This window comes from Nocardia sp. NPDC005978 (genome assembly GCF_040614455.1).
Lineage (GTDB): Bacteria > Actinomycetota > Actinomycetes > Mycobacteriales > Mycobacteriaceae > Nocardia.
This window is the reverse complement of the sequence record NZ_JBEXUS010000051.1, coordinates 1-54,955: the sequence shown is the minus strand read 5'-3', so window position 1 is coordinate 54,955 and position 54,955 is coordinate 1. Positions and strand designations below refer to the sequence as shown.

Annotated in this window: 49 protein-coding genes; 25 read left to right on the top strand and 24 right to left on the bottom strand. The window is 69.0% G+C overall.

The genetic code is table 11. The annotated features are described in order from the left end of the window. Positions 1–117 precede the first annotated feature (117 nt). The 7 genes from ABZ319_RS22945 to ABZ319_RS22915 all read right to left on the bottom strand — a co-directional run bounded on the left by ABZ319_RS22945 (position 118) and on the right by ABZ319_RS22915 (position 10,252). The gene (locus ABZ319_RS22945; protein ID WP_354988504.1) at positions 118–747 is read right to left on the bottom strand and encodes a hypothetical protein; all 630 of its coding nucleotides are present in this window, start codon (positions 745–747) and stop codon (positions 118–120) included. A gap of 214 nt (positions 748–961) precedes the next feature. After that, a complete protein-coding gene (locus ABZ319_RS22940; RefSeq protein ID WP_354988503.1) occupies positions 962–4,750 on the bottom strand; it encodes an ABC transporter ATP-binding protein in 3,789 nt (1,262 codons plus the stop codon). A 244-nt stretch (positions 4,751–4,994) separates the two neighbouring features. After that, entirely contained in the window at positions 4,995–6,350 is a 1,356-nt protein-coding gene (locus ABZ319_RS22935) for an LLM class flavin-dependent oxidoreductase (RefSeq protein ID WP_354988502.1), read from the bottom strand. Positions 6,351–6,360: 10 nt separating this feature from the next. Next, positions 6,361–7,083 carry an ABC transporter ATP-binding protein gene (locus ABZ319_RS22930; protein ID WP_354988501.1) on the bottom strand — a complete coding sequence of 241 codons (723 nt, stop codon included), beginning with the start codon at positions 7,081–7,083 and terminating at the stop codon, positions 6,361–6,363. Then, complete coding sequence (locus ABZ319_RS22925; RefSeq protein WP_354988500.1) at positions 7,059–7,907, bottom strand: ABC transporter permease; 849 nt, start codon at positions 7,905–7,907, stop codon at positions 7,059–7,061. Before ABZ319_RS22925 ends, ABZ319_RS22930 begins: the two co-directional genes overlap by 25 nt. After that, positions 7,904–8,947 carry an ABC transporter substrate-binding protein gene (locus ABZ319_RS22920; protein ID WP_354988499.1) on the bottom strand — a complete coding sequence of 348 codons (1,044 nt, stop codon included), beginning with the start codon at positions 8,945–8,947 and terminating at the stop codon, positions 7,904–7,906. Before ABZ319_RS22920 ends, ABZ319_RS22925 begins: the two co-directional genes overlap by 4 nt. A gap of 165 nt (positions 8,948–9,112) precedes the next feature. Further along, positions 9,113–10,252, bottom strand: a complete 1,140-nt coding sequence (locus tag ABZ319_RS22915; RefSeq protein WP_354988498.1) for an ROK family transcriptional regulator — start codon at positions 10,250–10,252, stop codon at positions 9,113–9,115. 413 nt (positions 10,253–10,665) lie between these two features. Between ABZ319_RS22915 and ABZ319_RS22910 the strand changes: the two genes are divergently transcribed. The 3 genes from ABZ319_RS22910 (at position 10,666) to ABZ319_RS22900 (ending at position 12,405) form a co-directional block, all read left to right on the top strand. After that, positions 10,666–11,427 carry an SGNH/GDSL hydrolase family protein gene (locus ABZ319_RS22910; RefSeq protein ID WP_354988497.1) on the top strand — a complete coding sequence of 254 codons (762 nt, stop codon included), beginning with the start codon at positions 10,666–10,668 and terminating at the stop codon, positions 11,425–11,427. A 59-nt stretch (positions 11,428–11,486) separates the two neighbouring features. Then, a complete protein-coding gene (locus ABZ319_RS22905; protein WP_354988496.1) occupies positions 11,487–11,921 on the top strand; it encodes a T6SS immunity protein Tdi1 domain-containing protein in 435 nt (144 codons plus the stop codon). A 70-nt stretch (positions 11,922–11,991) separates the two neighbouring features. After that, positions 11,992–12,405, top strand: coding sequence for a nitroreductase family deazaflavin-dependent oxidoreductase (locus tag ABZ319_RS22900; RefSeq protein ID WP_354988495.1), 414 nt, complete (start codon positions 11,992–11,994; stop codon positions 12,403–12,405). Positions 12,406–12,501: 96 nt separating this feature from the next. Here ABZ319_RS22900 and ABZ319_RS22895 read toward each other — a convergent pair whose 3' ends face one another. Genes ABZ319_RS22895 through ABZ319_RS22885 form a run of 3 tightly spaced genes read right to left on the bottom strand, consistent with a single transcriptional unit; the run spans position 12,502 to position 15,176 of the window. Continuing rightward, the gene (locus ABZ319_RS22895; RefSeq protein WP_354988494.1) at positions 12,502–12,933 is read right to left on the bottom strand and encodes a Rieske (2Fe-2S) protein; all 432 of its coding nucleotides are present in this window, start codon (positions 12,931–12,933) and stop codon (positions 12,502–12,504) included. Further along, positions 12,930–14,117, bottom strand: coding sequence for a ZIP family metal transporter (locus ABZ319_RS22890; RefSeq protein WP_354988493.1), 1,188 nt, complete (start codon positions 14,115–14,117; stop codon positions 12,930–12,932). Before ABZ319_RS22890 ends, ABZ319_RS22895 begins: the two co-directional genes overlap by 4 nt. A 3-nt stretch (positions 14,118–14,120) precedes the next feature. Further along, entirely contained in the window at positions 14,121–15,176 is a 1,056-nt protein-coding gene (locus tag ABZ319_RS22885; protein ID WP_354988492.1) for a multicopper oxidase domain-containing protein, read from the bottom strand. Between the two features lie 424 nt (positions 15,177–15,600). Between ABZ319_RS22885 and ABZ319_RS22880 the strand changes: the two genes are divergently transcribed. From ABZ319_RS22880 to ABZ319_RS22870, 3 genes are all read left to right on the top strand, one after another. Continuing rightward, positions 15,601–17,121 carry a PucR family transcriptional regulator ligand-binding domain-containing protein gene (locus ABZ319_RS22880; RefSeq protein WP_354988491.1) on the top strand — a complete coding sequence of 507 codons (1,521 nt, stop codon included), beginning with the start codon at positions 15,601–15,603 and terminating at the stop codon, positions 17,119–17,121. A gap of 110 nt (positions 17,122–17,231) precedes the next feature. Beyond that, entirely contained in the window at positions 17,232–18,860 is a 1,629-nt protein-coding gene (locus ABZ319_RS22875) for an amidohydrolase (RefSeq protein ID WP_354988490.1), read from the top strand. Between the two features lie 103 nt (positions 18,861–18,963). Then, positions 18,964–20,466: a DUF222 domain-containing protein gene (locus ABZ319_RS22870; protein WP_354988489.1), complete on the top strand. Its 1,503-nt coding sequence runs from the start codon at positions 18,964–18,966 to the stop codon at positions 20,464–20,466. 639 nt (positions 20,467–21,105) lie between these two features. Here the strand turns inward: ABZ319_RS22870 and ABZ319_RS22865 are convergent. Next, positions 21,106–22,179, bottom strand: a complete 1,074-nt coding sequence (locus ABZ319_RS22865; protein ID WP_354988488.1) for a polyprenyl synthetase family protein — start codon at positions 22,177–22,179, stop codon at positions 21,106–21,108. 420 nt (positions 22,180–22,599) lie between these two features. Between ABZ319_RS22865 and ABZ319_RS22860 the strand changes: the two genes are divergently transcribed. After that, the gene (locus ABZ319_RS22860) at positions 22,600–23,052 is read left to right on the top strand and encodes a nuclear transport factor 2 family protein (protein ID WP_354988487.1); all 453 of its coding nucleotides are present in this window, start codon (positions 22,600–22,602) and stop codon (positions 23,050–23,052) included. Here ABZ319_RS22860 and ABZ319_RS22855 read toward each other — a convergent pair. From ABZ319_RS22855 to ABZ319_RS22835, 5 genes are all read right to left on the bottom strand, one after another. Beyond that, positions 23,007–23,774 carry a hypothetical protein gene (locus tag ABZ319_RS22855; RefSeq protein WP_354988486.1) on the bottom strand — a complete coding sequence of 256 codons (768 nt, stop codon included), beginning with the start codon at positions 23,772–23,774 and terminating at the stop codon, positions 23,007–23,009. The two genes, ABZ319_RS22860 and ABZ319_RS22855, sit on opposite strands and share 46 nt — an antisense overlap. 10 nt (positions 23,775–23,784) lie before the next feature. Beyond that, entirely contained in the window at positions 23,785–24,348 is a 564-nt protein-coding gene (locus tag ABZ319_RS22850) for a hypothetical protein (RefSeq protein ID WP_354988485.1), read from the bottom strand. A 77-nt stretch (positions 24,349–24,425) separates the two neighbouring features. After that, positions 24,426–26,165 carry a cholesterol oxidase substrate-binding domain-containing protein gene (locus ABZ319_RS22845; protein WP_354988484.1) on the bottom strand — a complete coding sequence of 580 codons (1,740 nt, stop codon included), beginning with the start codon at positions 26,163–26,165 and terminating at the stop codon, positions 24,426–24,428. Positions 26,166–26,379: 214 nt separating this feature from the next. Beyond that, on the bottom strand, positions 26,380–27,933 hold the full coding sequence (locus tag ABZ319_RS22840) for a succinic semialdehyde dehydrogenase (RefSeq protein WP_354988483.1): 1,554 nt from the start codon (positions 27,931–27,933) through the stop codon (positions 26,380–26,382). Positions 27,934–28,157: 224 nt separating this feature from the next. Next, a complete protein-coding gene (locus ABZ319_RS22835; protein WP_354988482.1) occupies positions 28,158–28,580 on the bottom strand; it encodes a hypothetical protein in 423 nt (140 codons plus the stop codon). A gap of 170 nt (positions 28,581–28,750) precedes the next feature. On the opposite strand from ABZ319_RS22835, the gene ABZ319_RS22830 reads away from it, so the two are divergent. The 12 genes from ABZ319_RS22830 to ABZ319_RS22775 all read left to right on the top strand — a co-directional run bounded on the left by ABZ319_RS22830 (position 28,751) and on the right by ABZ319_RS22775 (position 41,641). Beyond that, the gene (locus tag ABZ319_RS22830; RefSeq protein ID WP_354988481.1) at positions 28,751–29,335 is read left to right on the top strand and encodes a TetR/AcrR family transcriptional regulator; all 585 of its coding nucleotides are present in this window, start codon (positions 28,751–28,753) and stop codon (positions 29,333–29,335) included. Next, positions 29,332–30,162, top strand: coding sequence for an alpha/beta hydrolase (locus ABZ319_RS22825; protein ID WP_354988480.1), 831 nt, complete (start codon positions 29,332–29,334; stop codon positions 30,160–30,162). Before ABZ319_RS22830 ends, ABZ319_RS22825 begins: the two co-directional genes overlap by 4 nt. Before the next feature lie 214 nt (positions 30,163–30,376). Beyond that, positions 30,377–31,180 (top strand): LLM class flavin-dependent oxidoreductase, encoded by an 804-nt coding sequence (locus ABZ319_RS22820; RefSeq protein ID WP_354988479.1) that lies wholly within the window; start codon positions 30,377–30,379, stop codon positions 31,178–31,180. Between the two features lie 184 nt (positions 31,181–31,364). Further along, complete coding sequence (locus ABZ319_RS22815; protein ID WP_354988478.1) at positions 31,365–32,603, top strand: Rieske 2Fe-2S domain-containing protein; 1,239 nt, start codon at positions 31,365–31,367, stop codon at positions 32,601–32,603. Positions 32,604–33,248: 645 nt separating this feature from the next. After that, positions 33,249–34,148, top strand: coding sequence for an alpha/beta hydrolase (locus tag ABZ319_RS22810; RefSeq protein ID WP_354988477.1), 900 nt, complete (start codon positions 33,249–33,251; stop codon positions 34,146–34,148). Between the two features lie 252 nt (positions 34,149–34,400). Then, the gene (locus tag ABZ319_RS22805) at positions 34,401–36,725 is read left to right on the top strand and encodes a nitrate- and nitrite sensing domain-containing protein (RefSeq protein ID WP_354988476.1); all 2,325 of its coding nucleotides are present in this window, start codon (positions 34,401–34,403) and stop codon (positions 36,723–36,725) included. Then, the gene (locus tag ABZ319_RS22800; protein ID WP_354988475.1) at positions 36,703–37,107 is read left to right on the top strand and encodes a roadblock/LC7 domain-containing protein; all 405 of its coding nucleotides are present in this window, start codon (positions 36,703–36,705) and stop codon (positions 37,105–37,107) included. Before ABZ319_RS22805 ends, ABZ319_RS22800 begins: the two co-directional genes overlap by 23 nt. A gap of 5 nt (positions 37,108–37,112) precedes the next feature. Continuing rightward, a complete protein-coding gene (locus ABZ319_RS22795) occupies positions 37,113–37,706 on the top strand; it encodes an ATP/GTP-binding protein (RefSeq protein ID WP_354988474.1) in 594 nt (197 codons plus the stop codon). 100 nt (positions 37,707–37,806) lie between these two features. Further along, positions 37,807–40,278: a nitrate- and nitrite sensing domain-containing protein gene (locus tag ABZ319_RS22790; RefSeq protein ID WP_354988473.1), complete on the top strand. Its 2,472-nt coding sequence runs from the start codon at positions 37,807–37,809 to the stop codon at positions 40,276–40,278. Next, positions 40,256–40,681 carry a roadblock/LC7 domain-containing protein gene (locus tag ABZ319_RS22785; RefSeq protein WP_354988472.1) on the top strand — a complete coding sequence of 142 codons (426 nt, stop codon included), beginning with the start codon at positions 40,256–40,258 and terminating at the stop codon, positions 40,679–40,681. The genes ABZ319_RS22790 and ABZ319_RS22785 overlap by 23 nt, the downstream gene beginning before the upstream one ends. Beyond that, positions 40,681–41,055, top strand: coding sequence for a DUF742 domain-containing protein (locus ABZ319_RS22780; protein WP_354988505.1), 375 nt, complete (start codon positions 40,681–40,683; stop codon positions 41,053–41,055). The genes ABZ319_RS22785 and ABZ319_RS22780 overlap by 1 nt, the downstream gene beginning before the upstream one ends. Then, on the top strand, positions 41,036–41,641 hold the full coding sequence (locus tag ABZ319_RS22775; protein ID WP_354988471.1) for an ATP/GTP-binding protein: 606 nt from the start codon (positions 41,036–41,038) through the stop codon (positions 41,639–41,641). Before ABZ319_RS22780 ends, ABZ319_RS22775 begins: the two co-directional genes overlap by 20 nt. A gap of 109 nt (positions 41,642–41,750) precedes the next feature. On the opposite strand, the gene mtnC is transcribed toward ABZ319_RS22775, so the two are convergent. Genes mtnC through mtnA form a run of 3 tightly spaced genes read right to left on the bottom strand, consistent with a single transcriptional unit; the run spans position 41,751 to position 44,848 of the window. Continuing rightward, on the bottom strand, positions 41,751–42,449 hold the full coding sequence (gene mtnC / locus ABZ319_RS22770; RefSeq protein WP_354988470.1) for an acireductone synthase: 699 nt from the start codon (positions 42,447–42,449) through the stop codon (positions 41,751–41,753). Further along, entirely contained in the window at positions 42,446–43,018 is a 573-nt protein-coding gene (locus ABZ319_RS22765; protein WP_354988469.1) for a cupin, read from the bottom strand. Before ABZ319_RS22765 ends, mtnC begins: the two co-directional genes overlap by 4 nt. Positions 43,019–43,036: 18 nt before the next feature. After that, positions 43,037–44,848 carry an S-methyl-5-thioribose-1-phosphate isomerase gene (gene mtnA, locus ABZ319_RS22760; protein WP_354988468.1) on the bottom strand — a complete coding sequence of 604 codons (1,812 nt, stop codon included), beginning with the start codon at positions 44,846–44,848 and terminating at the stop codon, positions 43,037–43,039. 213 nt (positions 44,849–45,061) lie between these two features. Here mtnA and ABZ319_RS22755 point away from each other — a divergent pair, with 213 nt between their 5' ends. Beyond that, the gene (locus tag ABZ319_RS22755) at positions 45,062–45,343 is read left to right on the top strand and encodes a hypothetical protein (protein ID WP_354988467.1); all 282 of its coding nucleotides are present in this window, start codon (positions 45,062–45,064) and stop codon (positions 45,341–45,343) included. Further along, on the top strand, positions 45,340–45,753 hold the full coding sequence (locus tag ABZ319_RS22750; RefSeq protein WP_354988466.1) for a hypothetical protein: 414 nt from the start codon (positions 45,340–45,342) through the stop codon (positions 45,751–45,753). Before ABZ319_RS22755 ends, ABZ319_RS22750 begins: the two co-directional genes overlap by 4 nt. Positions 45,754–45,808: 55 nt before the next feature. Here the strand turns inward: ABZ319_RS22750 and ABZ319_RS22745 are convergent, their stop codons facing one another. After that, on the bottom strand, positions 45,809–47,485 hold the full coding sequence (locus tag ABZ319_RS22745) for a cation:proton antiporter (protein ID WP_354988465.1): 1,677 nt from the start codon (positions 47,483–47,485) through the stop codon (positions 45,809–45,811). Between the two features lie 45 nt (positions 47,486–47,530). Next, a complete protein-coding gene (locus tag ABZ319_RS22740) occupies positions 47,531–48,151 on the bottom strand; it encodes a DedA family protein (protein WP_354988464.1) in 621 nt (206 codons plus the stop codon). A gap of 510 nt (positions 48,152–48,661) precedes the next feature. Between ABZ319_RS22740 and ABZ319_RS22735 the strand changes: the two genes are divergently transcribed. Further along, the gene (locus ABZ319_RS22735) at positions 48,662–50,173 is read left to right on the top strand and encodes an MFS transporter (RefSeq protein ID WP_354988463.1); all 1,512 of its coding nucleotides are present in this window, start codon (positions 48,662–48,664) and stop codon (positions 50,171–50,173) included. 76 nt (positions 50,174–50,249) lie between these two features. On the opposite strand, the gene ABZ319_RS22730 is transcribed toward ABZ319_RS22735, so the two are convergent. Beyond that, positions 50,250–50,837, bottom strand: a complete 588-nt coding sequence (locus tag ABZ319_RS22730; protein ID WP_354988462.1) for an XRE family transcriptional regulator — start codon at positions 50,835–50,837, stop codon at positions 50,250–50,252. A gap of 78 nt (positions 50,838–50,915) precedes the next feature. Here ABZ319_RS22730 and ABZ319_RS22725 point away from each other — a divergent pair, with 78 nt between their 5' ends. Continuing rightward, positions 50,916–51,896 carry an NAD(P)/FAD-dependent oxidoreductase gene (locus tag ABZ319_RS22725; RefSeq protein ID WP_354988461.1) on the top strand — a complete coding sequence of 327 codons (981 nt, stop codon included), beginning with the start codon at positions 50,916–50,918 and terminating at the stop codon, positions 51,894–51,896. 48 nt (positions 51,897–51,944) lie between these two features. Here ABZ319_RS22725 and ABZ319_RS22720 read toward each other — a convergent pair whose 3' ends face one another. After that, entirely contained in the window at positions 51,945–53,186 is a 1,242-nt protein-coding gene (locus tag ABZ319_RS22720) for a KasA/KasB family beta-ketoacyl-ACP synthase (protein WP_354988460.1), read from the bottom strand. A gap of 39 nt (positions 53,187–53,225) precedes the next feature. On the opposite strand from ABZ319_RS22720, the gene ABZ319_RS22715 reads away from it, so the two are divergent. Beyond that, on the top strand, positions 53,226–53,792 hold the full coding sequence (locus tag ABZ319_RS22715) for a TetR/AcrR family transcriptional regulator (RefSeq protein ID WP_354988459.1): 567 nt from the start codon (positions 53,226–53,228) through the stop codon (positions 53,790–53,792). A gap of 9 nt (positions 53,793–53,801) precedes the next feature. Here the strand turns inward: ABZ319_RS22715 and ABZ319_RS22710 are convergent, their stop codons facing one another. After that, on the bottom strand, positions 53,802–54,338 hold the full coding sequence (locus ABZ319_RS22710; RefSeq protein ID WP_354988458.1) for an NUDIX domain-containing protein: 537 nt from the start codon (positions 54,336–54,338) through the stop codon (positions 53,802–53,804). Positions 54,339–54,413: 75 nt separating this feature from the next. On the opposite strand from ABZ319_RS22710, the gene ABZ319_RS22705 reads away from it, so the two are divergent. Next, a complete protein-coding gene (locus tag ABZ319_RS22705) occupies positions 54,414–54,866 on the top strand; it encodes an SRPBCC domain-containing protein (RefSeq protein WP_354988457.1) in 453 nt (150 codons plus the stop codon). Positions 54,867–54,955: the final 89 nt, after the last annotated feature.

The following is a 54,955-nucleotide window of genomic DNA, read 5'->3' as shown; positions in this document are numbered from 1 at the left end:
CTGTTCCGACAGGTCGGGACGGCTGCGCGCGGCATCGATCCGAGATCCAGGCACCGGGCGGCAAGGCCCACGCCGATGGCGTGGCAACATCGAAGGCACGGCGATCGTGCCGACCCGTCAGGTTTTCGACGCGCACAGGCGCAGACAGAGCGTTACCGCTATCGGGGCCAGCAGGTAGCCGGTGACGAACAGGGCGGCGGAGGGGGTCGTCCAGGCGGGGGCGGGGGTGGTGCGGTGGGTCAGGGTCAGGACCGCGGCGGGGAGGGCGGGCCAGGCGCCGAGGAAGGCCGCGGTGGACAGGGCCTCGGATTTCGCGGCCGAGAGGAACGCCGCGGTGGTCAGGGCGCAGACCAGGACCGCGTAGCCGGCGCTGACGGCCGAACCGGGGGTCAGGGACAGCCAGGACGGCGGCTTCGCGGGGGTGTCCACGAAATAGTGGGTGGCGACGTACATCAGGTAGTTGCCCCAGATCACCGTCGTGACGAGCCAGGCGGCGGGCAGGCACAGCAGGAGGGCGGCGGACAGCAGGCGCAGGGCCGCGCGCAGGCGGCGGGGGCCGGTTCGCAGGGCGGTGACCGTGCTCGTACCCTGCGTGGCGGCGCGGTGCGTGGCGACGATCAGGATCGTCCAGCTCAGGAGGCCGGCCAGCAGGATCACCCAGGGGTTGTCGCCGAACAGGTCCCGGATCAGACCCCACAGGCCGGGCGAGTTCTCGAAAGTGGGAGGTTGGTCGGTGGCTGCGTTCATGGGTGCTCCCCCGGATGCCACGCGTGCGGACCGGCGGACGCCGTCCCGCCCGTTCAGGATGACAGCTCCCGGGACCGGATCATGGGCGTTCGGTCCCGATCGCGCACACCGATACCCCGAGCATGATCACCGGATATGCCGCGAGCCGGCCGCCCCCCGAACGGGACGCCCGACTCGCGCGAAAACCGTTACCGCAGCGCAGGAATCGATCCGCCTACCGGGCGGGAGCATTGACCTCCTCACCCACATACGCGGCCCAGAGCCGTTGGTACGGACCGTCTTCGGCGAGCAACTCCGCATGCCGCCCGGTCTGCAACAACCGCCCCTCGCCCACGACCACGATCAGGTCGGCGTCGGCCGCGGTGGCCAGCCGATGCGCCACCACCACCGTGGTACGCCCGGTGGTCAGCACATCCACCGCCGCCCGCACCCGCGCGTCGGTCGCCAGATCCAGTGACGCCGTGGCCTCGTCGAGAATGAGAATGTCCGGCTCGACCAGCTGGGCCCGGGCCAGTGCCAGGAGCTGACGCTGCCCGGCCGACAGGCTCGCCCCGTGCGCGCCGATGGGCTGGCGGTACCCGTGCTCGAGCGCCGCGATCATCTCGTGCGCGCCGACCGCCCGTGCCGCCCATTCGATGTCGGCGGGCGCGGCATCGGTCTTGCCGTACGCGATCGCCTCGTGCACCGTGTCGCCGAACAGGAACGGTTCCTGCGGAACGACACCGAGCCGCTTGCGATAGTCGCGTAGCCCGTACCGCCGGATGTCGACGCCGTCGACGAGCACCGCCCCTTCGCTGGTGTCGTACAGGCGCGCAAGCAGTTTCACCAGCGTCGACTTGCCCGCACCGGTCTCACCCACCACCGCCACCTTCTGCCCGGGCTCGATCCGCAGGTCGATCCCGGACAGCACCCGCTTGCCCGCGGGGTCGTAAGCGAAACCCACGGAACGGAATTCGATTGCACCGGCCAGCCGCTCCACCGCGACCGGCTCGTCCGCGTCCGGCGTCGCGACCGGCTCCCGCATCAGCACCGCCAGCCGCTCGACCCCCACCACCGCCTGCTGATAGCTGTCGAACACCTGCGACAGCTGCTGAATCGGCGCGAACAGCAGATCGATGTACAGCAGGAACGCGATGAGCGTCCCCGCGGTGAGCGCGTCGTCCCGCACCTGGTGCACCCCGACCGCCAGCACCGCGACGGTCGCGATCACCGACATGATCTCCACGAACGGGAAGAAGATCGCCATCAGCGTCTGGCTGTGCAGCCGCGCCTGCCGGTACCCCCAGGAGCGCCGCTCGAACTCGCGCTGATTCACCGCCTCCCGGCGATAGGCCTGGGTGACCGCGATGGTGTCGACGTTCTCCTGCAGATACGCGTTCGCCGCGCTGACCTGCTCGCGCGCCAGGTTGTACGCGGGCACCGAGGCCCGCCGGAACCACACGGTCGCCACCACCAGCACCGGCAGCAGCGGCACGACCACCAGCGCCAGCCCGGCATCGATGACCACCAGCGCCACCAGCACCCCGGCGATGGTGAGCGAGCTGGTCAGCGCGACCGCCAGCCCGGTCTGCAGGAACGTGGACAACCCGTCCACGTCGGTGATCATGCGGGTCATGATGCGCCCGGACAGTTCCCGCTCGTAGAACTGCAATCCCAGCCGCTGCAACTGTGCGAACACCTTGACCCGCAGCCCGTACAGCAGCCGCTCCCCGGCCCGCCCGGTCACCCGCACCTGCGCGACCGTGATCGCCCAATCCACCGCCACCACGACCAGCGCCAGCGCCGCCGTGATCAGCAGCACGTCCCGCGCCCCCGCGAGCACCCCGTGGTCGATGCCGTAGCGCACCAGGAACGGAATCAGAATCTGCGCGAGTGCGTCGAGCGCGACCAGCCCCAGCCCCGCCAGCAGCGGCAGCGCGAACGGCCGCAGCAGACCACGCAGATCGAACCGCGTATCCGGCGTATGCGAAAAATGCTCGGGCACTTCGGGTTCCCCGGACACCGGCGGCAGCCCGTCGATGAGCGCCCGCACGTCCCCGCTCGGCGGCGCGCTCGACATCATCCCACCGCCGACCTGCCCGCCCATCGGCCCCGGCGCACCGGCGGCCCGCTGGGAGAACGCCTTCGCCATCTGCTCCAGGGTCCGCGATTCGTCACCGTCGGCCTCGGTGTGCGCCCACAGCCCGGCGGTCGGCACACCCGCCCGTCCGGTGTCGAGCTCCTCGGCGATGCCGACCGGATCCGGCGGGGTGAACAGCGTGCGGAACAACTCGCCCGAGCGCTGCAGATCGTGCAGCGTGCCGAGTTCGGCGATCCGCCCGCCGTCGAGCACCGCGACGCGATCGGCCAGCGCGAGCGTCGAAATACGATGCGCCACCACGATCGTGGTGCGCCGCCGCACCTCGGCCGCGATCCGCGCGAAGATCTGCTCCTCGACCTGCGCGTCGATGGCGGAGGTGGCGTCGTCCAGCACCAGGATCGGCGCGTCGGTGATCAGGGCGCGCGCCAGCGCCAGTCGCTGGCGCTGACCGCCGGAAAGCCGTTGCCCGCGTTCGCCGATCATGGTCTCGAGCCCCTCGGGCAGCGCCGCCACGAACTCGTCGGCCGCCGCGAGGCGCAGAGCATGCCAGACCTGCTCCTCGGTCGCGTCCGGTACGCCGTAGGCCACGTTGGCCCGCACGGTGTCCGCCATGAGCGCGGGATCCTCGAACACCATGGCGACCTGCGCCCGCAGCTCGGGAATCGCACGAATATCGGTGCCGTCCAGCAGAATCCGCCCCGCGTCCGGATCGAACAGGCGCGGCAGCAATTGCACGAGCACCGACTTCCCGGACCCGGCGGTGCCCGCGATGGCCATGGTCTCCCCGGGTTCCACCGTCAGATCCAGCCCGTCCAGCACCGGCGGCTGATCCTCGAATCCGAAACGCACACCGTGGAATTCGATGCGTGGCGCGCCTTCGGCCGCCGTGTTCGCTCTCGGCTCCCCCGCCGGCCGCGATTCCGCCGCGATCGGCGTCTCGATCACCTCACGCACCCGATCCAGCGACGCCTTCCCCTGCTGACTCACCGTCAGCAGCATGGAGAACATGCGAATCGGATGCACGAACGACCCCAGATAGGTCATGAACGCCAGGAACGTGCCCAGCGTGATCGACTGCTGCAACGCCAGCAGCCCGCCGACGATCAGCACCAGCGCCTGCCCGACCGCCGGAATCGTCTGCAGCGCCGGGATGTACCGGCTGGTGATCCGCGTGATCCGCAGCCGCGACCGGTAGAGATCGCGCGCCGAGGCGGCCAGCCCGTCCAGCTCGTGCGATTCCTGCCCGAACCCCTTGACCACCCGTACCCCGGTCACCGCGGCCTCGACCCGCATGGCGACCTCGGCGGCCCGCGCCTGCGCGTCCCAGTTGGCGGGGAACAGTTCGCGCTGGCTGCGCTGGGTGATGAACCACAGCGCCGGTATCACCAGCAGCGCGATGGCGGTCAGCGCCGGGGACATGGTCGCCATCAGGATCAGCGAGGCCGCCAGCAGCACCGCGTTCCCGCCGACCATCGGAACCAGTTGCAGGAACATCTGAATCAGCGTCACGTCGGTGATCGCCCGGCTCACCACCTGCCCGGTGTACAGCCCCGATCGCTGCCGCCCGTTCAACCGCAGCAGCGCCGCGAACAGATCCCGCCGCAGATCGTGCTGCACATCCAGCGACAGCCGCGACGACCCGGTGCGGCGCGCGTAACTGGCCGCGAACCGTCCGGCTCCGACCCCGAGCAACAGCAGTGCCCACGGCAGCACCGACGCCGCACCCACCGTGAGCGTGTCGACCACGTGCCGCACGATCAACGGCAATCCCGCCGTCGCGATCGCGGCCAGCACCGCACCGACGATGGTCGTGACCACGGTCCGCCGATGTTCGGCACACCGCCGCAACAAATACCGAATCCAGCCCGGCCCCTGCGCATTCGCGCCGTCCACTCCGGGCACGCTCAACTCACCGTTCTTCACACCAACCCGCTAACTTCCGCACCCGACCCGGCGCTGCTATCCGATACCGCGCCACCCGGCCCGGCGTTCCTGCTCTCTGACATCGGTGTGCGGCCGGGCGCGTCGCGGGCGCGCGCCGCCGGGAACTGCGCGTGCAGTGCAACCGGACATCGTTCCGGCGCAGCCGAACTCACCGGCCCCGCGAACGCCGAAGCCGCGGCCTCCAGGAGGGAGGCCGCGGTATCGAGACAGTCGGAGTCCGGACTCATCCGGCGACCGCGAGCGGTTCGGCGACCGGCGGCACGACGTCGTACTGGTTCTCCGGCCGTTCCAGCCCGTAGTGCCCGCGCAGCGTCGACGCGCTGTACTCGGTGCGGAACAGCCCCCGCTGCTGCAGGATCGGCACGACCTCGTCCACGAAACGATCCAGTCCCGAGGGCAGCACGGCGGGCATGATGTTGAACCCGTCGGCGGCCCCGCGCGTGAACCACTCCTCGATGATGTCCGCGACCTGCACCGCGGTTCCGGCGAAGGTCTTGTGCCCGCGCCCGCCGCCGAGCCGCCCGATCAGCTGGCGCAGCGTGAGGTTCTCGCGCCGAGCGAGATTCACGATCAGCGTGAACCGGCTCTTGGCGCCCTGGATCTCGTCCTCGGACGGCAGATCGTCCGGCAGTTGACTGTCCAGGTCCAGGTTCTCCACCGGAATCCCCCACACCTTGGCCAGCTGCCGCTTGGCGTACTCGGGCGAGATGAGTCGCTCGAGTTCGGCGTCCAGCTCCCGGGCGTGCTCCTCGGTGTCCCCGATGACCGGCACGATTCCGGGCAGGATCTTGATCGACTCGGGATCGCGCCCGAACGCCGCGGCCCGGCGCTTGACGTCGGCGTAGAACTCCAGCCCGTCCTCGAGGGTCTGCTGCGCGGTGAACACCGCCTCGGCGTAGCGGGCGGCGAACTCCTTGCCGTTCTCCGACGAACCCGCCTGCACCAGCACCGGATACCCCTGCGGCGAGCGCGGCAGGTTCAGCGGCCCGGCGACCTTGAAGAACCGGCCCTCGTGCTCGATGGCCCGCACCTTGGCCGAATCGGTGTGGATGCCGGATTCCTTGTCGGCCAGCACCGCGTCGTCGGCCCAGCTGTCCCACAGTTTGGTCGCGACGTCCACGAACTCCGCGGCCTTCTCATAGCGCAGCTTGTGGTCCGGCACGTCGTCGAGCCCGAAATTACGGGCGGCGTCCGCTCCGGCGGTGGTGACGATGTTCCAGCCGACCCGGCCATTGGACACCCAGTCGACCGAGGCGAAGCGGCGCGCCAGATTGAACGGGTCGTTGTAGCTGGTGGAGGCGGTGGCGATGAGCCCGATACGCGAGGTCTGCACCGCGATGGCGGTCAGCAGCACCGTGGGCTCGAGCTTGCCGCTGGGCCGGCGGCCGGTGTCGCCGAACAGCACCGGGCTGTCGGCGAAGAAGATCGAATCGAGCTTGCCGCGCTCGGCGATCCGGGCCAGATGCACGTAGTGCTCGATCTTGGTGTTCGAGTAGGGGTCCGATTCCGGGAGCCGCCACGAGGCCTCGTGATGCCCGGTCGACATCAGGAAGGCGTTGAGGTGCAACTGTTTCGACATGTAGGTCCTTTCACACACCGGCCGGGACGACGCCCAGCGCGGTCAGCAGGGTGCGGCGGATGCGCTGGAATTCCGGGTCACCGGGATCGCGGTCGCCGCGCAGTTCGATGGGCAGATCCACGGTGAGCCGGCCCGCGTCCAGCACCAGCACGCGTTCGGCGAGCGTGATCGCCTCGTCCACGTCGTGGGTGACCAGCAGGACCGCCGGGGTGTGCCGGCGCACCAGATCACGCAGCAGCTCGTGCATGCGGATGCGGGTCAGGGCGTCCAGCGCGCCGAAGGGCTCGTCGGCCAGCAGCAGATCGGGTTCGCCGACCAGGGCGCGGGCCAGTGCGACCCGCTGCTGCTCGCCACCGGAGAGCTCGTTCGGCCACGCCCGTTCCCGGCCCGCCAGCCCGACCTCGCCCAGCAGCGCGGTGGCCGCGGCGCGCCGCGATCGCGGCTGCCCGAACAGCACGTTCGCCAGCACCCGCTGCCAGGGCAGCAGCCGCGAATCCTGGAACACCACGGAGGTTTTCGACGGCACCCGCAGCGACCCCGAGCCGTTCACGTCGTGATCGAGCCCGGCCAGCGCGCGCAGCAGCGTGCTCTTGCCCGACCCGCTGCGCCCCAGCAGGGCCACGAACTGTCCCGGCGGGATGGTCAGCGTGATGTCGTCCAGAATGGTCCGCTCTCCGAAGGATCTGGTGAGATCCCGGGTCTGGACGCCTAGTTCGCGATCGTTTGACGCCATGACAGCACCTTGCGCTCGAGCAGCCGGATGGCGGCGTCGGAAACGAGTCCTAAGACGCCGTAGATGACCAGGCCGACCAGGATGACATCGGCCTGACCGTAGTTCTGCGCGCTGTACATCATTTTGCCCAATCCGTCTGTGGCATTCACGGATTCGACGACGATGAGCGAGAGCCAGGCCCCGGTGACCGAGAGCCGCAGCCCCAGGAAGAAGCCCGGCAGCGAGCCCGGTATCACCACGCGGGCGATGAACTCCGCACGCGAAACACCCTGCACCTCGGACAGTTCCACGAACCGCTTGTCGATGGTGGTGAGCGAGGCGTGCGTCTGGATGTACATGGCCACGATCACCCCGAAGGTGATCAGCACGATCTTGAACGACTCACCGATGCCCAGCCACAGGATCATCAGCGGGATCAGGCCCAGCGTCGGCACCGCGCGCTTGAGCTGCAGCGGCCCGTCGACCAGGGATTCGCCGAACCGGGACAGCCCGGCGATCAGTGCCAGCACCGTGCCCACGACCACGCCGATGCCCAGCCCGATCAGCGCCCGGCTCAGCGAGGCGGACACGTTCTCGGCCAGGCTGCCGTCGCGGAACAGTTCCCAGCCGGTGGTGAGCACGGTCCACGGCGCGGACAGTTTGCGCTCGTCCAGCAGTTCGAAGTGGGATCCGGCCGCCCACGCGCCGACCAGCACCGCGACCCCGAGCAACCGGGCGAAGGGAACGGCCTTGCGCAGCCCGAGCCGGCGCAGGCGGCGCCGATCGACGAAGCCGTCACTCGCGGGGGCGGAGGCGATCGAAATCCGGGGAATCGCGAGCGTCATGACCGCACCTTCTCTCGGTAGGTGGCCGGAACGGCGTCGGTGGCGAGACCCTCGAAGCGCCGGTCGAACAGCGTCGCGGCGTCGAAACTCTTACCGAAATAGCCGGAGCCCGTGACGAGGTCGACCGTTTCCTGCTCCCACTTGATGGCGTCATCCCATTTGGCGGGGTAATACGGGCGTTCGATGTTGCCGATGATGCGCTTGGCTTCTTCGGGCGAAACCTTCTGGTCCTTCACGTAATACGCGTCGGCCCATTCTTCGGGATGTTCCCAGGTCCAGATATCCGCGCGTGCCCAGATCTTCACGAATTCGGTGACGGCGGCGAGTTTCGAGGAATCCTGCAGAACCGCGGTCGGGGCCCACAGCACGGTCAGCGCGTCCACGGCGGGAGTGACGACCGCCTTCGCGCCCTGATCACCGTACTGGTTGATGTATTTGGTGAGCTGCGGCTCGAACAGCGGGGCGACATCGATCTGATCGCCCTGCAGCGCGGTGAGGAACTGGGGGCTGTTCAGTTCCACCAGCTGGACGTCCTTGGGGGTGAGCCCGGCGGCCTGCAGGGTGCGCAGTACGACCACGCCCTGGGCCTGGCCGGGCGAGAACCCGATCTTCTTGCCGCGCAGGTCCTGAATCGTGTTGATGCCCGCCTTCGGCGCGGTGGCCAGCTTGTATGCCGGTGTGGTGCGCACCTTGACGCCGACGATCTTGGCATCGACGCCGGTGGCCCGGGCGTGGATCGGCGGGATGCCCGCGTTGCTCGCGACATCCACCGAGCCGCCCCGGAAGGCCTGGATCACATCGGGTCCGGCCGAGAGCGCGGGCCAGTCCGACACCGTGAAGGGCAGCGAGCCGAGCTGCCCGGAGGCCTGCAGGGCGATGCGGGTGGTGTTTATCGAGATCGAGAGTTCGGTGTTCGGCGGCACCTGGGTCGGCAGGGCGGCGGTCAGCGCGGTGTCGCCGGTCTCATCGGTGGCGCAACCACTGGCGAGCAGGACCGCGACGGTCGCCGCCAAACCTATTCTGCGAAAGGTGGTTCGCAATGTTGTCTCCCTGATTGAAATCGCCGGAAAGTTTCGCGGAAATTCGGGCGGCATCGACAATCGAGGAATTCGTATCGACCGGCGGGTGCGTGCATTTCCATGGTGAGACTGTCCTGGAAGACGCTGCGATCGAGCAACATTCGTTCGACTTAAAATTACTCGGAATCAAAGGACGGCCACCTCGGGTGCGGCGACGACGGCCAGCGGATCGCTGTACAACTGCTGCAGAACCACTGCTCCGGCCGCCACTTCCAATACCTTGCCCAGGAACGAGGATTCGGTGACGATCTCCTCGGGCCGCTCGCACGAGGAGTACCGCCGCACGGTGTCCAGATAGGCCGCGCGCACCCCCGGCACCCGCACCAGCGCCGGATCGACGATCACCACCGCGTCCGGATCCAGCAGATCGACCAGCACGGCCACCGCCCGCCCGAGCACCCGCGCCCGCCCCGCGAACAGCTCGCGCGCCACCTCGTGCCGCCCGGCCGCGACGATGAGATCGGGAATGGTCTTGACCGCCAGGCCCTCCCGCTGCGCTCGCGCCACCAGCGCGCGATCGGTGCACTCGGTCAGCGCCTCGGCCACCTCGCCGCCGGCCAGCCGGGTGATCGCGCCCGCCGCCGAACGCGGCCCGTAATGCACGCGGCCGTGGACGGCGAACGCCACGTCGATGACATTGCCCGCGAACAGCGCCACGGTCGCCGAGGCATGGCGCACCTTGCCGAACAGTTGCTCGGCGTGCAGCAGGGACCGGGTGTGGCTGTCCAGGCTCACCGGCAGGCCGGTGTGGTCGGAGAAGTACTGCCGCACCGCCACATTGCGCCAGCGCAGGAAGCCGTGATCGATCACTGAGCCGGCCGAGCTGTCCACCCACCCGCCGATCGCGACCCCGAGCCCGATCACCCGCTCGCTGAGCTCGCTCAGCAGCCGCCGCACCTCGGCCGCGGCCCCGGCGAGGATCTCCCCGGGATCGAGCCCCGGGTGCGGGATGCGATGCGAAAGCCGTACCGCCCCCGCGATATCGAGCACCGTGACCGTCGCCTGCTCGGCGGCGATGTGCACCCCGATCACCACGTTGCCCGCGGTGTGCAGGGCCAGTGGCGAATGCGGCCGCCCCATGCCCGCGGGACTGGCGGTCTCGGCCTGCTCCACCAGCAGCCCCGCCTCCACCAGCGCCCGAACCTGCATGGTCACCGTCGCCGGTGACAGCCCCGCCACCTTCGCGACGGCGCTGCGCGGTACCACGCCGCCCTCCAGCACCGCCCGCAGTACCGCCCCCGCACTGGTTCCCCCTGTCGCAACCATCCGAACGCACCTCCGGTCGACCGAAGTTCCCATGGTCTGCCCGGTTCGCTCCCGGCGGAACCGTTGCGCTCGACTTGATTCCTGGACGTGCCGGGGAATCGCGGCGTGTCGGCCGGTGCGCGCCGACGGCAATTTCGATGCGATCTCGCGCGGTGCGAATATCGCGGGGTTCGACGCCGAAAGAGTTATCCGAGCGCGGCCGGTTCGACATCGTGTACCGGCGCTCGGGCAAGAGATTCTTCGGAACAGTCACGGATCCATCGAATGTATCTGCATGCAGATGGCCTGCATGACAATAGAATTCCGTCGGTCGCGAGAAGGCTGAGATCGAGATGCGTAAGCTTTCCTTGGTTCTGGCTGTGGTTGCTGGTGCGGCGCTGTGCGCCATTGCGCCCGCGCAAGGCGCTCCGGCGGTGAGAAAGTATGTGGCGCTGGGGGATTCGTACGCGGCCACCGCTGATATCACCGACGTGTACGGGCCGGTGCTGTGCCTGCGCTCGCGCGGGAGCTATCCCAACCGGCTGGTGGCGGCGCTCGCCCCGCAGACGTTCGTGGACAACACCTGCAGCGGCGCGGTCGCGCGGGAGTTGGCGGCCAAGCAGTTCGACGGCCTGGACGCGCAGACCGATCTGGTGACCGTGACCATGGGCTGGAACGACCTGGACCTGCTCGGCACCCTCGGCCCCTGCCTGGCGGTATCGCTGCTGGAGACCCCGTTCACGCCGGTCGGAAACCCGTGCGAGCGCCAGTTCACCGGAACCGGTGCCGACACCCTCGCGGCCCGGGTGGAGAACGAGGCCCGCCCCGCCGTGGCGGGCGCGCTGCGCGCGATTCGCGACCGCGCCCCGAACGCGGTCATCGTCGCGGTGAACTACCCCTCGGTGCTGCCGGCGACCACCGCCGACTGCGGTTACGCGACCGGCGTGGCCCGCGCCGACGTCCCTTACGTCTACCGGATCCTGCGCCACATCTCGGTCATGCTCCTGGAAGAGGCCGCGAAATTGGGCGCGACGACCGTCGATGCCAACGCGGTGACCGGCCACGACGGCTGCCAACCCGCCGCGCGCCGGTGGGTGGAGCCCCTGATCAGCGCCACGACCACGATCCCCCTGCACCCGAACCCGCGCGGCGCGCAGGCGGTCGCGGATCTGGTTCGTGCGGCCCTGGACGAGTGAACTGCCTCGCCGCGATGCTGCCGATGAGTCTCCGTCCGGGCTCTGGTTGGATGGGGCCAGTGACTAGCGTGCCCTTCAAATTGGTCGGCCCCTTCCCGTTCGAGCAGGTCATGCCGGGCTGGGCCGAACTCTTCCCGCGGTACGACCGCGTCGTCGGATACTCCGATCTCGGGCACGCGTTTCTCATGAGCACCCGGACCGGGGAGTACGGGGTGCTCGACCCCTACAGCGCGGGCACCAAGGCGCTCGGAACCTATTCCGACATCGGGGGTTTCGTCGACCGCGTGCTCTTCGAGCCGGACTTCATCACCTACGTCCTGCAACCGGACCATGTCGCCGCCATTCGCAAGCGGCTCGGCCCGCTCGCCGAGAACGAGGTCTACATCGCGACGCCCTATCCGTTCCTGGGTGGTTCGGAAGCGCCCGAATCGTACGACCGCGGCGGGGTCTGGGTCTTCTTCGACCTGGTCGCGCAGGCCCACGGATTCGAGTAGCGCCGCCCCGGAATTTTCGCCGCGCCGCCCCGGTTGCCGACCGCGAGACACCGCGACAGGACGGGCCGAGATGAGCAGCTTCAACGAGAACGTGATCGAGGAATTCCGCGCCAACGGCGGAAAGGTGGGCGGTCCCTTCGAAGGCCGCACCAACATGGTCCTGATCACCACCACCGGCGCGAAGTCCGGACGGGCCGTCACCAACCCCCTGGTCTACGTCCCCGACGGCGATCGGATCATCCTGATCGCCTCCAACGGCGGCGCCGACAAGAATCCCGCCTGGTTCTACAACCTGCGTGCCGACCAGCGCCTCACGGTGGAGGTCGGGACCGAAACCTACGCGGCGAAGGCGGAGTTCGTCACCGCCCCCGAAAGCGACGAGCTCTACGCCCGCATGGTCGAGCTCATGCCCCAGTTCGCCGACTACAGGGTCAAGACCACCCGGGACATCCCCGTCGTGGCGGTGTACCGCCACACCGCCTGACCGGAACCGCGAGTCCGGCGCGCGAACTAGAGCGTGGTTCGCGCGCTGATGGCCGGGTCGCCCACCGAAGGTCGCAACACGTCCGATCCGAGCCGGCTAGTCGATGACGAGTTGACCGTCGGCGAGCGTTGTCGTTCGCCTGGACAGCGGTTCCCGCGCAGGCCCGTGGAGCGGCGCGCCATCATCGATGCCGAAACGGCTGCCGTGGCAGACGCACTGGATCAGACCGTCGCTGATCTCGCTCACCGAGCAGCCCTGGTGCGGGCAGACCGCGGAGAACGCGTGGAAGGTCCCGGCGACCGGCTGGGTGACGACCAGGCGATGCGCGGCCAGGATCAGCCCGCCGCCGACCGGGATGTCGGTGACGGGGACTCGGACCGGGCCCTGCTGGGCTCGGCCGGATCCGCAGCCGGTGGCCAGGGCCACCGCGGCGAGGCCCGCGCCGGCCAGGACCGTGCGCCGGGTGCACGCGGTGCAGCCCGGGGAATCCGTGTCCGGCGCGCCGCCGGGTACCACCGGCCCGCTCACGCGGTCACCAGCAGCCCGGTGGCGTACATGACCAGCACCCCGGCCCCGATGCCCGTCAGGGTCGCGGTATCCATTCGCCCGGTGGTCTTTTCGCGCAGGCCGGGCGCGATCTGCACGATGACCTGCAGGATCGCGCCGACGCCGACACCGAGCAGGAACGCGGACAACTCCGCATTGCGTACCGTCGCGCCGATGACCGCGCCCGCGATCGCCGGTACCCCGGCGATCAGGCCCAGGCCCAGCAGGGTCGGGATCGGCGGGCGCTTGTCGGTGAGCGGGGAGACCACGGCCAGGCCCTCGGTGGTGTTCTGGATCGTGAAGCCGATGACCAGGAACGCGCCTAGCGCCAATTCGCCTATGGCGTAAGCGGATCCGATCGCCAGGCCCTCACCCAGATTGTGCAGCCCGATGCCGATGGCGATCATGAGCGCCAACCGCAACCCGCTGTCGGCCGGCGCGCCGGAGGTCATCGTGGCGCGTTTCGCGCGCAGCCACTGATCCACGGCGGTGAGCGCCAGAAACGCCAGTCCCGCGCCCAGCACCACCAGCGCCGCGCCCCCGAACGCACCGCCGGACTCCCCCGCCAGGTCGAACCCCTCCGCGGTGCCCTCCCAGGCCAGGAAGGCGAGCAGGCCCACCGTCACCGCCAGCAGCACGCGCACGACCCGCCCGCCCGCGGCGCGCATGAACGGCAAGAACAGCATGCCCAGCACCACGGGAATGATCCCGACGTAGGTGCCCAGCAGCGCCATGAGCCCGTAGAACGACGCGGTCGCCCGCGGTGTCGTCACCGCCGCGTCGATGGTGTGCTCGATGACCAGGCCGGTCGAGGTGAGCATCGAGACGGTGTACGGCTGGCCGTCCTGCCAGGGGTAGGTGAGTCGCATTGTCTCCGAACCCAATCGGGCGATCGGTTCGCGCGCGCCGGTGAAATCCACGTACCCGTCGTTGACGAAGATCTGGCCGATCGAGACCGGATCCGCGCCGGTGTTGCGCACCCGCAGTTCGATCACCCCGGGCTCGAGCACGGCGCGCTCCACGGCGAGTTGTTCGACCGGCGGACCGGTGCGCTCGGGCAGCGAACGCCCGCCCAGCAGCGCGAGCGCTGTCAGCGCCGCGCCCACCACGATGACGGCGAACACCGCGAGCGCCCAGGGCTTTCCGGTGGGAACGAGATTGCTCATGACCTACTCCGAGACCTCGAACAGACCCATCCACCCCAGATCGGCGAACTCGGTCTTGTGGGCGTGGAACATGTACTGCCCGTTGTGCGGGAAGCGCAGCTCGCAGATCCCGCGCTGACCCTGCCCCTGCACGATGGTGTCGGTGAATTCCGTTGGCTGCAGCCGGGTTCCGGTCGGGAAGTACTCGAAGAAGTTGCCGTGCACGTGGAAACTGTTGATCGGGTCGTACTCGAGCACGTTGACCAGGTAGATGCGCACCAGTTGATTCCGCCGCACCCGGACCGGTTCGACCATGTAGTGGAACGGAATCCCGTTGACCGCGTACAGCTGATTGCCCTCGCCGTCGAAGGTCGTGTTGTACCCGTGCATGACCATCACCAGTTCGTCCGCGGGCGGCCGCGGTTGCGGCGGATCGACGATGAAGGTCCCGTACATGCCGCGCGCGATGTGCTCGGCGAGCGGTCCGACGTGGCAGTGGAACAGGTGCAGCCCGAACGGGGTGGCGTCGAACTCGTAGGTGAATCGCTCCCCCGGTTCGATGATCCCGCGCCCGATCCCGGGCACCCCGTCCATCTCCGCGGGGTGGATGCCGTGAAAGTGCAGGGTGTGCGGATGCGCGGAACCGTTGGTGAAATGCACCCGCAGCAATTCGCCTTCCCGGCAGCGCAGGGTGGGGCCCGGAATCCGCGAGTTCAGCGTCCAGGCCGGAAAGCGAACGCCCGGAGCGACTTCGATCTCCTCGTCGGCGGCGTACACGTCCCATTCGCGCAGGGTCCGCCCGCCGGGCAGCGCGGAGGTCCGCCCGTAATCGAAGTCGCGCAGAGTCTCGGTGGGGTTGAACCCGTTCCGCTCGTGGTCGACCACCGCGTCCTTGCGGAAGGTGGCCCCGCTCGCTCCGCCGCCGTGGTGCCCGCCGTCGTGCCGCTGCGCCGGACCCGTGCCGGGAACTCCGGCGTGACCGGGTGGCGATTCGCGCAGCGCCCAGGATCCGAGGGCGAGACCGGTGGATCCGGCGGCGGCGCCGCCGATCAGGAAGCTGCGACGTGAAGGTGATGTCATCTCTGGCCTGCCGAACTCGAACCGAACGGACCCTAAGTTTGGCAGGCCGAAAATTTCTATTCAAGCTCCCTAAGAAACCGACCAGGTATCTACGAAAACCCCCGGTTTCCCGAATTGAGGGGTGGGTTGTCGGCGTCAGGGCGCACGGGGGTATGCTGAAACTCGATTCGCCCCTCGTCCGGGCACACCCCCGCAGTATTTCCAGAGATTCGAAGTATGTGTAACCGACGGTTACATGTAAATCGTGGACGACTCGCCGCCCCCGCCACGGCCGCCGGCGAACCGTCCGGGAACACCCCGCCGCCGCTCCGCAACGCTTTCTCCCGCCCTGGTCAGCCCCTCGAACGCGGGTGACACACCGGCCCGACTGCGCCTGATTGTCGATCTAGTCGGCGCGCCATCACCGTTTTGTACACTCGAAAACGTGTCGGTTCCGGTCAGTTGGATCCTCGCGCAACCCGATCTGTCGATACCGCTTCGCGGCGGTGCGGCGGGCGTCGCACGCACGATCGACCTGGTCATCACCACCGAACTCGAAGACCCCTTCCGCTGGCTCTCCGGCGGTGAACTGGTCCTCACCACCGGTACGAGACTGCCGCACGCACCCGCCGCCCGCGCGGACTATCTCCGCGGCCTGCACCGAAGAGGCGTCGCCGCAGTCGGTTTCGGCATCGGCGTCTCGCATCCGGAGGTACCGGTCGATCTGGTGGCCGCCGCCGACGAGCTCGGCTTGCCGCTGTTCGAGGTACCCCTGCCGACCCCGTTCGCCGTCATCGTCAAACGCGTCGCCGATCGCGCCGCGCAAATCCAGGCCGACGCCGTCCAGCGTGCAGCCCGCGCCCAGCCCCGCATGACCCGGGCCCTGGTGCGCTCGGGCGCGCGGGCCATCGTGCGCGAACTCGCCACCTCCCTGCGCGCGACCGTGCTGGTGCTGGACTCGGCCGGTCGCGTGACCGCCGCACACCCCGACGCACCCGATGAGGCACTGCTCGAAACCGTGCGCGAGGCCCTGGCCACGGAGTCGGCCGCCACGGCGGACAGTCGCGCCGACAGGCCCGGCAATGGCGTCACCCATCAGCGCATCGGCGTCGGCGGTCGCGCGCACGGCGACCTGGTGGTGGTCGGCTCCGGCCCGCTCGGCCCCGCCGAACAGATCCTGCTCGGTCACGCTAATTCGTTGCTGTCCTTGGCATTCGAGAAGCCGGCCCGGCTGTGGGAGGCGCAGCACCGCCTCAACAGCACCGTGCTGGGCCTGCTGCTCAGCACCGAAACCGATCTCGCGCCGGCCTGGACACAACTCGCCCAGGCCGCCGACGCTGCCGGGCGAATCCGTGTGCTCGCCGCCGACTGCGAGTCCGCGGAGGCGGTCGAAGACGTGCGCGCCACCGCCGAAACCATGGCCGTGCGCGGCGGGCACCCCCTGTTCTTGCACGTGCGCGATCGCCGGGTGCTGCTCGCCCTGCCCGGGGTGGCCGCGGTGGCCTTCGCCCGGGAACTCGCCGCCGACCTGGCCCCCGGCAGCACCGTGCGCTACGGCCTGAGCGGTGAACACCCCCTCGACGAACTCGTGGCCGCCGCCGAGGCCGCCGAACTGGCCGCCTCCGCCGCTGAACGCGGTGGCGCACCCGCCGAGTTCGGCGCCCTGACCGGCCGCTCCCTGCTGTCCTTCGACGCCACCCGCCGCGTCCTGGACACGATGGCCCGCACGGTCCTGGCCCCGCTCGCCGACCACGACGCCAGCCACGGCACCGACCTGGTCGAGTCCCTGCGCGCCTACCTCGAGGCCAACGGGCATTGGGAATCGGCCGCAGCCGACCTCGGCGTGCACCGCCACACCCTGCGCAAACGCGTCGCCACCGCCGCCGACGTCCTGGGCTGCAACCTGGACAGCGCCCGCGTCCGCGCCGAGCTGCTGCTCGCCCTGCTCGCCCGCGGAAAGTCCTGACCGCGCACGGCCCCGAACGGCCGTGCCGGCCCGGCCCCTGGATCATGGATCGGTACGAGGAGCGCCCCCGTGCGCCCGAAGCAACCGGCAACGCAGTCAGGAGTCGAGGTATGAGCCATGCCGATCTGGTGTTCCTCGGCGGCACCGTGCTCACCATGGACGCCGCCCGCGCGACCGCGACGGCGCTGGCCGTCACCGGCACGCGGATCAGCGCGGTCGGTAATCACGAGGTGCGCGAATTCATCGGCCCGGCAACCGAAGTCGTCGATCTGAACGGCGGAGCGCTGCTCCCCGGATTCCACGACGCGCACATCCACGCGGCGGCGGCCGGCCTGGAGTTGGGCGCCTGCGATCTGACCGGCACCGTCGAGGTCGGCGAATACTTGCGCCGGGTCGCGGCCTACGCCGAGGCGAATCCGCGCCGGGAGTGGATCACCGGCAGCGGCTGGTCCCTGGAAAGTTTCCCCGGCGGCCTGCCGACCCGGGATCTGCTCGACGCGGTAGTCCCCGACCGCCCGGTGTACCTGGTCAATCGCGACCACCATGGCGCGTGGGCGAACACCAGGGCACTCGAGCGTGCGGGCATCACCGCCGACACCCCCGACCCCGCCGACGGCCGGATCGAGCGCGAATCCGGCGGCGCGCCTTCGGGAATGCTCCAGGAGGGTGCGATGACCCTGCTGGAGAAAGTGCTCCCGCCCATCACCCACGCCGAACGGATCGACGGAATCCTGCGCGCCCAGCGGGTGCTGCACGCCCTCGGGATCACGGCGTGGCAGGAAGCCATAGTCAGTGTGGACGGCACGTCCTTCGATTGCGCACCCGCCTACCTCGACGCCGCCGAGCGCGGCCTGCTCACCGCCCGCGTGAGCGGGGCGCAATGGTGGGACCGCGAACGCGGCACCGACCAGATTCCCGATATGCTGCTGCGCCGCAAGCGATTCGCCGCCGACCGCTTCCGGCTCGACACCGTCAAGATCATGCAGGATGGCATCGCGGAGAACTACACCGCCGCCATGACCGAGCCGTACAAGGACCACAGGGGCTGCTGCACCGGCAATGCCGGCATCAGCTTCGTCGATCCGATCGCACTGCGCGAGTACGTGACCGAGCTGGACGCACTCGACTTCCAGGTCCACTTCCACGCACTGGGCGACCGCGCGGTACGCGAGGTGCTCGACGCGCTCGAGGCCGCGCGCGCCGCCAACGGACCACGCGGCAACCGGCACCACCTGGCTCACCTGCAAGCGCTGCACGCCGCCGACATCGCGCGCTTCCAGCCCCTGGGCGCGGTCGCGAACCTGCAACCGCAGTGGGCCGCACACGAACCCCAGCTGGACGAGCTGACGCTGCCGTTCTTCGGCGGCGACGCCGCCCAACGGCAGTATCTGTTCGGTGACCTCGCTCGCGCGGGAGCCACGCTGGCGTGTGGCAGCGACTGGCCGGTGAGTTCGCCGGACCCGATCGAGGGCATTCACGTGGCCGTGAATCGGGTGACGCCGGGTTCGAGTCTGCCGCCGCTGCTGCCGGATCAGCGTCTGGATCTCATGACCGCGCTCGCGGCGTACACGGCTGGCTCGGCGTACGTGCTGCGCAGCCCGGATACCGGGGTACTGCGTGCGGGCGCGCTCGCGGACGTGGTGGTGCTGGATCGGAATCCGTTCCAAGGTGGGGCCGAGGAAATCGCGAGTACCAATGTCACGCAGACCTTCGTGGGTGGGGTGCGTGTGCACGGATAGAGACAATTCGATGTGCGGTTTGAATCGCCCGTGGGTCTGAATATTGTTGTATCACAATGGAATTGGGCTATTGCTGCCTGCTATTGAGGAGTAGAATAGGGGTATGAATTCGGGAGGGATGACCGCTATCGCGCAGGGTGCACACGCACTCGATGCCGCAGTGGAATCCTTGCTCGAATCGCCCTTGTTTTCGGTGGTCGATGATGAGCTCATCGAGGTTATGCAGGACATCGAAGCCATCACGCGCAAACTCGATGCGATGAAGCAGCATCTCGTGCTCGAAGCGGTGACGCGGGGGTTGCCTGTTCGGGCGGGGGTGAAGAGCCCGGTCCGGTTTCTGCAAGAGACACTGCGGCTTTCACCCGGTGAAGCCGCCGCGCGGGTGCGGAATACCGAATTGTTGTCGGCGGTGTCCGAGGGCACGTTCACGCGCCCGCCGGTGTTGGCGTTGGTGGCGCGGGCGCAGCGGGCGGGTGAGATTTCCACCGACCACATTCGGGCGATTCACGAGGTGATCAAGCAGATCCCCGCCGCGGCGGGTGCCAAGGCGGTGGATTTCGCCGAGGAACAGCTGACGGCGTTCGCGCGTGAAGGTGATCCGAAGGGCATCACCACGCTCGGGGTGCGGATCTTGCAGTACACCGATCCTGATGGGTCCTTGACCCGGGATCGTGATCAGCAGGCGCGGCGGGGGTTCACGATCGGGCATGCGCGTGCTGATGGGATGGCTCCGGTGTCGGGGTGGGTGACCCCGCAATTCCAAGCCGTGTTCACGCCGGTGCTCGAGAAGCTCGCCCGGCCCGGCATGTGTAACCCCGATGACCCCGAGAGCCCGCACACCACCGCCGAACTCGGAATCGACACCGCAACCGACACCGGCGACCAGGACAGTGACGTTTCCGATGAGAGCCCGGTGGCTGCTGCGCGGGCGGTGCTCGAAGCTGCTGCCAAGCGGGATCATCGCACTGCTGCTCAACGTAACCATGACGCGGTGATCGCGTTCCTGCGCCCGGACATGGGGCCGACCCGGCTCGGGAACCATCGTGGTCTGCCGGTTTCCACGGTGATCACGATGAGTATCACCGATCTCGAGCAGCGCACCGGTATGGCGACCACCGCCACCGGCGGCACCCTCTCGATCGCCCAGGCGGTTGAGCTGGCGGCCAACGCGACCCCGTATCTGGTCATCATCGACGCGAACGGTCGACCGCTGCACTTCGCCCGCGGGGAACGCCTCGCCACCCCCGAACAGCGGCTCGCGCTCACCGCTGTCGAAAGAGGCTGCACGCGCCCTGGGTGTGACGCCCCAGCGACCCGCTCGGCGGTCCATCACATCAAGGAATGGGCTGATGGCGGCGTAACGGACATCGAGAATCTGACGTTCGCGTGCGATGCTTGCCACGCACAGATCAACTCTGGCCCGAACGGCTGGAAAACGATCGTCATGCCTGATGATTCGGAGCATCCGGGCAAGACCGGGTGGATACCCCCACCGCATATCGACCCCGCTCGCAGACCGCGCGTGAACTTCCGTCATCACCCGCAAGTGCGCGGTCCCTCGGGGATCCCGGGGATCCCGGGTATCCCGGCGCGGCGACTCTGCTAGAGCGCTGCCCTACAGCCGAAACCCGAACCCCAAAGCCACACCCCAAGAGCGGCAGCGGTGTTCACTCCAGTGGCCGACGTAGCCGAGACCCGCACGCGCGTGCGCCTTCCGGCGGGGTCCGGGAGAACAAGCAAGAACAACGCGGCAGTGCTGGTTACCTCGCCTGCCGTACCCGACTTCGGCTCCCCAGTGGGGAGCCCGTTCGCCGTTCCAGCCTGGCTGGATGGCCGTGGGAACCCTCTCGAGACTGACAGACAAAGACTCGTCATCGTTGAATGCTGGTACTGCCTTAGAGGGTGATTGTGGTGAGCGGTAATCCATTCGTCGGTTGCTCGTACCCCCGCCGGTGGTGGATCCCGTTTTTCGGCCCGGTAGGGCTGGTACCGCCGTCGAGGCTCCCAACCCGGCCGCGCTGGTATTCCGTTATCCAGGCTGCTTTGCTGCGGGAGGGCTGGAACCGCAGCCCGACTGTCCCAACCGCACCCCGCTGGTATCTCGTTATCCAGTCGTCCGTCAACGCAACCAGCCACCCAACGCGCCGCTACCCCGCTACCCCGCCACGCATACGCCACCCCCGCCTAGATCCCCCCGAAACCGGCCGGCGCCATCCAATCCAGGGACGGCGCTGACCCGTCCACTTCACCGATCCCGATGCGCCACAAGATGCGCCAGGGCCGTGAGATCCCCCGTGGCGAGATCGGTAGGCAAAACATCCAGCGCGGCCCCGAGCGCTCCCGAGATGCGCTCCAGAGTCTCGCGCCGCCCACCAGCTTCCTCGACAAGCACGGCGGCCCGAGCCGCTCGAGCCGCTGTAATAGGCTGGCGCGCTTGATAGATCCGAGCAAGCTCACGCCCGGCCGATGTATCCGAGGCCAAGGCACTGACCACCGGGAACGATTGCTTACGACTGATGAGATCGCTGTGCGCGGGTTTCCCCGTCACCGCGGGATCCCCCCAGATGTCGATCACATCGTCGACCAGCTGGAATACCAGCCCGATTTCACACCCGAACGTATGCATGGCCGATACGACGCGATGATCCGCTCCGGCACACAGTGCTCCGAGCGCACAAGCGCACCCCAGTAGCGCACCGGTTTTCCCCGATGCCATCTGCAGATACTCGGCCACACTGATACTGGTCCGCTCAGCGAATGCGCAATCCTCGTACTGCCCCCGGCACAGTGTCATCGTGGCTCGCGCCAATCGAATGACCGCTTCCGCTGTCACCGGCTCGGGCACGCCATCCGACAGCACACCGAGAGCCAATGCTTGCATGGCATCGCCGAGCAGCGTGGCGTTGGTTTCGCCCCACAGTCGCCAAATCGTCTGGCGCCCATGCCGGAATGGATCTCCGTCCATCACGTCATCGTGCACGAGCGAGAAGTTGTGCAGTAGTTCCACTGCCGCTGCGGCATGCACCGAATCGTCGACCGATCCGCCGCACGCTGCTGCCGCTGCGAAGGTCAGCGCGGGCCGCAGTGCTTTGCCCTGCACTCCGTCGGTGATCTCGATGCCCTCGGGATCGCACCAGCCGAAGTGATAGCCCGCCATCTGATCCAGCGGTTCGGCAAGTCCGCCCACCGCGGCTCGCAGGACCGGGTCGATGGCCCGGCGGGCGTCGGCGAGTTGTCTCCGGGCTATTCGCTCGACAGCGGATTGCGCGGAATCCGTTGTGCGCGGCCGCACGTCGGTGTGGCCGGTCAGGGTGGCCACCGCGGGACGGGAAAGTCCCCAGCGGCGTTTGGTCTCGCGGCGTTGTCCCACGGTGGAACTGTTCGGTTTCGACGCTCGCATGTTCGGCCCCGCTCACTCGGACACGGCCCCCGCAGCCACCCTTCGGTGAACGGGGCGGCCATGCATGGAAGAAGCCCCATACTCTCACCACCTGCGGAAAATGCGGGGCCGCCTGCAGGTTTCAGTTCGGCAACGACCCTCGCGCGCGGGTATCGACTCGGCTGCAATCCGCAGTCGAATCGTCTCGGGCGGCGCGTCGGCGGGGTGTGCCGCCCTCGCAAAGCGGCGAAGTTCGCCGATCCCTGCGGCTATATCTTTCGCAAAGCACAAGATCGATGGGCTGCCTCGTCGTACGCTGCCCACCGATCGGAAGAGTTACGGCACGATTCGGAGGCCCCCATGCTGTCCCTGCAGGAGATATCGGACCGACTGGAAATAGCGGATGTCATGGTGCGCTACTCCCACGCGGTGGACACCCACCAGTGGGATCTGCTGGACGAGCTCTTCACCGCTGATGCTCATATCGACTACACCGCGATGGGCGGTCCCGCCGGTGATCTGGCTTCCACCAAGCAATTTCTGGCCTCCGTCATGCCGAATTTCACCGCGTTCCAGCATCTGGTGAGCAATTCCTCGATTCGAGTCGATGGAGACAGTGCGACCGCCCGCACCATGTGCCACAACCCGATGGTGGTGGATGGTGCGGACGGTCATCAGCGGCTCATGCTGTGCGGGCTCTGGTATCTGGATTCCTTCACCCGCGTCGCCGGTGTCTGGCGGATCAGCCGGCGGGTCGAGGAGAAGTCCTATATGTTCGTCGCTCCGCCCGCGGATGCGGTCGTCAGCAGCTGATCGAACAGGTCGCGATAGCCGCGCAGGGCCTGCCGCAGTTCTTCGGTGTCGACCTCTCCCCCGCTGGACCAGCGGGTTTCGAGCTGCTGCAGGCGCTGGGCGTAGCCGTCGGTGAGGCGCTGCAGGGCGCCGGAGACGAGGTCGTCGGCGCGGGTCACCGCGTCGCGCGGGTCGTCCACGAACATGGTCTGAACTTCACGCCACTGCTCGCGCAGCTTGCCCGCGTCCGGGCTGCCGGGGATCGCGTTGCCGCCGTTGCCGGGACGATGGGCGTCGCCCGCGCCGGGCTTGCGGTCCGAGCCCGGGTGTTGCGCGGCGGGCTGATGCGCGAGTGCGTCAGCTTCCTTGTTCGCGCCGGGAGCGTGGGCGCTGGGACCCGACGGCTGGACGTCGCCGGTCGGCTGCGCGTGCACGCCGCTCGCGGTGGGCTGGTGCGCGCTGCCGGGCTGTGCGGCCGCGTCCGAACCCGGCTGGTGCGCGCTCGGCCCCGCGTCGCGAAGTTCGTTGCCGGTCACGGTGTTCGCGGGCTCGGCGTCGGGGAACGGCCGATCGCCGCCGGGCTGCGCGTGACTCGCGTCCTCGCGCAGGCGTTCCTGGGCGGGATCGTGCTGTTCGGCGGTGGCGCGTTCGGCCTCCTGGCGCTTGGCCTCGCGCGGGGCCTGTTCGGTGTCGATGCCCGCGGCCTTGGCCTTCTTCGCGCGGTCGGATTCGAAAATGCTCATGGTTCTCGCCTTACTTGTTGGGTGCGGTCTGACCGGCGCGATTGCCGTCCAGCACATCGACGAAAAGTTCGCGGTAGTGCACGATCGCGGCGCGCATGTCCTCGGTCGAGGCCTGCCCGCTGGCGGCTCGTCCCGCGATTTCGTGCGCGGTGCGGAATTGCTCGAGCGGCGCGGCGTGCCGGACGGAGAGATCGGCCAGCTGCTGCTGGAAGTCCTCGGTCGGGTAGCCGCGGTCGGACATGACCGATACGAGCAGTCGATCGGCGTTGTCGAGTGAGCGCACCGGATCATCGATGAACTGTTCCTGCACGTGCGCCCACTGCTGGCCGTAGCGCGCCTTCTCGTCCTCGCTCAGTTCGCGCAATTGCAGTTGGCTGTGCCGCTTCTCGCGTTCGGTGAGCTCCTGTTCGGCAGCTCGGCGGCTCTCCGATTCCTGTACGGCCCGGTCGTATTCCGGACCGAATCGATCCTGTAATCGCCTGCGCCGCAACCACGGTCGTACGGCCAACCCGATGGCGACCAGTACCGCGAGCACCACCAGCACGATGAGCACCGTCATTCCTGCACCCGACATCTGATCCTCCTCGTCGAGTTCGTCTCTGTGACGACGTAATGCCTCGGCGAGGAGGTCTCAAACGTGCGGCGTTCGGGTCAGTCGTGCAACAGGCCGGCGAGGAACCCGTTGGCGAACACCCGATGGGGGTCGTGCTGATCCAGGGTGGAAACAGCGGTGTCCCAGGTGTTTCCGGCTGTCAAACCGGCGCGATAGGCGTCGGGCACGATCGTGTCGAGCACGTCGCGATCGGCCCAGGCGCCGGTGTCGCTGTAACCCCAGCCCTTGGACCATTCCGGGCGGACCTGGGCGTAGTCGCCCGAATAGTTGGCCAGGACCCACCGTTCGGTTTCGCGGTAGAAGCGGATGCTGCCGGGGGTACCGGGGATGGTGAGGATGTCGAGCCAGATGGCCACTTCCCACTCCGGGTGATCGGGGCGGGGCCGAATGGCCGACAGTGCCGGGGTGAGTGCGCCGGGCACTCCTGCGTCGCCGGGGTCGTCGAGTCCGGTCACCCGAATCTCCAACGGCCCGTTCATCGGATAGCTGCCCTCGGCCGCGTATCGGTTCAGTCCGTCGCGGAAGTACGCGTAGAACTCGCTGACGACTCGCTGCACATCCGCACGCCGCGTGAGGATGGCGTAGCCGTTGGCGGTCACCTTCAGCGTCGTGGGCCGCACGTACAACAGGGTGTTCTTGGACCAGCCCCACAGGTCGCGCGACGCGGTGGCGGTCAGGCCCATCTCGACCATGTCCATGTGCATCCGGCACATGGCCGGGGTGAGTCCGTACGCACCGGCTTCGATGCGGCACATGAGGTCGGTGATGGGATCGGGGATGGTGTCGCAGAACGGATAGTTGAACGGCCCGTTGACCATTCGCGCGCCGGCGGGCTGTTCGGGGCACACTTCCCACACCTTGAGCCACGGCGTGCTCGTGTACGGGAACCAGATGGCCTCCGCTCGCCCGGTGCGTTCGACCCACGCTCCGAACGACTGCTCGCCCGCTGCGGCCGGCGGTGCGAACAGCGTGTCGACGTCGATGTCGGTCAGGCTCCGGCACCGCAGGCGCGTGTTCTCGCCGGTGCGCAGTGTCGCCTCGATCAGGAACGTGCGACCCAGATTGACCAGTAGCGGGGCGATCGCCGGATCGTCGCGCTCGAAGGTGCGCAGGGTGTAACTGTCCGCGGATTCGTCCCAGACGACGGCTGTGAGCGCCACGACGAGATTGCTGATCGACCCGAAAGTGTGCCCCGCGGCCCGGGTTTCACCGGCTGCCGGGATGCCGGTGCCGTGCCCGCCGATGGCCAGCACGCCACCCAGGGTGATGTCGCCCGGCGCGGGTGTGGCGGTGAAGCCGAGTCCCGCGGATTCCAGTGCGGTCATGAGTACTTCCATGTGCACGCCGGTCTGCGCGGTGACGCTCGCCGGCGTGCCCGGCGTGATGGTGACGCGCGTGAAATGCCGCGTGGTGTCCACCAGCAGTACGCGCTCGGCTTCGTGCGCCAGCACGGTCAGCGGCGACCAGTTATGCCGCTGACCACTGGCGCGCACGGTCCAGCCGTGCGCGCGGGCCCAGTTCGCCAGTGCCACCACCTGATCCGCGTGCGTGGGCGCGCAGGTCCACATCCGGTCGATGAAAACCTCACCCGACCAGTTCTCGTACGCCTGCCGATACACCTCGACGCCGCCCGGCAATGCCGGTGGGGTCACACCCTCCGCTCGCGCGGCCGGTACCCGGAATGCCGGGGTCCAGCCGAACGCCGCACAGGCCGCTGCCCCGGCCAGACCCCCGAGTACGCCACGGCGACTCGGCAGGACGCGGTTTCCCTCGATCACTTGCCCACCACTCCTCTAATTAGGGGAGCCTTACCTTAGGCAAGAATGGAGTGCTGTGGGGTAGCCAGCTCGCGCTGTGCGGTACATGCCACACCGTCCGGTGCGAGCGCATGGGTATGACGTGGACGACCGCGCGGGCGAGTTGTCACACATGGAGAAGCCGGTTCCTTTCGACCGCCCCGGCCTACGCACGGGCGGGGCGGTCGCGGAACCGTCAGCGGCCGGGCAGGAACCGGATCGCGCGGGCGATACCCATCAGCAGCGGCTGCCACTTCTCCTGCGAAACCAGCGGCGGCGCATCGAGATTCAGGAAGCGCGTCACCACCACGGTCTGGGACTCGGTGAACTTCAGGAGGCCGTCGGGACCGTGGCGGCGGCCGACGCCGGAGATGCCCATGCCGCCCATGGGCGCGCCGGTGCTGCCCCACGCCGGGGCGTACCCCTCGTCCACGTTGACCGTGCCCGCGTGGATGCGGGCCGCGATCTGCTCGCCCTCGGACTTGCTGCCCGCCCAGACGCTGGCGTTGAGGCCGTATTCGGTGTCGTTGGCGCGCGCGATGGCCTCTTCCACGTTCTCGACCGGGTAGATCGAGACCAGCGGGCCGAAGGTTTCGTTGCGGCCGCACTCCATGGCGTCGGTGACCTCGGTCAGCACGGTCGGCTCGTAGAACAGCGGGCCGAGGTCGGGGCGGGCGTTGCCGCCCACGAGCACCTTCGCGCCCTTGGAGACCGCGTCGGCCACATGCTTGGACACCGTCTCGAGCTGCGCTTCGGAGATGAGGCTGCCGACCGAGTTGGAGAAGTCGTACGAGGCGCCGATGGTGGTGTTCTTGACCGCGGCCACGAACTTCTCGGTGAATTCCGCCGCGACCGAGCGGTCCACGTACAGGCGCTCGATCGAGATGCACAGCTGGCCCGCGTTGGAGAAGCACGCGCGCACGGCGGCTTTGGCGGCCCTGTCGATGTTCGCCCCGCCGGTCACGATCATGGGGTTCTTGCCGCCCAGCTCGGCGGAGAAGCCGATGAGGCGACGTCCGCACTGTTCGGCCAGGGTGCGTCCGGTCGCGGAGGAACCGGTGAACATGAGGTAGTCGCACTGGTCGACGATGGCCGTGCCGACCACCGTGCCCGGCCCGGTCACCACGGCGAACAGATCGCGCGGCAGTCCGGCGCGGGCCAGCAGTTCGGCATTGGCGAGCGAGGAGTACGGGGTCTGGCTGTCCGGCTTGACCACGACGCCGTTGCCGGCCAGCAGCGCCGGAATCGAATCGCCGATCGAGAGCAGCATCGGGTAGTTCCAGGGTGCGATCACCCCGACCACGCCCTTGGGCACCGCGCGCACCGACGCCCGGTTCAGCAGCGGGAACGCGCCCGCGACCTTGTGCGCGTCCAGCAGTCCCGGCGCGACGCGGGCGAAGTACCGGGCCGCGAAGATCAAGCCCATGATCTCTTCCTGAGCGGCCCATCGCGCCTTGCCGGTCTCGGCCTGCACGACGTCCATCAGGTACTCGCGGTTCTCCACCACCAGCGCCCGGTACCGCTCGAAGACGGCGGCCCGTTCCTTGGCCGGCCGTGCCGCCCATTCCGCCTGCGCGGCACGGGCTTTGCCCACCGCGGCCGTCACGTCATCGGCGTTGCCGACCGGCACGCTGCCGAGGGTGTTCCCGGTGAACACCTCGGTGATCGCACGGGTGTCGCGGTCCTCGGTGGTGTCCACCGCCGCGAACGTCCGCAAACGCTCGAAGACTGCGGGTGACGGCACGGGCATCGTCGCCTCCTACTTACGGGTAACCAACAGATACACGCAATCTACCCGTATGTGATTCACCCGACTCCCGAGTCCGTGATCCGCCCCGCTCGCAGCGGCTTTCCGTCCGGAAATGTCGATGCCGGAGCGTGTGGCCGGGCGAATCGAGGCGCCAGGGCGACAATGGCGCCCCGGTCCGCGCTCGCCGCGTGGACCGGGCGCCGAACATGTACGGCGCAGAGGGGTTACCCGCGCGGCAGCAAGCCCGACGAGCCCGCGCCCTGCAGCCAGCCCCTGCCGGACCCCGAATTGCCGACCAGCATCCAGAAATTCGACCAGGCGCTGTTCGGGCCCAGGAGCGCCTGGGCCGAGCCGGAGGTCAGCACGTCGTTGCCGATTCCGGAGCCGGTGGAGGCCAGGTCGGCCGAGCCCGATCCGGCGATCTCGGCGGTGGTCGCCGCGCGGCCCGAGCCGGCGTCGGAGAGCGCGCGGGCCAGTCGGCCCGAGCCGGTGCCGAGCTCGGCCGCCAGGTCGGTGTTCAGCAGCGCGGAGCCCGAGTCGGCGATCGCGTCCGCCGGAACCGCCGGTGCGGCTTGAGCATTGGCGGCCGCGCCGAGGAAGAGCGGGACTGCGAGTGCGGTGGACGCGAATGCGATCCGGTGTTTCATCGAAAGGTTGCCTTCCTGTGGAAAGGGCTAACGGTAGGCAACTCGCGCGGGGTGCAAACGCCCATACTTTCCACGGCAGCGGACGCGGAATGGAACCGGGTCGAGGTGGCTACGGTCGCTGAACCTATGTATCTTAGGTTTTGTCCTAATATCCATAGGAAGAGGTTCCGATGTCCCCACGCGCCGGGCTCACCGCCGACCGCATCACCGCGGCGGCCGCCGAACTCGCGGACGAGATCGGGTTCGACAACGTGACCTTGGCGGCGGTGGCCAAGCGATTCGGGGTCAGGGACCCGAGCCTGTACGCGCACGTGCGGAACCTGAAGGATCTGCGTGTCCGGGTCGCGCTGGCGGCGGCCGCGGAGATGGCCGACCGCATCGGCGCCGCGGTCGCGGGCCGGGCGGGGCGCGACGCGCTCGTCGCGTTCGCCGACGCCTATCGCGACTACGCGCTCGAGCATCCCGGCCGCTACGCCGCCACCCAGGGGCCCATGGACCTCGCCGACGTTGCGGACGCACCCGGTTACGTCCGCAACGTCGAGCTGACCGCCGCGATGCTGCGCGGTTACGACCTGGACGGCGATGCGTTCATCGACGCGGGTCGCCTGCTGCGCAGCACTTTTCACGGTTACGCCACCCTCGAACTCGGCGGTGGCTTCAACCATTCACGCGAGCCCGACGCCTCGTGGTCTCGCATTCTCGATGCCCTGCACCACCTGCTGTCGCGGTGGCCCGATCAGGAGAAACCGCAATGAAATCCGATACCCTGCGCGTCCCCGGCGCGACGCTCCACCACGAAATCCGCGGTGCGGGACCGCTGCTGCTGTTCCTGCCCGGCGGCGGCGGAGACGCCGGCACCGTGGACCCGCTCGCCGAGGTACTCGAGAAGCACTTCACGGTGGTCTCCCTCGATCCGCGCGGGTACTCCCGCAGCGTGCTCGACGGCCCCCAGGTCACCCAGCGGGTCGAGGTCCAGAGCGCGGACGCCCACCGGCTGATCACCCACCTCACCGGCGATCCGGTGTTCGTCGTCGGTGGCAGCGCCGGGGCGATCGTCGGCCTGGACCTGCTCGCCCGCCATCCCGATCGAGTCCGGCACCTGGTCGCGCACGAACCACCGTGCTTCGCGGTGCTGCCCGACGCCGCCGCACACCGGGCCATGATCGACGAGGTCGTCACCCTGTTCCACGCCGAAGGGCTCGCCGCCGCCTCCGCCCGGTTCCTCGCCGGAATAGGCAACGCGATGAAACCCGCCCCGGTCGCCGCCGAGCTGCCGCCCCGCGCCGCCGAGATGTGGACCCGCCTGGCCGCCAACGGCCCACTCATGATCGAGCACGAACTCCGCGAATTCACCTCCTACCTACCGGATTACGAAGCGCTGACCACCCACCGCGACCGCTTGACCCTGGCCGTCGGCCGGGAGACCGGACCCGCGCTCCCCTGCCGCCCAGCCAACGAGATGGCCGCGCGTCTCGGCCTGCGCGCCACCGAGTTCCCGGGCGCACACAACGGAATGCGGACCGACGCAGCCGAATTCGCCGACCAGCTGGTGGCCGCCCTCGTAGGGTCAGCGGCGGTCTGAACGATGGTTCGACTCGGCCCGGACCGTAGTACCGGAGCGGACGGCGCGGCAGAATCATCCGACCGATCGCGCGCCGGTGGCGCGGGCGCAGCGGGAGGTCCCGTACGTACTCGGTGATCCGGCCGGACTCGCGGCCCGGCGGCACCGGGCCGACGAGTTTCCACCGCGCGCGGCGTCGTAGTTCCCGTAAGCACCGACAGGCAGGAGTGTGAACATGGTGAAGCCGTTCCGGTTCGGGGTCGTGGCCCCGCTCATGGGTGACGTGGCGACCTGGCGCGACAGTGCGCGCCGCATCGCCGATCTCGGGTACTCGACGTTCCTCGTGCCCGACTTCCCGCTGACCCAGCCCGCGCCCGCCCCCATGCTGGCGACCGTCGCGGCCGACACCGGCCTTCGCGTGGGCGCGTGGGTCTACGCCTCGCCGTTCCGGCCGCCCTGGATGACCGCGTGGGAGGCGCATTCCCTGTCGCTGCTCACCGAGGGCCGCTTCGAATTCGGCATCGGCACCGGCAGGCCGGGCATCGAGGACGAGTTGCGCGACAAGGGCCTGCCCGTCGTGAGGCCGGCCGAACGCCTGGCGGAGATCGGCGCGACCATCGCGGCCCTGCGCGAGCTCGACGGCCCCGGTCTGCACACCCCGGTCACCATGGCGGTGCTGGGCCCGAAGGCGCGGGCGCTGGCGGCCGAGATCGCCGACACGGTCACCTTCGCGCTCGGCCCGCAGCCCCGAGCCGAGGTCGCGCGACTCGCCGCGGACTTCCGCGACAGGCCGGACATCGAACTGGCGCTGGCCGTTCCGGTGGTCGGCGACGCCGTCGCCGCGCACATGGGCCCGCCCGACACCGATCCGGCGGCCCTGCGCGCTGTCGACGCGGTGACCGTCCTGCCCGCCGATCCGGTGGCCGCGGCCGAGGAGATCCAGCGGCGACGCGAGGAAATGGGCTTCTCCTACTTCATCTTCGGCGCCGCCGAGGCCGGGCGGCTCGCACCGCTCGTCGCCGAACTCACCGGCCGCTGAAGCTGATCGAGTTCGCCCGAAACGCGCTGCACCGCTTGCCCTGCCGATACACCGCCGAGTAATGGCCGCCACGAGATAACTGAGAGTTTTGTCTCCCAACCGTTTTCGCGATTTGCGCCGGTCGGGCACACCGTCAAAGCTTGATCGGTTCAGTGTGTGAAGTAGCAGGGAGGGAATTTCTACTATGGCCACGACTCCTCCGAGGCAGCCGCACAGGGTTCGCGAGATCGACGTGGGTACGGCGCCGGACCGCTTCGCGCGCGGCTGGCACTGTTTGGGCCTGACGGCGGCGTTCCGGGACGGGGAACCGCATTCGGTGCAGGCGTTCGGGACCAAGCTGGTGGTGTGGGCGGACAGCACGGGTCAGCTGCAGGTGCTGGACGGGTACTGCCGCCACATGGGGGCGGACCTGTCCAAGGGCACGATCAAGGGCGACAATATCGCCTGCCCGTTCCACGATTGGCGCTGGAACGGCTCGGGCAAATGCGCGGATATTCCGTACGCGCGCCGGGTGCCGCCCCTGGCGCGCACGCGGACCTGGACCACGCTCGAGCGCAACGGGCAGCTGTTCGTCTGGCACGACCACGAGGGCAACCAGCCGCCGCCGGAGGTGACCATCCCGGTGATCGAGGGCCCCTACGACCGGGACGGGGCGTTCAACGAGGAGTGGACGCCGTGGACGTGGAACTCGCTGCTCATCGAGGGCGCGCACTGCCGTGAGATCGTCGACAACATCGTCGACATGGCGCACTTCTTCTACATCCACTACGCCTTCCCGGTCTCGTTCAAGAACGTCTTCGAGGGCCACGTCGCCACCCAGCTGCTGAAGACCAAGCCGCGCACCGACATCGGCTTCGCGGCCGACTACGGCGATTCGCTGCTGATCTCGGAGGCGTCGTACTTCGGCCCCTCGTACATGGTCAACCCGCTCAAGAACAGCTTCGGCGGCTTCGAGATCGAGAGCGTGCTGATCAACTGCCACTACCCGGTCTCCAACGACTCGTTCGTACTGCAGTGGGGCATGTCCCTGCACAAGCCCGAGGGCCTGCCCGCCGACGCGGCCGAGATGCTGGTCTCGACGATGGAAGAGGGCATCAGCGCCGGATTCCTGCAGGACGTGGAGATCTGGAAGCACAAGTCCAAGATCGACAATCCCCTGCTGTGCGAGGACGACGGGCCGGTCTACCACCTGCGCCGCTGGTACGAGCAGTTCTACGTCGACGTGGCCGATGTGGATCCGAAGGCCGTGCAGCGCTTGGAATTCGAGGTCGACACCAGCAAGGCCAACCAGGCGTGGGAAGCCGAGGTTCAGGACAACCTGGCGCGGCGCGCGGCCGAGGCGGAGACCGGAACCGGGACCGCCGCTGCCGCCCAGCCCGAGGCGACTCCCGCCGCGAGCGAACCGGCAACCGCCACACACTGATACTGCCCGGAATTACACCCAATTTGTCGCATTTGTACCGACTTGAAAATTGATGTGTAACTCCCCGGCCTCCGCCGACGAACAATCCCCCAGCAGTACCCCCGAATTACACCCGTCGAATTCGACGTTCGGAAGGGATTGTTCCGATGCTCCGCACCGCTCGACCGCGCACCACCCCGCTCGGCGGCGTCGCCGACCGCGACCTGTCCGACCCGGCCTACAGGATGAGGGTAGCCGGACCGGACACGTCGACGCCGACTCGGACGTCGCGGTTCCCGCTCGCCGTGGTGACCGGCCACGGCGCACGGGAATCGCGGGTGTGTGACGCGGTTGCCCGGTGCGACATCGGGTTTCACGGCGGTCACGGGCGCCGCAGGGGGTGTTCCCGCACGCGGGACGCCCGCGCCCTGTCGACGACCGTCCGGGCAGCAGAAAACAGGTGACGGTGAAGCCGGCGCGCGAGCGAGGGGTCCACGCGCCGGCTTTCGCCGTATCCGAGTGAGAACCGATTCGAATGCACGAGTGCCGGATCGACGACGACTCCGGTATTTCCCCCACTGGAACATATATCGCACGCCGGGGCTTGCCGCAAGCCCCGGGCAACGGTCCATACTCGCAGGTCGACACCGAGGAGATGGGGTAATCGTGGCCGAGGAACTAGCCGTGGGCGTGGGGCCTTCGAAGATCGATATGGCATATGAGCGATTCGGCGATCCGGGCGATCCGCCGGTGCTGCTGATCATGGGCGGCGGGGCGCAGATGATCAATTGGCCCGAGGGGTTCTGCGACGAATTGGTCGCGCGCGGACTGCATGTCATTCGATTCGACAATCGCGATGTGGGACGTTCCACGCACTTCACCGCCGCGCCGCCCACCGATATCCGGGCGGCCATGGCCGGTGATCTCTCCGGCGCGGTCTACGACCTGTCCGATATGGCCGGCGACGCGGTCGGGCTGCTCGACGCGCTCGACCTGGGCAGCGTCCACGTGGTGGGCGCGTCCATGGGCGGCATGATCGCGCAGACCATCGCCATTGAGGCGGGTGCGCGGGTGCGTTCGCTGACCACCATCATGTCCACCACCGGAAACCCCGAGGTCGGGCGCACGAGCCCGGGCGCGTTCGGCGACGCCGGGCCGCAGCCGGACGACCGCGCGGGCTACATCGACTGGCAGGTGCGCTCGGCGCGTGCGTCGGCTTCCCCCGGTTTCGTTTTCGACGCCGCGGCCGTGGCCGAGCGGGCGGGCCGGACCTTCGATCGCGGCGTCGATTTCGAGGGCATGATGCGCCAGATGGTGGCGGTGCTGGTCTCCGGTGATCGCACGGCGCGGCTGGCCGAGCTCGACATTCCGACCCTGGTGCTGCACGGCGCGGATGATCGCATCTTCGACGTGAGCGGTGGCCGGGCCATTGCCGAGGCGATTCCGGGCGCGAAATTGGTGGTCTTCGACGGGATGTCACACAATCTGCCGCGGGAATTGTGGCCCGTATTCGCTGATCACATCACCGAACTCGTCCGGCACGCGGAGTCTGTTCGAATGGGGTGAGGCAAACCGCTCACTCGCGCCGTGATGCACGGCTATTGTCTGGTCAACGGAAAATAAACGTGTATCACAGGTGGTGACCCAGCTTTGGGTAGACCGTGGTTGAAAAAGATTCTGTCGCAACGGATTCGAGCACAGCTCCGCACTCGATCCCCGCGCGGGGATATACCGGACGGCCGGTCCGATAGTCAAATCCCATCCCGCCCAAAAGGACTCGTACGGGCAGGCCGGGTATTCGATGGCTACATTCGGGCAATGCGCAGTTGGCGGCCCGGGGTCCGCACCCGGATTTTGGCGATCGCCCTGGTTCCGAGTCTGGCGCTGGTGCTGCTCGGCGTGGGCGCCGCGGGTGCGCTGGTCGATCGCTCCACCGACGCCCGCGACTGGGCGCGCGAACTGCGCGAGGGCATCGCGCCCACCCGCGAGCTCATCGAGGCGCTCCAGGAGGAACGCCGAATCACGCTCTGGCAGATCGCCGGCGCCGATTCCGATGTGCGCGCCCTGACCACCGCCCGCCTGCGCCTGGACAACGCCCTGCGGCTGCTCGCACCCGCGCAATCGCGACTGGCCGAACTCGGCCCGGACGCCATGGGCGCGAGCGTGGACGCCTTCGCGGCCCTGGGCGCGGGCCTGGTCACCCTGCGCGCGGGCGTCGACGCGGGCATCATCCCCGTCGCCGAGGCCTACGCCTTCTACAACCGCATGCCCGAACTCGTGCAGGCCGGGGTGCGCATCGCCCAGGAATCGGCGCCCGATCCGGCCACCGCGCTCGAACTCGCCGAATCACGCGAGGTGCTCCAGGGTTTGGAGGCCATGAGCCGGGCCACCGCCCTGGGCGCGGCCCTCACCGACGGCGGCACCGGCCTGACCCCGGACCTGGGCGCCGAGTACGTCCGGCTCATCGGCTTCTATCGCACGCGCGTGGACGGGCTGCTCGCCGATTCGGACGCCGATCAGGCCGCGGCGGCGCGCGCACTCCTGGACACCGACGCCTGGCGGCTGCTGGGCACGATGGAAACCGCCCTCGCACAGCGCGCCCTGCCCCGGACAGGCGCCGTCCCGCAGGCCGTGCTGCCCCTGACGGCCGGCGCGTGGCAGGCCGACGCCGAACGGGTCACCCTGGCCCTGGCCGAACTGTGGCAGTCACAGAACACCCGGGCACAGCGGCTGGCCGGCGACGCCGCGGACGTCACCACCCGCAATTCCCTGTGGGCAGGCGCGGCCATGCTCACCGTCGCGCTGGCGGCCATTCTGGTGGCGCTGCTGCTGGCCAACCGTATCATCGGGCGGCTGCGCCGGCTTCGCGACCAGACCCTGGCCCTGGCCGACGATCACCTCGCCGAGACCATGCGCAGGCTCGCCGCCGGGGAGACCCTCGACCCCGAGACGCACACGCCCGCGCTGAGTTTCGGCGGCGACGAGATCGGCCAGGTCGCCGACGCCTTCCAGCACGCGCACGCCGCCGCCGTCACCGCAGCGATCACCGAATCGCGCACCCGCGAGGGCGTCAAGGCCGTGTTCCTCAACATCGCGCACCGCAGCCAGGTCGTGGTGCACCGTCAGCTCGAGATCCTGGACGAGGCCGAGTCCGAGCAGGAGGATCCCACCCTGCTGGACATCTTCTTCCGCCTCGATCACCTCGCCACCCGCGAACGCCGCAATGCCGAGAACCTGGTCATCCTCGCCGGCGGGCGGCCCGGACGGCAGTGGCGAAACCCGGTGCCGCTCATGGAGGTCGTGCGCAGCGCTGTGGGTGAGACCGTCGAGTACAAGCGGGTCCGCACCGGCCGCCTGCCCGAGGTGTTCCTGACCGGCGTCGCGGTCGGCGACCTCATCCACCTGCTCGCCGAGCTCATCGACAACGCCACCTCGTTCTCCCCGCCGCAGTCCCACGTGCGGATCACCGGCGCTCCGGTCGGTCGCGGGGTGGCGCTCGAGATCATCGACCAGGGCATGGGCATCACGGATCCGGAACTGGCGCAGGCGAACACGCGCCTGGCGAACCCGGCCCGCACCGCCGACTTCGGGCTCACCCTGCTGTCCGAGGACGCCCGGCTCGGGCTGTTCGTCGTCTCGCAACTGGCCGCCCGGCACGGCATCTCGGTGCGCCTGTCCGAATCGGACTACGGCGGGGTCCGCGCCATCGTGCTCGTGCCGGACGCGCTGATCGCCGGTCCGACGCCCGGCCCCGACTACAGCTCCGGGCAACTGCCGGTGCGGCGCTGGTCCGAAACGCGCGTGGCCGCGCCGAATCCGGACGGCTCGGAGTACCCCACCCTGACCACGCTCCCCGCGCTCACCACGAACCCGCCGCCGGGCGTGCCCGACATCCGCCCCGAGCTACCCCGGCGGCGCCGTCAGGAGCATCTCGCTCCCGAACTGGCGCACGACCCCGCACCGGCGTACGACCCGTCGTCCGCCATCGCTCCCCCGGCTCCCGAACGCACCGCCGAGCAGTCCCGGGATCTGTTCTCCGCCATCGAGAACGGCACCCGGCAGGGCCGGCGTGCCGATCCCGGTCCACTCCCACCACTTCGACATCTTCAGGAAGGCGACGGTGACTACTTCCCCCGCCGGTGACCTCGGCTGGCTGCTCGACGATCTCGTCGACAAGCTCGCCGGGGTGCGCCACGCCGTGGTCCACTCGACCGACGGCCTGCTGCTGGGCCGTTCGGCACTGATGACCCGCGAGGACGCCGAGCACTTCGCGGCCATGTCCTGCACGTTGTACGGGCTCTCGCGCAGTGCCGGACATCGTTTCGACGGCGGCGAGGTCCGCCAGGCCGTCATCGAACTCGAACACGCGGTGCTGTTCGTGACCGCCGCGGGCAGCAATGCCTGCCTGGCCCTGCAAACCGGGGCCCAAGCCAATCTGGGCATGGTCGCCTACGAGATGAACCTGACCGTGCAGCGCGTCGGGACGTTCCTCTCGACCACCGCGCGCCGCGGCGAAATCGGCTGAGGCCCATGGTCGACATGGGGCCCGCGCGGACCGGCGAACCGGCCGCGCAGCCGCTCGCGCAATCGGTGAAGATACTCGTCGCGGGTGGTTTCGGGGTGGGCAAGACCACCATGGTCGCGGCCATCAGCGAGATCCCACCGCTGCGCACCGAGGAGATCATCACCGAACGATCGGCGGGCGTGGACGATCTGACCGGGGTGGAGGCCAAATCCACCACCACGGTCGCCCTGGACTTCGGGCGCATCACCATCGACGCCGGGCTGGTGCTGTACCTGTTCGGCACGCCCGGACAGGACCGCTTCTGGTTCCTGTGGGACGAACTGGCGCGCGGTGCGCTCGGGGCGGTGATCCTGGCCGACACCCGCCGGCTCGAAAACTCTTTCGCGGCCATCGATTTCTTCGAGCGGCGCGGGGTGGGGTTCGCCATCGGGGTGAACTGCTTCGACGACGCCCCGCGCTACGGGATCGACGAGGTGCGCGACGCACTGGATCTGGGCCCCGGCGTACCCATCGTCATGTGCGATGCACGCGACCGGGATTCGTGCAAGCAGGTGCTCACCACGCTCACCGAATATCTCATCACGCAGGTTGCCCACTGAGGCAGTTATGCTGAATCACACATAACATAGACAGTCAATCATGTTCCCGTTCAACGGGACCGGTGCGCAGTGGATCACACCCGTCCGTTACGTTGTGCCGATGTTCAGAGCGAGGCTCGGGGTCCGGACCCGTGTTCTCGCCATCGCACTGGTTCCCAGCCTCGCGCTGCTCGGAATCGGTGTGGGTGGCGCGGGATATTTGGTGGTAGAGGGAAAGAACGCGCGAGAATGGGCGGACGCACTCACCGCGGCCACTCCCCTCACCAAGGAACTCGTCACCTCGGTGCAGTTGGAACGCCAGCTCACCCTGGCCCAATTGGCCGGAAACGAAACGAATCCGCTCGATCTCACCGCCGCCCGCATGCGCCTGGACGACGCGCTCATCGGCATGGGCGCCACCACCAAGGACATGGAGGAGCTCGGACCCGACGCCGTCAAGGGTGACGTCGGCGGCTTCCGCACGCTGACCCGGACCCTGGCCGCGATCCGCACTCAGATCGACGGCAACGCCCTCCCGCTCGCCGACGCCTACCAGTTCTACGGCCACCTGCTCGACCTGATCTCCGTAGGCACCAAGGCGGTACAGAACTCCGCGCCCACCCCAGAGGTCGCCACCGAGACCGGCGAGACGCTGGAAATCGTGTCCGTCTCCGAAATGCTCTCGCGCTCGGCCTCGCTGGCCGAGGTGCTGCTCAACCAGGGCACGCTGGCACCCGAGCTGGCGATCGAGTTCTCTCGCGTGGTCGGCGCCTATCGCGTCAATGTCGGCCTGCTCGCGGGCGATGACGGCAGTCAGGGCAACGCCGCGATTCAGGCCGTGGTCGGCAGCCCCGAGTGGCAGCGGCTGATCATGATGGAGAACGTGCTGCTGGCGCGCGCGCTCGATCCGCTGACCTCCGCGCCCGCACGGCCCGGCAGCACCAACTCCGTAGCGCCGCTGACGTTCACGCCCGAGGAGTGGCGCGCCGCTGTCACCCAGGTCAACAAGACGCTGATCGAACTGTGGGACGCCGAGAGCAAGCAGGCCCTGGGCATGGCCGCCGACGCCGCGGACAGCAGCGCGCGCAACTCCGCCATCGCCGGCGGCGCCATGCTCGCGGTCTCGATCTCGGCCTTCCTGGTGGCGCTGCTGCTGGCCAACCGAATCATCGGACGGCTCAAGCGGCTTCGCAACGAGACCTTCGCCCTGGCCGACGAGGGCCTGCCCGAGATCATGCGCCAACTGCGCGAGGGCAAGGCGGTCGAGGTCTCGGCCGAAACCACCGAACTGGACTTCGGCCACGACGAAATCGGCCAGGTGGCCAAGGCGTTCAGTCACGCGCACAACGCCGCGGTCGCGGCCGCCATCACCGAGGCCCGCACCCGCGAGGGCGTGAAGGCGGTCTTCCTCAACATCGCGCACCGCAGCCAGGTCGTGGTGCACCGCCAGCTCGAGATCCTGGACGACGCCGAGTCCAAGCAGGAGGATCCAACCCTGCTGGAGATCTACTTCCGCCTCGATCACCTCGCCACCCGCGAACGCCGCAACGCCGAGAACCTCATCATTCTCGCGGGCGGTCAGCCGGGTCGGCAGTGGCGCAATCCGGTCGCGCTGGTCGAGGTGGTGCGCAGTGGCGTGGGCGAGGCGCTGGACTACACCCGCGTCAAGATCGCCCGCCTGCCCGATGTCGCCGTCGCCGGCAGCGCCGTCGCCGACATCGTGCACCTGCTCGCCGAACTCGTCGACAACGCCGCGCACTTCTCGCCGCCGCAGTCCCAGGTCGAGGTGCGCGGCAACGTGGTCGGCAAGGGCATCGCCATCGAGATCGTGGACCAGGGCATGGGCATGCCCGAGGCCGATATGGCCCGGGTCAACGAGATGCTGCGCAATCCCCCGGATTTCGGCGTGAACACGCTGTCCGAGGACTCCCGGCTCGGCATGTTCGTGGTCGCCCAGCTGGCGGTCCGCAACGGCATCTCGGTGCGCCTGACCGAATCCGACTACGGCGGCGTGCGCGCCATCGTGCTCGTGCCCTCCGCGCTCACCGTGTCGGCGCGCACCGGTGAGATCCCGGTGGTCCCCAGGCAATTCGACACCTCGCAGCAGCTCGAGCCGGTCAAGCACGTGGAGAGCGCCCGCCTGGTGGAACCGCCCCGCGAACTCGAGCCCGCTCCGGCCCCCGAATTCGCCCCCGAGCACCGCGTTCCCGAGCAGCAGCTGTCCTTCGAGACCCCGCCCCGTCCGTTCGAACCCTTCGCCGAGCCCAATGCGGTGCGGCCGCAGCCGGATTCGGATTCGGCCTACCGCCCTCGCGAACGTGATCGCTCCCAGTACACTGGCTCGGACGTCCGGCCCGCGCTACCGCGTAGGCGCCGGCAGGCAAGTCTCGCACCGGAATTGGCGCAGGAGACCCCGTCCACCGAGACGGAATCTCAGCCCACCCGCACGGCCGAGCAGGCCCGAGACCTTTTCTCCGCCATCGAAAACGGAACCAGGCAGGGCCGCCGGGCCGATCCCGGTGTGGTCGAGCCGACGTTCAATCCATTCCAGGACCGACAGGAAGGCGACGGTGACCACCTCAAACGCTGGTGATCTCAACTGGCTACTCGATGATCTGGTGGATCGGCTCGCGGGCGTCCGGCACGCGGTGGTGCACTCCACCGACGGCCTGCTGCTCGGCCGTTCCTCCGCCATGAGCCGCGAGGACGCCGAACACTTCGGCGCCATGTCCTCCACCCTGTACGGCCTCGCACGCAGCGCGGGCAGCCGTTTCGACGGTGGTGGCGTGCGCCAGGCGGTCATCGAACTCGATCGCGCCGTACTGTTCGTGACCGCCGCCGGCAGTCACGCCTGCCTCGCCCTGCAGGCCACCGAACAGGCGAACCTCGGCATGGTCGCCTACGAGATGAACCTGACAGTGCAGCGTGTCGGCAACTACCTGTCCACGACACCGCGCCACCACCTGGCCGGACAGGTCAACCCCAGGCTGTCATGATGGCCAGGCCGGGGGATCACTGGTTCGACGAAGCTGCAGGTCCGTTGGTACGCCCCTACGCCCGGACCGGCGGTCGAACCATGGGCGCGGGGCACGATCTCGACATGCTGACGGTGGTGGTGGTACCCAATACCGCTCCGCCGTTGCGCCGAGTCGAGCCGGAGTACACCGACATCGTTCGGCTGTGCAGGCTTCCACTGTCGGTGGCCGAGGTATCGGCCGCCATCAGATTGCCTCTGGCTGTGACCAAGATCCTCGTCGGCGACCTCATCACCGACGGCATCCTCAAATTCCGCGCGCCGGTCTCCGCGGAGGCGGCTCCCGGCGACCTCAACATTCTGCGAGCTGTTCTCGATGGCATCCGAAAGCTTTGACAATTCCCGGCCCCTGGCCGCCTCGGTGAAGATCCTCATCGCGGGTGGCTTCGGCGTCGGCAAGACGACCATGGTCGGCGCGATCAGTGAGATCGCGCCGCTGCGTACCGAAGAACTGATCACCGAGCTCTCCGCGGGCGTCGATGATCTGCGCGGCGTGGAAGGCAAGACCACCACCACGGTGGCCCTGGACTTCGGTCGCATCACCATCGACCCGAGTCTGGTGCTGTACCTGTTCGGCACGCCCGGACAGGACCGATTCTGGTTCCTGTGGGACGAATTGGCCCGCGGCGCCCTGGGCGCGGTGGTGCTCGCCGACACCCGGCGGCTAGAGGGCTCGTTCGCGGCGATCGACTTCTTCGAACGCCGCGGCGTGGCCTTCACCGTGGCGGTGAACTGCTTCGAAGGCGCGCCGCTCTACACGCCCGTCGAAGTGCGGGACGCGCTCGACCTCGACGAGCGGATCCCGGTGCTGCTGTGCGACGCCCGCGACCGCGCCTCCGCGAAGAACGTGCTCATGACCCTGGTCGAGTACCTGATCAACAAGGCGGCCGCGGCCCCCGGCGGGCAATTGATCACGCCCTGACCGCTTCTCGCCGCCCCGCGCACGAACACCTCGCGCCCGCCCCGGCTTCGGGGGCGGGCGCGATTTGCGTCGCGATCGACTCGGGGGCGCGGCAGCGGCCCCGAGGGGCTCAGCTCGGCTGCACCTCGGCGAAATCGCCGATCCAGCGATGCGGCGGGCGGGGGCCGTTCGGCTCCCCCGGCCGGGCCACGCCGATGGCGGACCAGCCCGCCGCCACCGCCGCGTCCAGCTCGTCGGGGTGATCGGACAGGAACAGAATGCGCTGCGCCGGAACGCCGATGGCGCCGGCGATCTTCTCGTACGAGGCGGCCTCGCGCTTGGGCCCGGCCGTGCTCAGATCGAAATGGCCGCTGATGAGCGGGGAGAGATCGCCGGGCCGGGCGAACTCGAACCAATCTCGCTGATTGCGCACCGATCCCGAGGAGTACACGTACAGCGCGAACCCGGCCGCGTGCCACTCCCGCAGCGCCGCGGGCACGTCGGGGAAGAACTCGCCGAACAGCGCGCCGGAGCGAAAGCCCTCGGCGCAGATGATGCCCTGGGCGGTCTTGAGCGATTCGGCCTTCACGTCGGTGTTGAGCCAGTCGATGAGGATGGCCGCCACCTGCGCGACATCGGCCTCGGGCCGTCCGGCCTGCTCGCGGGCGCCCGCGAGCACGGGATCGGCTGCGCCGCCGATGTTCTCGGCCAGCCAGCCCGGCAGCCGGGTGCGGGTGTAGCCGTACAGCTCCTCCCGCACCGAGCTGGTCGGGCTGGTGGTGCCCTCGATATCGACGACGATGGCCTCGATGGATCGGGTCGCGCTCACGCGGTCAGCAATTCGTCGAGGGTCGGGAAGCCGCCCGAGATCTTGTCGCCGGTGAAGTCGCCGATCCAGCCGTCCTCTTCCTCGAAGAAGCGCACGGCCACGAACTCGGGCTCGGTGCCCATGTCGAACCAGTGCAGCGTGCCAGCGGGCACGGACACCAGATCGCCTGCGGTGCAGACCGTCGCCAGCACCTCCTCGCCCAGGTGCAGGTAGAAGCAGCCCTGCCCGGCGGCGAAGAAGCGGACCTCGTCCTCGGCGTGCCGATGCTCGTCCAGGAACTTGCCGCGCGCGCCCGCGGCCTTGGCCGGCCACTCCGGGTCGTCGGCGTCGGGGTGGATGCGGGCCACGTCGATGAACTTGTAGCGCCCGTCGGCATTGAGTTCGGCGATGCGCGCGGCGTACTCGGCCTCGATGTCCGCGGTCGGGGTGGCGCCGGTGATCTCGAGCAGCGGCCAGCGCTCGAAGATGATGCCGCGCTTGCCGAGCTCGGCGGCGATGACCGCGTCGTCATCGGTGCGGAGCTTGACTTCGGCGGCGTCGGTGTCGGACATGATCTGTAGCAATGTCATTGCGGTTCCTCCTCGGAACTAATTCTCGCGCACCGAGATCTCACGGCGTCCGGTCAACGTGGTCAATTCACACATGGCTTCGAGGCATTCGACGCGATCGCGCGCCTGCGCCAGGCTCGCGCCCCAGGCGGTGACGCCGTGCCCGGCGATGAACAGCACCGGCGGCGCGTCCGGATGCTCGAGCAGGTACTTCTCGATATCCGCGCCGATCAGCGGAACATCCGCGTGATTCGGGAAGACCGGGATGTCGATGAGGTCCGGGCGGCTGCCGCCCAGGCCCTTGATCAGCTCGTACCCGGCGAAGCGCACCGGCTGCGGAATGGCGGCCGATGCGATGATCGAGAGCGCGGTCGCGTGCGGCGGGTGCACGTGCACCACGGCCAGCGCCTCGGTGGTGCGGTACACAGCGGTGTGAATGCTGGTCTCCGCGGACGGCTTTCGAGCGCCGGCGTGCACCGGCCGGGAATCGGCGAGGTGCACGGTCACCGTATCGTCCTCGGTCAGTTCGCCTTTGGACAGTCCGCTGGCGGTGACCACCGCGTGCTCGGCCTGGCGCACCGAGATGTTGCCCGCGGTGCCCGGCATCCAGCCGTTGGCGTACAGGCCGCGCGCGATGGCGGCGATGCCGTGGCTGCTGGCCCACGGGCCGGATTCCCCGGCGGGCACGGCGAATATCTCGCCGATGTCGTCGCTGTTGTCCGGGTGGTCGTAGTCCGCGACCCAGCGGGCGTCGAGCTTCGCGCTCAGGCTCTCCTCGGGCGCGCCGATCCCGCGCAGCTGCTCGGCCAGTTCGGCCACGACCTGCGCGGCGGTGAACACGCCCTCGGGCTCGGCGCTCTCGCCCAGCACGCCGTTCTCGGTGACCACGGCGGTGACCAGGTCGGGCGGGGTGACGTCGAAAGCCGGGTTGAAGGTTGCGGTGCCCGCGGGAGCCGTTGTGACACCGCCGAATCCGGTGACCTCGGCGGCGGCGCGCTGCTCGACCACGATGTCCGCGCCGGAGGCGGTGTCGAGGTCACGCGTGGATTCGGGGGCGACCACGATGAACGGAATGCCGTGTCGCTGGGCCGCGATCGCCAGCATGTAGGTGCCGATCTTGTTCGCGACCGAGCCGTCGGCGGTGATGCGATCCGCGCCGACCAGCACCGCGTCCACGCCCTCGGTGGCCATGGCCCAGGCGGCGGCCGAATCGATGGTGAGCCGGTGCGGGATACCGGCTTCCGCCATTTCCCACGCGGTCAGGCGAGAGCCCTGCAACAGCGGGCGGGTCTCGTCGACGATGACCTCGGCGAGCGCGCCGCGTTCGTGCAGCACGCGCAGCGCGCCGATGGCCGTGCCGACCGCAGTGGTGGCCAGGCGGCCGGTGTTGCAGTGGGTGAGCACGCGCAGCGGGCGATCGGTCCCGCACAGTCGCTGCACCAGATCGGCGGCGTGCGTGGCGGCGGCGAGATTGACCCGGCCGTCCTCGGCCAGCATCTCGAGCGCTTCGTCGAGCACGGCCTGCACGCCGTCGGACAGCTGGGCCAGCGCGCGCTTCACGCCCCAGGCGAGATTGACCGCGGTCGGTCTGGCATCGGCGATCCGCGCGGCCTCGGCCTCGACGCGCGCGGTGTCCACGACACCGTCCGCGGTGGCCGCCAGCGCGGCGATCACCACGCCGAACGCACCGGACACTCCGATGGCGGGCGCGCCGCGGATCGCGAGGGATTTGATCGCGTCGATGAGGTCGTCGACCGTCGTGATCCGCAGCTCCCGCAGTTCCTGCGGCAGCGCGCGCTGATCGATGGTGACCAGGGCACCGTCGACCCACGCGATCGAACTCTCATCCATCTATGTCTGTCCTCTGAGCTGGGGGATGTCGACTCGGCCCGCTCGACTCGGGCACACGCCAACCGTATCGAACCCGGATCGGCGCGTGACCGGCAGGTTTCGGATCACCGAAATCGGAATAGGACGACACGGACACGGGCCGGAGGTCCTGGTAGATGAGATTCACGTGCTGCCATGTCGCACTCCGCGCGCATACCCAAGTACCATTCCGATATGGCGAGAGAGCGTCGCACCCGCAAGATCACCGTGACGATGCCCGAAGAGGTCGCCGCCACGCTGGATGAGTGGCGCAGCAAGGGCCGGATCGAATCCATTTCGGCCTTCGTCGCGGAATCGGTGAAAGTTCGAGTCGATCGTGCCCAGTCCCTGGCCCGCATCGAGCAGGTCTTCGGCGGGCGCCCACCCCTGGATCTGATCAACAAGGCGCGGGCCGTGCAGGGCCTGCCCCCCTTATCGGAGGAGGATGTCACCGGCGACCACGCCGGCGCGGCATGACCTCCGCGGGTTCCACGCTGGGCGGCGTCGTCTTCGACACGGCCGCCCTGACGGCTTGGGCGCATCGCGTGGCCTATGTGCAATCGGTGGTGTGGGCCACCGCCGACGCGGGCCACACCATCATCATTCCGGCCACCGCGCTGGCGGCGGCGCGGGCCCTCATCGCGCCGGGCCGCCTCGACATCCTCACGGTTCTGCTGGATCTGCCGAACACCGTCATCCAGCCGCTGGATCGCGGCGCGAGTGATCACCTCGGCGCCGCGCTGGCCGATCGCCCCGACGCCGACGCCCTGATTCCGGCCGGGCACGCGACCATCGAAGCGGTGAGCCGCGATTGGCCCTGCCTGACCGACCGGCCCGACACCCTGCGCAAACTCGATCCGCGGATCCAAACCGACACCCTGCCCTGAACTCGAACTCTCCGGGCGGCCGATCGGCCGGGCGGTCTTCGCGCCGCGCGCCGGCTCAGCGCGCGAACTCACCGTGCATCTGCGTCGCGATATGGGTCGCGTCCAGATCCGCCAGCGCCTCGGACAGGATGTCCGCGTCGAAGGTGCCGTTGTCCCGGGCGTCGAGCAGGGCCGTGCGCTGCGCGGCCAGTACCGCCAGTCGCTGCCGCTTGGCCGCGACGAAGGCTTCCTTGCTCGGGGGTTGATCGCCGAATTTCGGTACGGGCGGGACGGTTTCGGCGCTGGTGCGCAGCAGCTTCATGATCTCGGCGGTCTGGGCCGCGGTCTGCTCGGCGGCCTCGGCGTCATCCGCCTTGGTGCCCAGCCGATCGAGCAGCGGTCCGATGGTGCCGCCCTGCACGAGCAGCGACAGGATCGCCACCGCGAAGGCGATCAGCACCAGCGTCGATCGGTACGGGGCGTCGTCGGGCAGCGTCTGGGCGGCGGCCACGGTGACCGCGCCGCGCATGCCCGCCCACACCACCGCGACGCCTTCGCGCCAGCCGAGCTGTTCGCGCATGAGGTAGTCGATGTCGGCGAGCCCGCGGGTCACGCGCAGTGAGAAGCGTTCGAGATCGCGGGGCGAACCCCGCCGCCGCCGGAAGTGATGCACCTTCCCGAACGCCTGGTCCTTGCCCTCTGGTGTTTCGAGCCGTTCCTGCCAGTCCTGCAGGATCGGCTGCAACTTCTCGTTGCGGCGTGACCACCGCTCGAGCAGGCCCAGCAGCGGCGCGACGTACGCGGCCCGGATCACCAGGGTCAGCGCCAGGGCGCCTAGCGCGATGAGCAGGGTCGCCGCGACCCCGGCGTGATCGTCCTGCACGTGCGTGACGATTTCCTTGATCTGCACGCCCATGGTCAGGAACACCGCGCCCTCGAGCACCAGTTCGACCGCACGCCAATTCTGGGTGTCCGAGAGCCTGGTCTCGGGCGAAAGCACCCGCGGCGCACTGATTCCGGTGATCAGTCCCGCTACCACCGCGGCCACCAGGCCCGAGCCGCCGAGCAGTTCGGCGGGCACCGACGCCACGAACGGCACCGTGAACGAGAGCACGGTGTTGACCGTCGGATCGGTGACCCGCCGCCGAATCGCGAGATCGACCCGGCCGACCGCGACGCCCACGACGACCGCGACCACCACCGAATAGACGAAGGTCCCCAGCGCGCCCCAGAACGCGAAACCGGCCGCGGTCGCGACGATGGCGGTGCGCAGCAGCACCAGCGCGGTCGCGTCGTTGAGCAGGCTCTCCCCGTCCAGGATCGTCACGACCCGCTTGGACACCGGGGTCTTCTTGATGATCGAGGTGGCGACCGCGTCGGTCGGGCTGATGATCGCGCCCAGCGCCACGCCCCAGGCGAAGCCCAGATCCGGGATCACCAGCATGAAGAACACCCCGAGCAGCAGCGCGCTGGCCACCACCAGCAGCACCGAGAGCCCGCCGATCGCACCGAAGTCGCGCCGGAAGTTCATGGCGGGCATGGACACCGCCGACGAATACAGCAGCGGCGGCAGCACGCCCTGCAGAATCCACTCCGGATCGATGTGGGTGTCCGCGAACACCGGCAGGAAGCTGGCCGCGACCCCCACCGCGACGAGCACGAGCGGGGCGGCCACCCCCAGTTTCGGCCCGAGCACCGCCGACGCGGCGATGGCGAGGATCGCGATGACGGCCAAGAACAGGAACTCGATCACGGTGACGCTCCCGGGTTGTTCGGTCCTGGGCGGGGTCGTGCGAACTCAGGCCGGAGACGGCTGGGCCGCGGCGCGGCGATGCCGCCACTGCCAGTAAGCGATCGCGAGGACCGCGACCACCGCGACGACGATCGCCAGCCCGGAGTCCACGCGGCGCGCGATGACCGTCACCGAACGACCGAGAAAGTAGCCCGCCGCCACCATCGCCGATCCCCACAGCATCGCCCCGACGGTGGTGACGACCAGGAAGCGGCGAAAAGAGATGGGAGACATGCCGACCAGATGCGGCAGCATGGTCCGGAAGAAAGCGCTGAATCGGCCGAAGAGAATGGCGCTGTCGCCGTGTCTTTCGAGGAATCTGCCGGTGTTGTCCAGCTTTTCGCGATAGCGGTCGAAAACCGGCCAGTGCAGCATTCTCGTGCCGTAGTGCCGGCCGAAACCGTAGCCGACGCTGGCGCCGGCGATGGCCGCGGCGACGACGAGTCCGAGGGTGACCGGCAGCATCGCGTGATTGCGGCTGGCAGCGGCTCCCACCAGCAGCGCGGCCGTGTCGCCGGGCAGCAGCAGCCCGAAGATCATCGACTCCTCGGCGAACACCAGGGCCGCCGTGATGACGTGCATCCACACCGGCGCGATGTTCATTATTCGCTCGACGACCGAATCCATTCCCGGACGCTAACCGGCCGGTGGAAATGGCGGTGATCGACACACGGCGCTGCGGTTCATCTGCAATGTGTCGATATGAATTCGTATCGCGGGCCGCGTTCGATGGGATATTGAAAATTGCTGTGGCGAAATAGGTATCGATCGGCATTGCGGCGTCGCCGCCGGACTCACGATAACCCGGCGCCGCGTACGGGATCGGGCGCTTGCGGTGCCGGAGTTCTGACGGCATCGGGAACGGCAAGCGGGATGCCGCAAGGGTCCAGGTCGCAGGTACGGGCGTGAATCCGATTCGGGCGTTTCTGCGAACGGGGCGTGCGGGCGGGGCGGGTTGTCGCGGAGGCATCGAGGCTCGGGTGGGCGGAAACGGACGCGACCGATTCCCGGGCCGGCGACTCGCCTCCGGCCCGGGACGGCTGTTGCGAAAACGAGCGACCGGCCGTAGCTTCAACAATACGCACGACCGTTCGTGTTGTTTAGATCTTCAGCCCGCTCGCTCTCGAAAGCTCCGACATGACCGACGTATCCGCACGGCCTACGTCCGTGCCCCCGCCCGACTCCACGCCACTTGATCCGCGCCTCGAACAGGAGCCGCCGCGCTCCCCCGATCCTTCCGGCCCGGCGATGCCGAATCCCGTACCTGCCCAAGCTGACTCACCCACCCCGGCCGCACAGCGTGCTGCCCGGCGCGCACTGCTCGTCGCGTGCGGGGCGGCATTCGTCGCCTTCCTGGATCTGTCGGTGGTCAACATCGCGTTTCCCGCCATCACGCGCGACTTCCCCACCACCGCACCGACTTCGCTGACCTGGGTCGTCAGCGGATACGCCGTGGCCTTCGCCGCGCTGCTGACCCCCGCCGGGCAGCTGGCCGACGCCCTCGGGCGCGGGCGTGTGTTCCTGTACGCGCTGGCCGGATTCGCCGTCACCTCCCTGCTGTGCGCACTCGCACCGAATGCCGAATGGCTGATCGCGGGTCGCTTCCTGCAGGGCATGACCGCGGCGTTCCTGATACCCGCGGGCCTGGCGCTGGTCCTGGGCGTCACCGCGCCCGAGCGCATCGGCATCGCCATGGCGGCGTGGACCGCGGCCGGCGGATTCGCCGCGACCGTGGGTCCCGCGGTGGGTGGCGCGCTGGTCGAATGGTTCGGTTGGCGTTCGGTATTCGTGATCAACGTCCCGATCGTGGCCCTGCTCGTCGCGGCCGGATTCCGTCTGGCCGCCGGGGAGGAACATCGGCGGGACGGCCTGCCCGACCTGGCCGGGACCGCCGCCACCGCGCTCGGGATCGGGGCGCTCGTCGCCGCGGTGACCGAGGGTCAGCAGTGGGGCTGGGACTCGTGGCGCACCCTGGCCTGCGGCCTCGGCGGCGCGGCGCTGCTCGCCATCGCGCTGTGGCGCTCGCGGCGGCATCCGCGCCCGGCCATCGCCGTGGGACTGTGGCGCAGCCATCGCTACGCGCTGGTGAACGCGACCGCTTTCGTGTTCGGCGCCACCATGTTCGCGTGGTTGCTGGCCGGGCCGCTGTGGCTCGATCAGGTCTGGAACTACTCGGTGCTGGAGTCGGCCGGTGCCATGACGATCGGCGCGATCGCGTCCATGATCACCGCCGTCGCCGCCGGACGCGCCCCCGAGTCGTGGCAGCGCTGGGCGGGCGTGATCGGCGCCCTCATGTTCGCGGCCTCGACCTACTTCATGAGCACCGACGCCTGGAACGGCACGCCCGCGCTGTGGACGGCCTGGATTCCGGCCGGCCTCCTCGGCGGCGGCGGCATCGGCCTGGTGATCACCGTCCTCGGCACCGCGGCCGCCCGCTCACTGCCGCCCGAGCGGTTCGCCGCGGGCGTCGGCATGAACCTGACCGCCCGGCAGTCCGGTGGCGCGCTCGGCATCGCGATGCTGGCCGCGGTCTTCGCCGCCAACTCCACCGACGGCCTCGCCGCCTTCCATACCCTCTTCGCCCTCTGCGCGGCCATCTCCCTGGTGGCAGCCGTCCTGGCCGCGCTGCCGGTGGGCCGAACCCGCTGAGGTCACCGGCCCCGCCGGTCGGGCGAATCGGCCGGCGGGACCGAGACCGCCCCCGCTCGAACCGAATTCGCGGGTCTCAGCCCTGAGATTTCGGGCGGGCGCGCAGGTGGGCGCGCTCGCCCTGCTTGCCGAAGAGGCTGAGGAACTCGACCGATTCCCGGCCCGCCGGCCCGAACCAGTGCGGCACGCGGGTGTCGAACTCGGCCGCCTCGCCGGGCGACATGATCAGATCCTGATCACCCAGGACCAGGCGCAGGCGGCCGTTGAGGATGTAGAGCCATTCGTAGCCCTCGTGGATCTGCGGGTTCGGTTCGCGGCGGCGGTCATCGCCCGGGATGATGATCTTGAACGCCTGGATGCCACCCGCCCGGCGGGTCAACGGCAGCATCGTCATACCGTGGTTGGTGACCGGCCGCATGTGCACCCGCGGATCCCCGGTGGGCGGTGCGTCGACCAATTCGTCGAGGGTGACGCCGTGCGCGCGGGCCAGCGGCAGCAGCTGCTCCAAAGTCGGCCTGCGCGCACCGGATTCGAGCCGGGACAGGGTGCTCACCGAGATCCCGGTGGCGGTCGAGAGTTCGGCGAGGGTGGTTTCGCGCTGCCGGCGCAGGTCCCGGAGCCGGGGGCCGACCGCGTCGAGGGCACGATCCAGATCCTGATCCATCCGGCCATTTTGCCATATCGGCAAAATTGTTTGCCAGTTCGGCGGTGGTTGTCACATCCTCGATACCAGGAGGTGGTCATGGTGACCTTGCAGCTGAACGACAGCTATGACGTGGTGGTTATCGGTGGCGGCGCGGCGGGTCTGAACGGCGCGCTCATGCTCGGGCGGGCTCGCCGTTCGGTCGTGGTGATCGACGCGGGCGCACCGCGCAACGCCCCCGCCGAGGGGGTGCACGGGCTGTTCGCCCGAGAAGGCATGTCGCCCTTGGAATTGGTCGAACGCGGCCGGGCCGAGGTGCGTCGGTACGGCGGGCACGTGGTCGACGGTGAAGTCACCGGTGCCGTCAGGGACGGCGACGGATTCATCGTGTCCCTCGCCGACGGCCGCACCGTGCGCGCCCGCCGGCTGCTGGTGACGACCGGGCTCGTCGACGATCTGCCCGACATCGCCGGCGTGCGCGAGCAGTGGGGCCGCGGCGTCGTGCACTGCCCGTACTGCCACGGCTGGGAAGTGCGCGACCGGGCCATCGGCGTGGTGGGCGCGACTCCCATGGCGGTGCATCAGGCGCTGCTGTGGGGTCAGTGGACCGATGACGTCGTGCTGTTCACCCACACCCAGCCCGAGCCCACCGCGGAACAGGCCGAACAGCTTGCCGCCCGCGGCGTCCGGGTCGTCCCGGGCGAGGTTGTCGCGGTCGAGTCCGACGGTGATCTGATCACCGGCGTCCGGCTGGCCGACGGCACGGTGATCGAGCGCGAGGTGGTGGCCCTGGGTGCGCGGATGATCGCCCGCGCGGACTTCCTCGCGTCGCTGGGTCTGCACGCGGTCCCGCACCCGATGGGCCCGGCCATGGGCGATCAGGTACCCGCCGATCCGATGGGGCGCACCGAGGTGCCGGGCGTCTGGGCCGCGGGCAATGTCACCGACCTGTCGGCGCAGGTCGGCGGTGCGGCCGCGGCGGGCGCGTTCGCGGGCGCGCAGATCAACATGGATCTGGTGACCGAGGAGACCCGCCTCGCGGTGGAGGCTCGCAGGGCGAGCACGGTTCCGGTCGGCTGATCGCCGGCTCTTCCGCGCGTGCTCCCGTCTCGAATGTGAGGCAGGCTCTCAGGCGCGGCCCAGCGCCAGCGTCACGTTGTGCCCGCCGAACCCGAAGGAATTGCTCAGCGCGCGGTCGGCGCTGTGCACCTGGGCGGCCCCGGCGACGACATCCAGTGTCGTGCCGGGGTCGCCCTCCTCGAAATTGAGTGTGGGCGGGATGATTCCGTACTCGAGCGTGCGCAGGGTGAGAATCGCCTCCAGCGCCCCGACCGCCCCGATGGAATGCCCGAGCGCTGACTTGGGCGCGTAGATCGCCGCGTGCGGGGCGACTTTCATGATCGCCGCGGCCTCGGAGGCGTCGCCGACGGGTGTCGAGGTGGCGTGCGCGTTGATGTGGCCGATGTCGGCCGCGCTCAGTCCGGCGGTGGCGATCGCCTTGCGCATGGCCCGGGCCGCGCCGTCGCCGTCGGGCGCGGTGCCGGTGATGTGATAGCCGTCCGAGGTGATGCCCGCCCCCAGTACCCGCCCGTGCACGCGCGCGCCGCGGGCCCGGGCGTGCGCTTCGGATTCGAGCACCAGCAGCGCCCCGCCCTCGCCGAACACGAATCCGTCCCGGGTCCGGTCGAAAGGACGTGAGGCGCGGGCGGGTTCGTCGTTGCGGGTGCTGGTGGCCCGCATCATGGCGAAACTCGCGATGGGCACCGCCTCGATGCGGCCCTCCACGCCACCGGCCACGACCACGTCGGCTTCGCCGGTGGCGATGAGCCGCCAGCCGTGCGCGATCGCCTCCGCGCCGGACGCGCACGCCGAAACCGGCGCGTACACCCCGCCTTTCGCGCCGACCTCGAGCCCGACCGTGGCCGCCGACCCGTTCGGCATGACCATGGGCACGGTCATCGGCGGCACCTTGCGATACCCGCCCGCCCGCATGACGTCGACCGCGTGCACGAGCGCTTCGCCGCCGCCCAGCCCGGTCCCGACCGCGACCGCCAGCCGTTCGGGATCCACCTCCGGCGCGCCGGCCTCCTGCCAAGCCTGGCGGGCCAGCACCAGCGCCAACTGCTGCACGAAGGACATGCGCCGCTGCTCGATCCGGGTGAGCCGGGTCCCAGGGTGCTCGGTCAGTCGCCCGCCGATCCGCACGGGCAAGGTGTACTCGGTCACGAAATCGTCTGTCAGCGGCGCTATTCCGCTCTCCCCCGCCACGAGCCGATCCCAGGTGGACGTGAGATCCGCGCCCAGGCTGGTCGCGGCTGCCATCGCGGTGACCACCACGCCCCGAGTTTCTGTACCAACTGTTACACCCATGCCGACATGGATACCTGTACCGTCCGCTACAGTCAACCCGTGCCGCGCCCCCTCGATCACGCCCGTCGCGCCGAACTGCTGTCCGGCGTCATCGACTACATCGCCGAACGCGGCCTCGCCGAACTCTCCCTGCGACCGCTCGCCGACTACCTCGGCACCAGCTCGCGCATGCTCATCCACTATTTCGGCACGAAGGAGCAGATGCTGGTGGCGGCCCTGGAGACGCAGCGGCCCGACATCCCGGCCATGTTCGGCGAGGTGAGCGATCCGCGGGTGCTGCGCACCCGGCTCGCGCAATCGTTCGCGGTGAACACCTCCGGCGCCGGCGCGGTGTCGCTGCGGGTGCTGTTGCAGGTCCTGGCCGCGGCGGCGGTCCCGCACAGTCCTTTCCGGCCCTACGCCGACGACGCGGTGACAGCGGTGATCAAGTCGCTCGCCGAGGCCCTGCATCGCATCGCGCCCGCCCACGAGGATCCCGAAGCCGCGGCCACCCTGCTGGTCTCCGGCATGCGCGGGCTCATCCAGGACTGGACGATCACCGCCGATACGCCCCGGATCACCCGCGCGGTGAATCTGCTGGTGGCGCAGGCGCTTCCCGGCGCGTGACCCGCTCGGCTACCGCTGCCGGGCCAGGTGCAGCTCGGCCGCGAGGGTGACGAGCTCGGACATGTGGTCCCCGTCGGTGCCCGCCAGGCGGGCCGCCTGTGCGAGCGGGAAGGCCCGCACCTCCAGAATCTGTTCCCCGTCTTCCGGATTGGTCGGCTCGCCGGTCAGCGCCACGTCGGCGGTGCACCACAGCCACGCCTTGTGCGGATGCGGCTGCCACGGCCGGTACGGCTCGGGATGGTCGGTGACCCCGTGATGCGCGCCGATCCAGTGCAGCGGTCCCGCGAGTTCGGCCCCGGCCTCCTCGTGTAGTTCGCGCACCACGCAGGCGTGCACGGATTCACCGGCCTCGCGCGTGCCGCCGGGCACCATCCAGAAGTCGCGGGCATCGCGGCACAGCACGATCTCCGCGCCGACGAAGCAGACGACGTGAATATTGGTCACCAGTTCGTCGGCCGGGAGATCGGTCGAGAATTGCACGTCCAGGCCGCCCCATTCCCAGCGGGTAGGGGTGTGCAGCAAGGGATAACGATCGGCGAGCGTCATGATTCGACGGTAGCGGGCGCCGCGATGCGGGGGGATGTCACACCGGATAGAACGCGTTTCAGTATTGTGGCCGCCATGGCCTTCGTCATCGATAACAGCGTGGACATCGACGCACCCGCCGAACTGGTCTGGCAGGTCCTGACCGATGTGGACAACTACGGCGAGTGGAACCCCTTCGTCCCCGAATGCACGACCACCCTCGAGCCCGGTACGCCGATCGATATGAAGGTGCGACTCGTCGGCCCGCCGCGCAACCAGCGCGAATACATCTTCTCCAATACCCCGGGCAAAGAATTCAGTTACAAGATGAAGCCCGCTCCCCTGGGCCTGCTGAGCAGTCATCGGCAGCACATTCTGACCCCGCTGGGCGACGGCCGGACCCGTTATGAATCCCATTTCGAACTGCAGGGCCCGCTGAGCCCGGTGGTCGGCGGTCTGCTCGGCAACGCCCTGCGCAAGGGTTTCGGCGGTATGACCGCGGGCGTCAAGCTGCGCGCGGAATCGCTGCGGGCCGGCGTGCGCGACTGATCGCGACGTACATGCGACCGTGGGGTGGGGGGGCGGGGTTGGGTGGGCCCCCACACGGCAGATCACCACTCATTAAAACAAAAACCAAC

Coding starts and splice junctions, on each gene's coding strand:
- ABZ319_RS22945 (WP_354988504.1), bottom strand. CDS start 747: ATGAACGCAGCCACCGACCAACCTCCCACTTTCGAGAACTCGCCCGGC.
- ABZ319_RS22935 (WP_354988502.1), bottom strand. CDS start 6,350: ATGTCGAAACAGTTGCACCTCAACGCCTTCCTGATGTCGACCGGGCAT.
- ABZ319_RS22930 (WP_354988501.1), bottom strand. CDS start 7,083: ATGGCGTCAAACGATCGCGAACTAGGCGTCCAGACCCGGGATCTCACC.
- ABZ319_RS22925 (WP_354988500.1), bottom strand. CDS start 7,907: ATGACGCTCGCGATTCCCCGGATTTCGATCGCCTCCGCCCCCGCGAGT.
- ABZ319_RS22915 (WP_354988498.1), bottom strand. CDS start 10,252: ATGGTTGCGACAGGGGGAACCAGTGCGGGGGCGGTACTGCGGGCGGTG.
- ABZ319_RS22900 (WP_354988495.1), top strand. CDS start 11,992: ATGAGCAGCTTCAACGAGAACGTGATCGAGGAATTCCGCGCCAACGGC.
- ABZ319_RS22890 (WP_354988493.1), bottom strand. CDS start 14,117: ATGAGCAATCTCGTTCCCACCGGAAAGCCCTGGGCGCTCGCGGTGTTC.
- ABZ319_RS22885 (WP_354988492.1), bottom strand. CDS start 15,176: ATGACATCACCTTCACGTCGCAGCTTCCTGATCGGCGGCGCCGCCGCC.
- ABZ319_RS22875 (WP_354988490.1), top strand. CDS start 17,232: ATGAGCCATGCCGATCTGGTGTTCCTCGGCGGCACCGTGCTCACCATG.
- ABZ319_RS22870 (WP_354988489.1), top strand. CDS start 18,964: ATGAATTCGGGAGGGATGACCGCTATCGCGCAGGGTGCACACGCACTC.
- ABZ319_RS22860 (WP_354988487.1), top strand. CDS start 22,600: ATGCTGTCCCTGCAGGAGATATCGGACCGACTGGAAATAGCGGATGTC.
- ABZ319_RS22855 (WP_354988486.1), bottom strand. CDS start 23,774: ATGAGCATTTTCGAATCCGACCGCGCGAAGAAGGCCAAGGCCGCGGGC.
- ABZ319_RS22850 (WP_354988485.1), bottom strand. CDS start 24,348: ATGTCGGGTGCAGGAATGACGGTGCTCATCGTGCTGGTGGTGCTCGCG.
- ABZ319_RS22840 (WP_354988483.1), bottom strand. CDS start 27,933: ATGCCCGTGCCGTCACCCGCAGTCTTCGAGCGTTTGCGGACGTTCGCG.
- ABZ319_RS22835 (WP_354988482.1), bottom strand. CDS start 28,580: ATGAAACACCGGATCGCATTCGCGTCCACCGCACTCGCAGTCCCGCTC.
- ABZ319_RS22830 (WP_354988481.1), top strand. CDS start 28,751: ATGTCCCCACGCGCCGGGCTCACCGCCGACCGCATCACCGCGGCGGCC.
- ABZ319_RS22825 (WP_354988480.1), top strand. CDS start 29,332: ATGAAATCCGATACCCTGCGCGTCCCCGGCGCGACGCTCCACCACGAA.
- ABZ319_RS22820 (WP_354988479.1), top strand. CDS start 30,377: ATGGTGAAGCCGTTCCGGTTCGGGGTCGTGGCCCCGCTCATGGGTGAC.
- ABZ319_RS22815 (WP_354988478.1), top strand. CDS start 31,365: ATGGCCACGACTCCTCCGAGGCAGCCGCACAGGGTTCGCGAGATCGAC.
- ABZ319_RS22805 (WP_354988476.1), top strand. CDS start 34,401: ATGCGCAGTTGGCGGCCCGGGGTCCGCACCCGGATTTTGGCGATCGCC.
- ABZ319_RS22795 (WP_354988474.1), top strand. CDS start 37,113: ATGGTCGACATGGGGCCCGCGCGGACCGGCGAACCGGCCGCGCAGCCG.
- ABZ319_RS22790 (WP_354988473.1), top strand. CDS start 37,807: ATGTTCAGAGCGAGGCTCGGGGTCCGGACCCGTGTTCTCGCCATCGCA.
- ABZ319_RS22780 (WP_354988505.1), top strand. CDS start 40,681: ATGGCCAGGCCGGGGGATCACTGGTTCGACGAAGCTGCAGGTCCGTTG.
- ABZ319_RS22775 (WP_354988471.1), top strand. CDS start 41,036: ATGGCATCCGAAAGCTTTGACAATTCCCGGCCCCTGGCCGCCTCGGTG.
- ABZ319_RS22765 (WP_354988469.1), bottom strand. CDS start 43,018: ATGACATTGCTACAGATCATGTCCGACACCGACGCCGCCGAAGTCAAG.
- mtnA (WP_354988468.1), bottom strand. CDS start 44,848: ATGGATGAGAGTTCGATCGCGTGGGTCGACGGTGCCCTGGTCACCATC.
- ABZ319_RS22755 (WP_354988467.1), top strand. CDS start 45,062: ATGGCGAGAGAGCGTCGCACCCGCAAGATCACCGTGACGATGCCCGAA.
- ABZ319_RS22750 (WP_354988466.1), top strand. CDS start 45,340: ATGACCTCCGCGGGTTCCACGCTGGGCGGCGTCGTCTTCGACACGGCC.
- ABZ319_RS22740 (WP_354988464.1), bottom strand. CDS start 48,151: ATGGATTCGGTCGTCGAGCGAATAATGAACATCGCGCCGGTGTGGATG.
- ABZ319_RS22735 (WP_354988463.1), top strand. CDS start 48,662: ATGACCGACGTATCCGCACGGCCTACGTCCGTGCCCCCGCCCGACTCC.
- ABZ319_RS22730 (WP_354988462.1), bottom strand. CDS start 50,837: ATGGATCAGGATCTGGATCGTGCCCTCGACGCGGTCGGCCCCCGGCTC.
- ABZ319_RS22725 (WP_354988461.1), top strand. CDS start 50,916: ATGGTGACCTTGCAGCTGAACGACAGCTATGACGTGGTGGTTATCGGT.
- ABZ319_RS22720 (WP_354988460.1), bottom strand. CDS start 53,186: ATGGGTGTAACAGTTGGTACAGAAACTCGGGGCGTGGTGGTCACCGCG.
- ABZ319_RS22710 (WP_354988458.1), bottom strand. CDS start 54,338: ATGACGCTCGCCGATCGTTATCCCTTGCTGCACACCCCTACCCGCTGG.
- ABZ319_RS22705 (WP_354988457.1), top strand. CDS start 54,414: ATGGCCTTCGTCATCGATAACAGCGTGGACATCGACGCACCCGCCGAA.